Here is a 57,473-nt window from a genome sequence, read left to right as displayed (position 1 = left end):
CGGTCGGAACATCCTCACGGTTTGCAGAAGCAGGCGGAACGGACCTGTCCGGTTCGGATTCGTGCGCCAGATAATTCCGGCAAAAACGGACAATATTAACGGAAAGCCAGCATACCGCCGCTTTGACCGCATGAAAAATCATCAGACCAAGCTCGAGAAAATTAGGCATCCTGTCTTGGATTTCAGGTAATTCCGCCTGTTGTCCCCCTTTATTTTCCTGCCATTCAGAAACTTCACGCACCCATTCCCGTTCGGATTGTGCTCGGATAAAAAACAAACCCGCAATAGCAAGCAACAAAATAATGATCAGAACTATCCAAAACATATGCAGTTTCCCGCAAAGCAAACGATTAAATAGGTATATTTTAACGTGTTTCCATTATAAACAAAACAACCTGACCGACAATTCGGTCAAAATCATTACAGCTTTCTGTTTGCCGCAGGCAGCACTATAATAGATGCTCTCTTATTCATCTTTACGGTATTGGCATGATTTTCCAAACAGTCTGGTTTTCAGATATGCTGCTGGGGGCTTCATGGATTGCACTCATCCTCCTATTGGCAGCTTCCGGACCGTCGGCATTCCGCTCGCTTGCCCGCTACCGTTCAGCCCTTCCCCTGTGTACCGTCATTTTTTCCGCAGCATGGTGTCTAAACGCCTCTGCCGGCGGCGGACAGCTTGCACAGATGAACTACCACCTGCTCGCCGTCAATCTGGTTGCACTGATGGTGGATACTTCCGCCGCCCTTTGGCTTGCCGCGCTGCTGATGCTGCCCTACTGCCTGCTGTTTGCCGGTTCTGCCGGCGCATATCCGCCGAACGCTTTGGTACTGATACTGCCCGCGCTGGCCGTCAACCGCCTGTCGCGTATGCTGGTCGACCGCCTGCCGCCCAATATTTTCATCTTTATTTTCGTCAACGGCTTTCTCGCTTCCGCCGCTGGCATTCTGCTGACCGGGCTGGTGCTGACCGGTATTTTGGATGCCGCAAACGCTTTTCCGTCCGAAATATTATGGACGACCGCCCTGCCCGTCTTTATTCTGCTGGCGTGGGCGGAGGCTTTCCTCAGCGGCATTTCAACTGCCATATTTGTTGCACTGAAGCCCCATTGGATCAACACTTTCGACGACAACCGCTATCTGAAGTCCGACCGCGGCATATGGCGGTAGCCTTCAGACGGCATAGACAGGCAAAACCATGCTTTCCAACATCATCCCTCTTTCCATCGGTGCAATATTCGGCACAACGGCGCGCTGGCTGCTCAACCTCGCCGTTCCCGCATCAATACCTCCGGTCACAGGCAACCTGTTTGCCAACTGGATAGGTGCTTTTCTTATCGGAATCTTTGCCGAAACCGTCAACCACCCACAATGGAAGCTGCTGCTGATTACCGGTTTTCTCGGCAGCCTGACCACGCTTTCCGGATTTTCACTGGAAACCGTAACCCTACTCCAATCGAATCGTCCCGCTTCAGCACTTGCCAATATTTTCCTGCACACGGCAGGTTCGCTGCTGCTGACCTGGCTCGGGCTGAAGATAGGGGCGGCAGTCAAATAATTGCAAAAAATTGCCTCCCTTTGTTTTGACATAATTTATGTATAATCAAGAAAGCATAAAGAGGACAAATTACTATAGTGTAAACGGAATCACATAGAGCAATTCCAATGGTACAAAAAAATGATAAATGGAAGAATATAGCTTTGTTTTTAATAGAGTTACCTATTGTTAGCTTTTTAGCATTCTTTACACTGGATGGTCATCATAGTTTGATAACATATAAAGAGCATCCATGGTCAATTTTCATGCAGAGGTTTGTATTTACTTCTGCCCCTATATTAATTGTTGAAATTCTTGTTTTTTCTTCTATAAACTTGATTTTTATGTTATTATCTAAGGAGGAAGCATATAAAGGTGTCGTCACTAAAAGGTTTTTTATAAAACATGTTTTATATTTATTATTAATGGTTCTCACGGTACTCTTCATCAAGTTCTTAATATTTGATTATTGTTAACAGTGAAAAATCTTCTTTAAAGTTATAATTCTCAAGAATTTACATATATTAGAAATCAAATAATAATCAGCGTTCAAAATGAAAATAAAGAATATTTTAATTGTCTTTATAATCGTAGGAGGTATATCTTATGTTCTTTACTGTTCATTAATTACAGATTTTTTATTAAAGTATGGTGGAACAATACATACAAAAGCAGTTGTTGAAGAGAGATTAACAGGTAAGAGTTCATATCCGGTTCTTCGTTATAGATTTTTTTATCAGGGTCAAGCCTATATAGGTTTTGTATCAGAAATTTCATGTTTACGAGTGTCTGATACTATTAATGTTGTATTCTTAAAAAGTAATCCATCAATGAATAGACCATTATATAAAAAAAAGGAAGAACAATAAATCGGCTTCGGTTGTTTAAATACCGCCCGTGCCAATTACCGTTCTCAAATTCAAATTGGGCTTTTAGGTCTGTAACAAAGAAAAAGCCTTGAGAGGATAAACCTACCAAGGCTTTTTCTTAAAAAAAACGCTCTATTGCTGCGTCTAAAAATGCAAAAAAAGTAACCATCATAACCCTTTTGCCAAAATCAATATCATCATCCGATGAATGAATTGACGGTATATAAGACAGAACCAATAAACTAATAAACCTGTAAGAAAAATCAGTAACAAAGATATTCATTATTAACCATTCTTAAAAATTATCATGTTCGTTTGGGTAATTATCATCCCCTTTTCTCTCTTATTACTAAAGCACGAATGACTTTAAAGGACGCGCCCAGAGACAAGCCGAAAAGGCATATCTCATCCGCCAAACAAAATGCCCGCCGACTTACTCCGGCAGGCAGTTCAACACCCTGTCAATCCTTCATCAGCCAGTATTGCAAACCGATTAATGTCTTGCCGTCTTTAATTTCATCGTTTGCTAATGCCTGACGGACTTCATCTTTCGACATCAATACGGTTTCCGTAATCTCGTCTTCGTCATTGGCAAGCGTACTGCCCAAACGCACGTCTTCCGCTTCGAACAGATACATTTTTTCGTTGCAAAAACCGACCGCCGTATAAAAGCTGTACAGCAGGCGCACGCTGTCGGCAACATAAGGTGTTTCCTCCGCCAATTCTCTCAGCGCACACGCTGCCATATCCTCGCCCGCCACATCCAGCTTGCCCGCAGGAAGTTCCAATGTCGCCTGATTTGCCGCATAACGCCACTGCCGCACCAAAACGACCTTTTCATCATCCGTTACCGCCAACACGCATGCCGCGCCCGGATGCCGGATGACGATGCGCTGCCCTTCATTGCCGTTGGGCAGCCTGACCTTATCCCTGCTGATGCTGACGAAACCGCCCTCGTAAATGGTTTCGCCGCCTAATTTTACTTCCCTCAAATCCACTTCATATCTCCTTTCCGTTTCCTATTATGCCGTTCAATCTTCACGCTTGCCGCGCTCGATTTCCACGCCAACCTCGCGCACGCCTTCCAAAATACCCGGCTTGACGATTTTCACGCGCACCCACACCGCGCCGAAATATCCCAAAACCAAATCGGCAATATATTCCGCCAACGCTTCCAAAAGCAGGAAATCCTGTTCTTTCAGATGTCGGCGCAACGTTTCGCATACCTCGGCATAATGCACCGTATTAGCAATATCATCGTCCGAACCCGCTTTCTCGGGAACGCCGATGTCCAAATCGACAATCAGGGTCTGCAACCGTTCGCGCTCCCAGCCGTACACGCCGATAAGCGTATCCGCCTTCATGCCGTGCAAAAAGATTTTATCCATAATCCGCCCCGTTTTTTGCTAAAATAACCGCACCATTCTAAGTAAAGTACCGCAAATGTTCAACATACCGGCTGTTGCCGTTTCCTATTTAATCGGTTCACTGTCTTTCGCCGTCATTGTTTCCAAATATTACGGGATGGACGACCCGCGCACCTACGGATCGGGCAATCCCGGCGCGACCAATGTTTTACGCAGCGGCAAAAAAAAGGCGGCCGCGCTGACGCTTTTGGGCGATGCCGCCAAAGGTTTGGTTGCCGTTTTGCTTGCACGCGTGCTTCAAGAACCGCTCGGTTTATCCGACAGCGCAATTGCTGCCGTCGCACTCGCCGCGCTGGTCGGGCATATGTGGCCGGTGTTTTTCGGATTTAAGGGCGGCAAAGGCGTGGCAACGGCATTGGGCGTGCTTCTGGCACTCTCTCCCGCAACTGCCTTGGTCTGCGCGTTGATTTGGCTTGTGATGGCATTCGGCTTCAAGGTGTCCTCCCTTGCCGCATTAACCGCCACAATCGCCGCCCCCCTTGCCGCACTGTTTTTTATGCCCCACCCTTCTTGGATTTGGGCGACCGTCGCCATTGCCCTGCTGGTGTTGTTCCGCCACAAAAGCAATATCAGCAACCTGCTTAAAGGCAAAGAAGGCAAAATCGGCGAAAAACGCTGATTCGGCATTTGTTTTCCATTACGTCATGCCGTCTGAAACCATATTCCCGCGTTCAGACGGCATTTCCGCACAAACGGCTTTCATACCATGCTCAGTTACAGACACGCATTCCACGCCGGCAACCACGCCGATATGCTCAAACACTTTACCTTGTTTTTAGTACTGCAATATTTCAACCGCAAAGACAAGCCCTACTGGTACATCGACACGCACGGCGGCGCGGGTGTGTACAATCTCGAAGGCAGCGAGGCGCAAAAAGTCGGCGAATACCGGCAAGGCATCGCCCTGCTCCGACAGGCGCAAAACCTGCCTGCCGAACTGTCTGACTTTGCCGCGCACATACAAAAAATCCTGCCCTCGCCCGAACTTTACTGCGGCTCTCCGTGGCTGGCACAGTCCATGACCCGTGCGACCGACAAACTCCGACTGTTCGAATTGCATCCTGCCGATTTCATCCGCCTGCAAAACAATATGGACGAAGCAGGATTGGGCAAACGCGGACAAGTATTGCGCGAAGACGGTTACAAAGGGCTGATTTCCCTGCTGCCGCCCCCGCCGCGCCGCGCCGCCGTCCTCATCGACCCGCCTTACGAGGAAAAACAAGACTACCGGCGTGTAACGGAAACGCTGAAAGCCGCTTTAAAACGTTTTGAGTCCGGCTGTTATCTCATCTGGTATCCCAGCCTCAGCCGCGAAGAAAGCCGCAAGCTGCCCGAAGAACTGAAAAAACTCGTTCCCGACAACTTCCTCCATGCCGAACTTCACGTCCACGCGCCGAAAGCCGACGGCTTCGGTATGCACGGCAGCGGAATGTTCGTCATCAATCCGCCCTATCTGTTAGCGGAACAATTGGCGGCAAACCTCCCCGCCCTGACGCGGCTGCTGGCGCAAGACGAAGGCGCGCGCTACCTGTTGGACAGCAAAATCCGCTGACCCCGATGCCGTCTGAAACCCTTCAGACGGCATCTCCCGTCAAACAAACAAAACCGGACGATATACCGGCAGTCGGCACTTTTATAGTGGATTGAATTTAAATCAGGACAAGGCGACGAAGCCGCAGACAGTACAAATAGTACGGCAAGGCGAGGCAACGCCGTACTGGTTTAAATTTAATCCACTATAAGAATAAATATCCCCTCATCCGCCTGCCGCGTTCCGACTTGCCCCGCGCCGTTTTTTTCCACTACAATCCCACACAATATTTGGCTGAACGCGCCAAAGGAACGCCCCGCAGCAATCTGCCGCCTTTCAGACGGCATAAACCTTTCCGAAACGAGCAAACTATGGACACACTGACCCGATTCCTCCCCGAACACCTGCAACAAAACCGGCTGCCCGAAGCGCTCGGCGGCGTTTTACTGTCCGTCGTTTCCGCCTGCACCGAAATCAACGCCAAAGTCCGCCTCGGCGCACTGGCCGGCGTATTGGGCATGGCGGGCACGGGCAATATTCAGGGCGAAGACCAGAAAAAACTGGATGTTATCGCCAACAACATTATGATTGACACCCTCAAAGCCAACCCTGCCGTTGCCGGTTTGGCAAGCGAGGAAGAAGACACTTTCGTAAGTGCCGGTGAAAACGGACGCTATCTCGTCCTATTCGACCCTTTAGACGGATCGTCCAATATTGATGTCAACATTTCCGTCGGTACGATTTTCTCCATCCTTGAAAAACCCGAAGGCGCATTGGCAACCGAATCATTCCTTCAAACGGGCAGACAGCAGCTTGCCGCTGGTTACGTTCTTTACGGGCCTCAAACCCAGCTCGTATTCACACTTGGGCACGGCGTGTATATGTTCACGCTCAATGCCGAAAACGAATTTGTGCTGACCAAAGAAAACCCGAAAGTACCGGAAAGCACCAAAGAATTTGCCATCAATATGTCCAACCGCCGCCACTGGCTGCCCCCCGTCCAACAATACATCGACGAACTCTTGGCGGGCGAAACCGGTACACGCGGCAAAAACTACAATATGCGCTGGGTAGCCAGTATGGTTGCCGAAATCCACCGCATCCTGATGCGCGGCGGCGTGTTCATGTATCCGCAAGACAAACGCGACCCCGCCAAACCCGGCAAACTGCGCCTGATGTACGAAGCCAACCCTATGGCCCTGATACTCGAACAGGCGGGCGCATCGGCAAGCAACGCATATCAGACCATGCTCGACATACAGCCCGAAAGCCTGCACCAGCGCGTCGCCGTCATTATGGGCAGCCGCGAAGAAGTGGATTACCTCGACCGCCTGCATTCAAAATAAACAGGCTGCCTGACCGATAAAGAAGGGCGGCAGCGCGCATCCGACGCTGCCGCCGATATTTCGTACACAGCCTTAAAAAGATAGAAAACCGCCTTTCCGAACGGAAAAAATGCCGTCTGAAAACTTTTCAGACGGCATTTCAAAAACTCAAACCCGAATTATTTGCCCGCTGCTTTTTGCAGAATAGCGTACAACTCGTCTTTCAGTTTCAATTTGGCTTTTTTCAGCTCATCGATGGTTTCCGCACCGCTGGTAACCGGATTGTTGACCAGACCGGTAATTTTATCGTCCAGCTCGTTGTGTTCGTCGAACAGACGGGCGAAGTGGGAATCTTCCTGTTTCAATTTGGAAATCAAATCACGGTATTCTGGGAACATATCGCTTTCCTCTCTTGGTTTACGGTTAAAAAGTCAAACTGAATCTTTACATTAATTATAACAAAGATAATATTTTTATCCAGTGTTTTGTTACACACGGCAACACCGCCCGCAGAAAACCGCCCCACCGTCCGACAAAATCGTTGACAATCCTCCGCTTTACGCATAAATTTTCAATAATTAACCCTGACCACACAAAGGAATCAAGAGATGTTTTCAAAAAGCGTAACCATCACCCAATATGATCCCGAACTGGCAGCCGCCATTGCCCAAGAAGACCAACGCCAGCAAGACCACGTCGAGCTGATTGCCTCTGAAAACTACGTCAGCTGCGCCGTTATGGAAGCGCAAGGTTCCCAGCTGACCAACAAATACGCCGAAGGCTACCCCGGCAAACGCTACTACGGTGGCTGTGAATACGTCGATATTGTCGAACAATTGGCAATCGACCGCGTAAAAGAACTGTTTGGTGCCGCCTATGCCAACGTCCAACCGCACTCCGGTTCCCAAGCCAACCAAGCTGTGTACGCTTCTGTTTTGAAACCGGGCGACACCATTTTGGGTATGTCTCTGGCGCACGGCGGACACCTGACCCACGGCGCGAGCGTCAATATTTCCGGCAAACTCTACAATGCCGTTACTTACGGCTTGGATGAAAACGAAGTGCTCGATTATGCTGAAGTAGAACGCTTGGCTCTTGAACACAAACCTAAAATGATTGTGGCCGGTGCATCTGCCTACGCGTTGCAAATCGACTGGGCAAAATTCCGCGAAATCGCCGACAAAGTCGGCGCATACCTCTTTGTCGATATGGCGCACTACGCCGGACTGGTTGCCGGTGGCGAATATCCCAACCCTGTGCCGTTCTGCGACTTCGTAACTACCACCACCCACAAAACCCTGCGCGGTCCGCGCGGCGGCGTGATTCTGTGCCGCGACAACACGCACGAAAAAGCGTTAAACTCCGCCATCTTCCCGAGCCTGCAAGGCGGCCCGCTGATGCACGTCATCGCCGCCAAAGCCGTGGCGTTTAAAGAAGCGTTGCAACCCGAGTTCAAACAATACGCGAAACAAGTGAAAACCAACGCAGCCGCGATGGCAGAAGAACTGGTCAAACGCGGTTTGCGCATCGTTTCCGGCCGTACCGAAAGCCACGTTTTCCTCGTTGACCTGCAACCGATGAAAATCACCGGTAAAGCCGCCGAAGCCGCTTTGGGCAAAGCGCACATCACTGTCAACAAAAACGCCATCCCGAACGATCCGGAAAAACCGTTCGTTACCTCCGGCATCCGCATCGGCTCCGCCGCGATGACCACGCGCGGATTCAACGAAGCCGACGCGCGCGTATTGGCGAACTTGGTTGCCGATGTATTGGCTAATCCCGAAGACGAAGCCAACCTCGCCAAAGTCCGCGAACAAATTACCGAGCTTTGCAGCAAGTATCCCGTTTACGGTGCGTAAGCCTTTTTTAAAAACCAATGCCGTCTGAAACCTTTTCAGACGGCATTTACTTAAAATCCAAGCTATTAAAAGGAAGTGTCCGACAGTTTGGACGATTTCGTTTTTGTTTTCACCGTGTCCAAATGTCTTGCCTATGGCTTCGGGGGCATAGGGCGCAGCAGCATTGACTGCACTTTGTAACCCGCTGGCTCGGTAACGTTAAATAAAGGCCGTCTGAAAACGTATTTTTGTTGTTTCAGACGGCCTTTTGGCTTAAACCTTGAGAACCGCATGCGTGCATTCCATGCACATCCTACGTATTGAGTTTAGGTTTCATATGGGCCACGGCTTGCTTTCCAAATATGCTTTTATTTCATACATTAGATTATTTATATTAGGGGAAACTACATTTCCTGTTTTTCCTATTACAAGTAGACAATTATATTTTATTGCCCAATCAATGGTTTTCTGAATAAATTCAGTATAATCAAATCTTAAATCAAGTTCACACTCTATATCATCTGGCCAAACGGTAAGACTATTACCAAAATTATCACAAAACATGATTGCGTCTTTATCCCAAGACTCTTTCAATTTAAGCTGTTTTTTTGCTTCATTTATTATTGATGATAATATAACATCATTATCGATAAAGTAATTTTCAAAACTTTTATTCTCATTAAAATTCTGAAAACCATTAGATCGATACTCATCAAGTATAATATCTCTATTTGCATTAAATTTATTTCTGATAGCAGCTGATGGGATAAGGTAGTACCGATAATTCCAAATTGCCATTTTTATTTACTCCTATAACGAGGTCTATTAACATTACCTGATTCATTCAAGACATCAATAGGATTTTTCCAATTAGTATTAGGAACGGGAAAGTCAACTTTTTTAAATTTTAATTCATGTATCCTTCCAAGCAAGCCGTAGCCCGCATTAAACCTGTGCAGGTAAGGTGTGTGCGGTATGCACGCACGCGAGCTTGAATCTAATAAAAAAGGTCACCTGAAACATTTTTCCGGCTTTCAGACGACCTTTTGTCAAATATTATCGGCAGCGGCCCAATGCCAACTTTAAACCTGCTCCGATTTCTTCAGGGCTGTTATCCAATGATAAAATCACATCGTCTGCATCAATGGCATCCCACGCTTCCAGCTTGACATGGCGGCTCGGGCTGATTTTCAGGCAGCCGTTGTGCAGCCAAATATCCCCGCTCATCATGTTTTTAAATAGGGCGCGTCTGGTTTTATAGCCCAAGTTCCCGCATAGCTTGGCAACCCAATCCTCATAGCGTTGCCGAAATTTTTCGGTATCAAAAAAATCTTGGTCTTCTGGACTGTCATAAACGAAAGTCCTGCTGTTCGCCAACGCTTGCAAGACCGTCGTGCCTAAAGTTTCATTGTCGGTATCCAATGGCAGGATATGGGGGGATATAGGTGGTCTGGAGCATATCGCCCAAATCCTGACCATGTTTGAATAATCAAGGCTCTTTCATTTGCCTGATAGCCAGCCCAATAATCTTGTTCTTGATTGAAAGTCATTTATTCGATCTCCGTAATTTTGACTGTAATGTTTCAATTTTTGGCATACTCTACCACACGTTGCAACTGCAATCTTTGCTCCTTTACAGCCCCAAAAGTTTTTATATAAATAAATTGCCCTCTCCATTCTTTTAACCCTGAAACACAAATGCCGTCTGAAGCCTTTCAGACGGCATTTGTTGCTTTATATTCATTCTGTCCGCTTAGGCAAATTGCCGCGTAAACCCGACAAATTCCTCTTTTTTCGCCTTCGCCCTACCTGAATCAATCGCTTCCCGTGCGGCAGATATGCCGTCTGAAAACGAAGCAGCGATATTTCCGGCATACAGGGCGGCGGCGGTGTTGAGCAATACGATATCGCGCGCAGCCCCTTCTTTCCCATCCAGCACCTCGTTCATTTTCAACAAAGATTCCTGAGTATTGGCAACTTTGATTTCATCCAAATTGCGGCGGGTTTCGATACCGAAATCTTCTGGGCGGATGTCGTATTCGCTGATTTTTCCGTCTTTGAGTTCGGCAACGCGCGTTTTGCCCGTCAGTGTAATTTCATCCAAGCCGCCCTCCCCACAAACAACCAAAACGTGTTTGGAACCAAGTTGTTGCAATACTCTGGAAAGAATGCCGCACAAATCGGTATGGAACACGCCCAAAAGTTGGTTCGGCGCACCCGCAGGATTGGTCAATGGGCCCAAAATGTTGAAAATACTTCGGAAACCGAGCGAACGTCGTACCGGGGCGACATAGCGCATAGCGCTGTGGTGATTGGGGGCGAACATAAACCCGATACCGGTCTGCCTGATACTTTGGGCAACCTGTTCGGGAGTCAGGTTGAGGTTTGCGCCCATCTGCTCCACCACATCCGCCGCGCCGCTGGAAGATGAAACGGAACGCCCGCCGTGTTTGGCAACCTTCGCGCCTGCTGCTGCGGCAACAAACATCGAAGTCGTCGAAATATTGAAGGTTTTCGCGCCATCCCCGCCCGTACCGACGATATCGACCAGCCCCTCCGCATCCTCCAGCGGCACTTTTGTCGCAAACTCGCGCATCACGGCGGCGGCGGCGGTGATCTCGGAAACGGTTTCAACCTTGATACGCAATCCTGTCAAAATGGCCGCTATCTGCTCCGGCGGAACCTGTCCACTCATAATCTGACGCATCAAGTCGGTCATTTCATCGTAAAACAACTCGTTATTGCTGATTAATCGTTCGATGGCCTGTTGCGGTGTAATCATTTTTTGTCCTCCGTTCAATATTCGGACGAAAATGCCGTCTGAAGGGCTTCAGACGGCATCACGTCAGATTTTTTGCGGTTTGAAGTTTTGAAATTCGATTAAAAAATTGTTCAACATATCATGTCCGTGTTCGGTCAAGAGGGCTTCGGGGTGGAACTGCACGCCCTCGACGGCATATTCCTTATGGCGCACGCCCATAATCTCGCCGTCTTCCGTCCATGCCGTGATTTCCAAACATTCGGGCAGTGTGTCGCGTTCGATAACGAGGCTGTGATAACGCGTACAGGTAACCGGATTGGGCAAACCCTTAAACATACCCTTGCCCGAATGGTACACGGGCGACACCTTACCGTGCATCAGCGTTTTGGCACGGACTATCCTGCCGCCGAACGCCTCGCCTATCGTCTGATGCCCGAGGCACACGCCCATAATCGGCAGCCGTCCGGCAAAATGGCGCATCGCCGCCACGGAAATCCCCGCTTCTTTGGGCGAACACGGGCCGGGACCGATAACGAGATATTGCGGATTCAATGCCTCGATTTCCTCCAACGTAATATCATCGTTGCGGTGCACGGCGACTTCCTGCCCCAATTCTGCGAAATACTGGACGATGTTGTAAGTAAAACTGTCGTAATTGTCGATAAACAAAAGCATTTTGTGATTAACCTATTGATTTATAATTTGTTTATTATTAACTGCATTTCCGATACCCACATCCATACCCCTTATATCTTAGCGTGCCCGATGCGCCCTCGTGAATCTGGCGCAGAGCCTCGCGTTCTGACGAGTACGCCATTTTGCCACCTTTTCGATCGTTCGGGAACGTACCGTTTTTATGCACTCATAAATTTTGGTTATCCGATAGCCAAATATAGCGGCGTTCGTGTTCACATCATTAACTTCCCTAAAATTAGGGTTAATACAAATTAACGCCATTAAATATCACAACCGTATCATTTGAAAAACTTTTGCCTATGCCCTCTGAGTGTTCTCAAAATCTTATGATATAAAGAATGTAATGTTATATAATAACAAACTTTTGAAATGCGAAGAGAAGCCAAAATGGCACAAACCACACTCAAACCCATTGTTTTATCAATTCTTTTAATCAGCACTCCTATCCTCTCGCAAGCACATGGGACCGAACAGTCTATGGACTTAAAAACGGTTACCGTCGTCGGCAAAAGCCGTCCGCGTGCCACTTCGGGGCTGCTGCACACTTCAACCGCCTCCGATAAAATCATCTCCGGCGACACCTTGCGCCAAAAAGCCGTCAACTTGGGCGACGCTTTGGACGGCGTGCCGGGCGTCCACGCTTCGCAATACGGCGGCGGCGCGTCTGCTCCCGTTATTCGCGGTCAAACAGGCAGACGGATTAAAGTGTTGAACCATCACGGCGAAACAGGCGATATGGCGGATTTTTCTCCCGATCACGCCATTATGGTAGATACCGCCTTGTCGCAACAAGTCGAAATTTTGCGCGGGCCGGTTACGCTTTTATATAGTTCGGGTAATGTGGCCGGTTTGGTCGATGTTGCCGATGGCAAAATCCCCGAAAAAATGCCTGAAAACGGCGTATCGGGCGAACTCGGATTGCGTTTGAGCAGCGGCAATCTGGAAAAACTCACGTCCGGCGGCATCAATATCGGTTTGGGCAAAAACTTTGTATTGCATACCGAAGGCTTGTACCGCAAATCGGGCGATTACGCCGTACCGCGTTACCGCAATCTGAAACGACTGCCCGACAGCCATGCCGATTCCAAAACAGGCAGCATCGGGCTGTCTTGGGTAGGCGAAAAAGGCTTTATCGGCGTGGCGTACAGCGACCGCCGAGACCAGTACGGCCTGCCTGCCCACAGCCACGAATACGATGATTGCCACGCCGACATCATCTGGCAGAAGAGTCTGATCAACAAACGCTATTTGCAGCTTTATCCGCACCTGTTGACCGAAGAAGACATCGATTACGACAATCCGGGCTTAAGTTGTGGCTTCCACGACGACGACAATGCACACGCGCATACCCACAGCGGCAGACCGTGGATAGACCTGCGCAACAAACGCTACGAACTCCGCGCCGAATGGAAGCAGCCTCTCCCCGGTTTTGAAGCCCTGCGCGTGCATCTGAACCGCAACGACTACCACCACGACGAAAAAGCAGGCGATGCAGTAGAAAACTTCTTCAACAACAAAACACACAACGCCCGTATAGAGTTACGCCACCAACCCATAGGCCGTCTGAAAGGCAGCTGGGGCGTTCAATATTTACAACAAAAATCCAGTGCTTTATCTGCCACATCCGAAGCGGTCAAACAACCGATGCTGCTTGACAACAAAGTGCAACATTACAGCTTTTTCGGTGTAGAACAGGCAAACTGGGACAACTTCACGCTTGAAGGCGGCGTACGCGTGGAAAAACAAAAAGCCTCCATCCGGTACGACAAAGCATTGATTGATCGGGAAAACTACTACAACCAACCCCTACCCGACCTCGGCGCGCACCGCCAAACCGCCCGCTCGTTCGCACTTTCGGGCAACTGGTATTTCACGCCACAACACAAACTCAGCCTGACCGCCTCCCATCAGGAACGCCTGCTGTCAACGCAAGAGCTGTACGCGCACGGCAAACACGTCGCCACCAATACCTTTGAAGTCGGCAACAAACACCTCAACAAAGAGCGTTCCAACAACATCGAACTCGCGCTGGGCTACGAAGGCGACCGCTGGCAATACAATCTGGCACTCTACCGCAACCGCTTCGGCAACTACATTTACGCCCAAACCTTAAACGACGGACGCGGCCCCAAATCCATCGAAGACGACAGCGAAATGAAGCTCGTGCGCTACAACCAATCCGGCGCCGACTTCTACGGCGCAGAAGGCGAAATCTACTTCAAACCGACACCGCGCTACCGCATCGGCGTTTCCGGCGACTATGTACGAGGCCGTCTGAAAAACCTGCCGTCCCTACCCGGCAGGGAAGATGCTTACGGCAAGCGTCCCTTCATCGCACAAGCCGACCAAAACGCGCCGCGCGTTCCGGCTGCGCGCCTCGGCGTTCACCTGAAAGCCTCGCTGACCGACCGCATCGATGCCAATTTGGACTACTACCGCGTGTTCGCCCAAAACAAACTCGCCCGCTACGAAACGCGCACGCCCGGACACCATATGCTCAACCTCGGCGCAAACTACCGCCGCAATACGCGCTATGGCGAGTGGAATTGGTACGTCAAAGCCGACAACCTGCTCAACCAATCCGTTTACGCCCACAGCAGCTTCCTCTCTGATACGCCGCAAATGGGCCGAAGCTTTACCGGCGGCGTGAACGTGAAGTTTTAAAATCGGAAACGCAGGCAGCCTGAAAAACACCCGTAGGTCGGATACTTGTATCCGACACCAAAAGTTCCCTTGAAATCAAAATGTCGGATTCGAGAATCCGACCTACTGCTGCTAATCTACGTCGGCCCCAAACAAAAAGCCATGTTTTAAGCCGTCCGATATGAATTAATCTTGACGTATTTTTTTTTTTTTTTACTATAATTAATAAATAAGCTGCTTTGTTATTTTTTCGTTTATAAATTCAGAAGGAATAAAATTGAAACCTTATTTGTTGATTATAGTATGTTTTTTAACTGGATGCGGTGTGCGTTCCGTGCGACTGCCCGAATGGCAGGCAATTGATGGCAGCCGCACTGATGGTACGGTTACTTTGGCTTATGAGCAAAATTTCCGCTCCCGCTTAATACCCCGCATAGGACAAGATAACGAGGTGGCGAAAACTCGTTGCCGAGTTTGGGGTTACAACAGTGCCGAGGCGTTTGGCGGTTCGACACGAAGCTGCGTGGCAACTCCCGCACGCGCCAATGCCAAAGTGCCGTGTCTGATTTGGCGATTTGAAAAACGCTATCAATGTACCAACCATGTCAGCGATAAAGTGCAACACACACCAGTGCAATACACGCCAATGCAACAGCAGCCCATTCAAAACAACATCACGATTGAATTAAGTCCCACCAACGTACCGCAAGTTAAAACGAAACAAACCAAATAGGCAACCTGAAAACCCATTTCAGGCTGCCTGAGACCTTTGTAAAATTCCCCAAAATCCCCTAAAGTCCCACCAAGACATTTAGGGGATTTTCCATGAGCACCTTCTTCCGGCAAACCGCACAAGCCATGATTGTCAAACACATCGACCGCTTCCCACTATTGAAGTTGGATCAGGTGATTGATTGGCAGCCGATCGAACAGTACCTGAATCGTCAAAGAACCCGTTACCTCCGAGACCACCGCGGTCGTCCCGCCTATCCCCTGTTGTCCATGTTCAAAGCCGTCCTGCTCGGACAATGGCACAGCCTCTCCGATCCCAAACTCGAACACAGCCTCATCACCCGCATCGACTTCAACCTGTTTTGCCGTTTTTAGGCAAACAAAAAAGGTTTTCAGACGGCAGCCTGAAAACCTTTTTCTTACTTTAAACCAATTTTAAAACCAGCAATTAATCTTTCAACACATCTTGCACAGCCGCTTGAATTTTAGCTGCCGCCGCTTCGATTTAATGCTGTTCGGCAGATTGGTTTGCCGCTGTTTCAACCGGAGCAGCTTGTGAAGCAGGCTCGGATTCGGTTTGCGGCGCAGTCAGCGGCAGACGCGCCAATACCGTGCTGACGCCGGTTACTTTATCGCCAATCGCCACTTGCGCCTGCGCATCGACAGGCAGATACATATCCACGCGCGAACCGAAGCGGATAAAGCCATAGCGTTCGCCGCGAGACAGTTTCGCACCTGCTTGGGTGTAGCACAAAATACGACGCGCCACCAAACCGGCCACTTGAACAAAAGTAATTTCACGACCTGAAGCCGTAATTGCCAAAACCGCGTTGCGTTCGTTTTCCGTGCTGGCTTTGTCCAAATCCGCATTCACGAATTTGCCTTTGTTATAGACCACTTTTGTTACCGTACAATCGGCAGGCGATTTTTGCGAATGCACATTGAACACGTTCATAAAAATACTGATTTTCAAAGCATCAACATCACGATACGGATCGCGTGCGCGCTCGACCACCACGATACGGCCGTCAACAGGGCTCAACACCGCTTCAGGATTTTGCGGAATCTCACGCGCAGGGTCGCGGAAAAACTGCAGGGCAAATACGGTAAACACCCAAAACGGCAAAGACCACCAGCCGCAACACATCGACACCAGCAGGCTCAAAGCCAAACCGCCGCCGATAATCGGCCAGCCCTCACGGGCGATAATCGGGTGGGGGTAAAGACGGTTCATTTGTCATCCTTCTATTCAAGCGGGTTAAAATTGCCGACATTATAGCGGAATCTGACGTACTCCGCTGGCAAATGCCGTCTGAATCCTGCTTAAGACGTTATTTGATAAAGTGCTACAATAGCCGTTTCCTTCTTTTTCAGACGGCATTCACCATGTGCAACCATCATCCCAAACATTCACACGACAACGACACCATCCGCATCCGCGGCGCGCGCACGCATAATTTGAAAAACGTCGATTTGGACATTCCGCGCCACAAGCTGGTGGTGGTCACGGGGCTGTCGGGCAGCGGCAAGTCGTCGCTGGCGTTTGATACTTTATATGCCGAAGGCCAACGCCGTTATGTTGAAAGCCTTTCTGCCTATGCCCGTCAGTTTTTGCAGATGATGGACAAACCCGACGTCGATTTGATCGAAGGCCTGTCGCCTGCGATTTCTATCGAGCAAAAATCCACCAGCCACAATCCGCGTTCCACCGTCGGCACAGTAACGGAAATCCACGACTACCTGCGCCTTTTGTACGCCCGCGTCGGTACGCCGTATTGCCCCGAACACAATCTGCCGCTATCCAGCCAGACCGTGTCGCAGATGGTCAATGCCGTGTTGAAGCTGCCGGAAGACACGCGCGTGATGATTTTGGCGCCGGCAGTGCGCGAGCGTAAGGGCGAGTTTGTCGATTTCTTTGCCGACTTGCAGGCGCAGGGTTTTGCGCGGGTGCGCGTGGACGGCGAGGTCTATCAGTTGGACGAAGTGCCGAAGCTGGAAAAAAACATCAAGCACAACATCGACGTGGTCATCGACCGCGTGAAAGTAAAAGCCGACATCAAACAACGTCTAGCGGAAAGTTTTGAAACCGCGCTGCGCCACGGCAACGAGCGCGCGCTGGCGATGGAAATGGATAGCGGCGAAGAACATTGGTTTTCCGCGCGTTTTGCCTGCCCCGTGTGTTCGTACAGCCTGCCCGAATTAGAGCCGCGCCTGTTTTCGTTCAACAACCCGATGGGCTCCTGCCCGACTTGCGACGGCTTGGGCAACACCAATTTCTTCGACCCCGAAAAAGTGGTCGCCCATCCCGAATTGTCGCTGGCAACAGGCGCGATTGACGGCTGGGACAAGCGCAACCAGTTCTATTTCCAAATGATTCAGTCGCTGGCGCGGCATTACGGTTTCGACGTGCAGGCTGCTTGGGAAACGCTACCTGAAAAAGTAAAAAAAGTCGTGTTGCACGGTTCAGGCAAAGAAGTCATTGATTTCACTTACCTGTCCGAACGCGGCACCACCTTCAACCGCAGCCACGCCTTCGAAGGCATCATCCCCAATCTCGAACGCCGCTACCGTGAAACCGACAGCGAAACCGTGCGCGAAAAACTGCGCGAATACCAAAACCACCGCGCCTGCCTGAGCTGCGGCGGTGCACGTTTGCGCAAAGAAGCACGCTACGTTTACGTCAGTGGCGAACCCTTGCACGAAGTTTCCGCCTGGCCGCTGACCAAAACCCACCAATTCTTTGAAACGCTGGATTTGGACGGCAACAAAAAACAAATCGCCGAAAAAATCCTCAAAGAAATCACCGAGCGGCTCGGCTTCCTGATTAACGTCGGGCTGGATTACCTGAATCTCTCCCGTTCCGCTGAAACCCTCTCCGGCGGCGAAGCCCAGCGCATCCGCCTCGCCAGCCAAATCGGCAGCGGCCTGACCGGCGTGATGTACGTTTTGGACGAACCCTCCATCGGCCTGCACCAGCGCGACAACGACCGCCTGCTCGCCACCCTCAAACGCCTGCGCGATTTGGGCAACAGCGTGATTGTGGTCGAACACGACGAAGACGCCATCCGCGAAGCCGATTTCGTCGTCGATATGGGTCCGGGCGCAGGCGAACACGGCGGCAACGTACTGATTGCCGACACACCCGAAAACGTCGCCAAATGCGAAAACTCCGTTACCGGACAATACCTCAGCGGCAAAAAATCCATTGCCGTGCCGTCTGAACGCACGCCCGTCAATCCCGACCGAATGCTCGTCCTTAAAGGTGCGCGCGGCAACAACCTCAAAAACATTACCCTCGAATTGCCGCTCGGTTTGATTACCTGCATCACCGGCGTATCCGGCAGCGGCAAATCCACCCTGATTAACGACACCCTCGCCAAAATCACCGCCCGCGAGCTCAACCGCGCCCAAGAAGAACCTGCCCCATACGACGACATCACAGGGCTGGAACACCTCGACAAAGTCATCAACGTCGACCAATCCCCCATCGGCCGCACCCCCCGCTCCAACCCTGCTACCTACACCGGCCTGTTCACCCCCATCCGCGAACTCTTCGCCGGCGTGCCCCTTTCGCGCGAACGCGGCTACAACGTCGGCCGATTCTCCTTCAACGTCAAAGGCGGCCGCTGCGAAGCCTGCCAAGGCGACGGCGTGATTAAAGTCGAAATGCACTTTTTGCCCGACGTGTACGTCCCCTGCGAAGTCTGCCACGGCAAACGCTACAACCGCGAAACGCTCGAAATCCAATACAAAGGCAAAAACATCAGCCAAGTCCTCGACATGACCGTCGAAGAAGCCCGCGAATTTTTCGACGCCGTCCCCACCGTATCGCGCAAACTGCAAACCCTGATGGACGTAGGCCTCGGCTACATCCGCCTCGGCCAGTCCGCCACCACCCTCTCCGGCGGCGAAGCCCAGCGCGTCAAACTCGCCTTAGAACTGTCCAAACGCGACACCGGCAGAACACTCTACATCCTCGACGAACCCACCACCGGCCTGCACTTCGCCGATATCGCCCTGCTACTGGAAGTCATAGGCCGTCTGAAAGGCAAAGGCAACTCGATTGTGATTATTGAGCATAATCTGGACGTGATTAAAACTGCGGATTGGATTGTGGATTTGGGGCCGGAAGGCGGCGACGGAGGGGGAAGAATTATTGCTTCAGGTAGCCCCGAAGAAGTGGCGAAGGTTAAGGGGAGTTATACTGGGAAGTATTTGAAACCAATATTATGAGAGCTATTTTATATAAATATGAGGTATATCATGAATAATAATTTTTCTATTTCATATAAATTTAATAATTCATCAAGTGCTATTATCTGTTGCGATGATACATTGGATATTTTAAAACCTATACCAAATGAATCATTTGATTTAATTATTTCTTCGCCACCTTATAACATAGGGAAATCATATGAAAAAAAGGAAAATCTTAACAATTACTTGCTTTGGCAAGAAGAAGTTATATTGGAGTGTTTCAGAACCCTTAAAGACAAAGGAAGTATTGTTTGGCAGATTGGAAACTTTATAGAAAATGGCGAAATAATGCCTCTTGATTTTTATTTTTACCCAATCTTCAAAAAAATAGGTTTTAAATTAAGAAATCGTATCATCTGGCATTTTGAACATGGATTACATGCATCGAAGCGGTTATCAGGTAGGTATGAAACAGCACTTTGGTTTACAAAATCAGACAATTATACTTTTAATTTAGATGCAATTCGTGTGCCATCAAAATATCCTGGAAAAAGGCATTATAAAGGCGAAAAAAAAGGGCAACCAAGTGGAAACCCTTTAGGAAAAAATCCATCAGATTATTGGAAAATCATTACCAATGATGAATTTTATTTGGGAATAATGGACATTCCAAATGTAAAAGCAAATCATGTGGAAAAAACTATACACCCATGCCAATTTCCAGTAGAGTTAGTAGAACGATTTGTGCTCGCATTAACAGAAGAGAATAATATTGTTCTTGATCCATTTTCAGGAGTAGGTTCCACTGCTATTGCAGCATTAAAAAATAATCGAAGGGCGATGATAATTGATAAGGAAGAAGTGTATTGCAATATAGCTAGAGAAAGGATTAACAAATTAGAAAATGGTTCTCTTAAACTGAGACCCCTAGGAAAGCCTGTTCATAGGCCAACAGGTAAAGAAAAAGTAGCTAGTATTCCACAAGAGTGGATTCAGAATCAGGAGAGTTTATTATGAAAATAGTTGCAGAGTTTGATTTTAATAACGGGAAAGATGTTATTGAACAAAATTTTATTAATGAATTTAATGAAATAAAAAGAGCTATAAGTAATATAAATGCGGAATTATATAAAACAAAAGAAAGTAAAGAAAAAACAATGCTTGGGCAAATGTTATATTCCCCAAGTGAATTAAATGATGCTTTTGAAAACCAGTTAAATCCTTTAGGATGGAAAAATCATAAAGAATATTGCGACTATAAGAAGTATGGTACATATTTTGATGGTTATGTGCCTTCTGATTATGGCAAAACTCCACCGTATCGTGATATGGATTTTGTAAAAAATAAGTTAGGTATTGAAGTCCAATTTGGGAAATATGCTTTTATGGTTTATAACGTCTGTGCCAAAATGACTATATTTCGAAATTTAGGCATAATTGATGCAGGAATAGAAATTGTGCCTGTAAAAAATTTAGCAAATCAAATGAGTACAGGCGTATCCTATTTTGAACAGTTCGCGTGGGATTTATCAAATCGTGGAGTATCTGAAATAGATACTCCTGTGTTAATTCTTGGAATAGATGTATAAATTTAGCAAGCTGTAGCCTGCATATCCAAATAACCGCGTGTGTGCGGTACGCACGCACGCGGTTATTTGATTGACGGTTTGCCATTTTCAAATTTGCTTTCGAAGCTGCTATTTTTCAAACGGCCTCAAATACCCATACGGCCTACCCATCAACCCCTAAACCATCCACCTAAAACAAAAAACAAACCAATGTGCAGGCTGCTTTTCAAATTCGTTGAAGCTTCGTTTTGAGCAAGCTACCATTCAAATATCCCATCAATAAAGGCTACCTGAAAACGAACGAAGCAAGTCGTAGCCTGCATACCCGACCGACCGCGTGCGTGGCTGTGCCACACGCCCTACCTGTGAATTACACGGAACTTCAAAGCCAACGTGTAGGGTGTGTGCGGTACGCACGCACGCGCTTGCTTGATTGACGGCTTGCCGTTTCAACTTTTAACTTCGTTGAAGCTAGTGCTTTCAGACGGCCTCCAATGCCGTCTGAAAACATCAGCTTCAACAAAGTCAAAACCTTAAACAATAAACTATTCCTTCTCCAACTCTCAAACCACAAACAAAAATCCTATGGCGCGTTATCGCAGAAACTTCATTGCCGGCGGCACATTCTGTTTCACTGTCAAACCCGCCGCCCCAAAATCGCACCTGCTTGTCGAACATATCGGCTTCGCGTACAGCCTATATGGATGTGCCAAAACAATATCCCTTTGAAACCGTCGCCGTATGCGTGCTGCCGAACCATATCCACGCCATTTGGACGCTGCCGCCCGACGATGCGGATTATTCCCTACTCCGGCGGCTGATTAAAACCAAATTCTCCGCATATTCCCCTCATACTAAAAACTTATCCGCCGGCAAACAGCGGCGGCACGAACGCGGTATTTGGCAACGGTGTTTTTACGGACACACCGTGCGCGATGAAACGGATTTGCAGCATCGTGCGGACTACATCCATTCCAATCCTATCAAACAAGGAATGTCGCGTGCTAAAACAGAATCCCGCAAAAAATAATATCAGTCTTTTCAAATGCGATACTTATCATTCCCTGACTTTAAGAAAGATGCGTGCAACCTGACTTATGGGTTTGCTCCTGTTTGACCGATAAATATTCTGACTGCCTCAAAAGAGAAAAAATAATGTGGGTATGTTGAGGCTGCCTCTTTTTGAAATGACAAACAAAATGCCGTCTGAAACCCGATTTCCGGTTTCAGACGGCATTTGATGTCCAATCAGTTGTCAAACCTGATTATGCCAAACCTTTTGCTTTCAACACTTCCAGCATCGTCGTGCCCAACTCGGCAGGGCTGCGGGTGTAAGCGATGCCGGCTTTTTCGAAAGCGGCGAATTTTTCTTCGGCAGTACCTTTACCGCCGGAAATAATCGCACCGGCGTGGCCCATACGTTTGCCTTTAGGAGCGGTAACACCGGCAATGTAACCTACAACAGGTTTGGTTACGTTGGATTGGATGTATTCGGCTGCTTCTTCTTCCGCAGTACCGCCGATTTCACCGATCATAATAATCGCGTCGGTATCCGGGTCTTCTTGGAAGAGTTTCAGTGCGTCGATTTGGTTCATACCAGGAATCGGGTCGCCGCCGATACCGATACAGGTTGATTGACCCAAGCCTAGTTTGGTGGTTTGTGCCACGGCTTCGTAAGTTAATGTACCGGAACGGGAAATAATACCGATGCGGCCCGGAGTGTGGATGTGCCCCGGCATAATACCGATTTTGCACTCGCCCGGAGTAATCACGCCCGGGCAGTTAGGGCCGACCAAACGGGTACCGTTGCCGTTGGTTTCCAAGTAACGTTTGGCTTTGAGCATGTCCAGAGTAGGCACGCCTTCGGTAATCACAACGACCAAGCCTACGCCTGAATCAACGGCTTCAACGATAGAATCCAACACAAACGGAGCGGGAACGTAAATTACGGATGCGTCAGCGCCGGTTTCTTTAACGGCTTCTTTCATGGTATTGAACACGGGCAGGTTCAGGTGGGTTTGACCGCCTTTGCCCGGAGTAACGCCGCCGACAACTTTAGTGCCGTAAGCCAGAGCTTGTTCGGAGTGAAAAGTACCGTTTTTACCGGTGAAACCTTGAACCAATACTTTGGTGTCTTTATTAATCAATACGCTCATTCTTTTCTCCTTAGGCGTTTACGGCTGCAACAATTTTTTCGGCTGCGTCATTCAGGCCGTCTGCAGAAGTCAGTTTCAGACCTGATTCGTTCAGGATTCTTGCGCCGAGTTCGGCGTTGTTACCTTCCAAACGAACAACGACAGGAACGTTGACGTTGATTTCTTTAACGGCTGCCACGATGGCTTCCGCAATCATATCGCAACGTACGATACCGCCGAAGATGTTGATCAATACGCCTTTAACGGATTTGTCTTCCAGAATCAGTTTGAACGCTTCAACCACGCGGTCTTTGGTTGCGCCGCCGCCAACGTCCAAGAAGTTGGCAGGTTGGCCGCCTTTCAGTTTGATGATGTCCATAGTGGCCATCGCCAAACCTGCGCCATTAACCATACAGCCGATGTTGCCTTCCAGGGCAACATAGTTCAGGTCGAATTCGGAAGCTTTCAGCTCACGTTCGTTTTCTTGAGATTTGTCGCGCAATTCAGCGATTTTTGGCAGGCGGTAGAGCGCGTTGCTGTCGATGCCGATTTTACCGTCCACGCAAGCCAGCGCGCCGTTTTCACGGACTGCCAATGGGTTTACTTCAAACAGGGCGAAGTCATTTTCGACAAACGCTTTGTACGCACCGGTCATCAGTTTGACGAACTCGTTGATTTGTTTGTCTTTCAAGCCCAGTTGGAAGGCAACTTCGCGAGCTTGGCAAGGTTGCAGGCCGACCAGCGGATCAACGGTTACTTTGAAGATTTTTTCTGGAGTTTCGGCAGCAACTTTTTCGATTTCCACGCCGCCTTCGGTAGAAGCCATGAATGTAACGCGGCGGGTAGAACGGTCAACCACTGCGCCCAAGTACAGCTCGGTTTGAACCGGATACATGTCTTCGCAAACCAAAACGCTGTTGACAGGTTGGCCGTTGGCATCGGTTTGGTAAGTTACCAAGTTGGTACCAATCAGGCTTTCAGCTACTTCTTTAGCTTCTTCGCGGCTTTTAACGACTTTTACGCCGCCCGCTTTACCGCGGCCGCCGGCGTGTACTTGTGCTTTGACAACAGCGAATTTGCCGCCCAATTTGTCGTAAGCTGCAGCGGCTTCTTCGCCGTTGTGTGCCAAAATACCGCCTTGTACGGGCAAACCGTAGCTAGCCAGCAGTTCTTTAGCCTGATACTCGTGTAAATTCATGGATTTCTCCTTAAGGTGAGTGGGTTTTAGGAATCGCCCTGCGGCCAATCCCATATTTTCAGACGGCCCTACTATTTACTGAAGGGCAACCACATCCGCGCCAGCAGATACATAGTTGCACCGCCTCCTCCGAGAATAAAAAAGACAATGCCTTTTTTACGCGAATTCGGGCAGAGCAGATAAACGGCAAGGCTGAAACTGATAAACAACAATGCCACGCGCCAAACCAATTCTTTATCTTTGAAACGGTTGAGCGTATAAGTTTCGGTTATCATCACATACATCTGCCACAATGCGGCCATACACATGCTGATGATGCCCGCCGGTATAAAGAAAATACCGACTATTTCTTTGTTCATAATGAATGTAAATGCTGTGTGTTTGTCTGACGGAATTATAAATCAGAAAACGAAGCGCTCGAAACATTCAATTTGTCGAAGGCCTTAAGGCCGCCTGAAAAGTTTCAGACGGCCTTAAGGTCTATCAACCGTGCAAAGCGCGTTTGTCGGCCGCCAATGCAGCTTCGTGAACCACTTCGGACAAGGTTGGGTGGGCATGGATAATGCGGGCGATGTCTTCGCTGCTGGCGAAGAATTCGAGCGCAGTCACGCCTTCGGTAACCAATTCGCTGACAACTGGGCCGATCATGTGTACGCCCAAGATACGGTCGGTTTTGGCATCTGCCAACACTTTAACCGTGCCTTTGGCTTTGCCCATGGCCAATGCGCGACCGTTTGCGCCGAAACCTGAAGTACCTTTTTTGTACTCCACGCCTTCGGCTTTGAGTTGCTCTTCGGTTTTACCCACCCAAGCAATTTCAGGGTCGGTGTAAATAACAAACGGTACGTTGTTGAAGTCGATATGCGGTTTTTGACCGGCAATGCGCTCGGCAACGGCTACGCCTTCGTCGCTGGCTTTGTGTGCCAACATCGGGCCGCGGACCACGTCGCCGATTGCCCATACGTTAGGCAGGTTGGTACGGCATTCGCCATCTACTTTGATAAAGCCGCGTTCGTCTTTTTCCAAGCCTACGGCTTCGGCGTTCAGGCCTTTGGTGTTTGGAATACGGCCGATGGCAACGATCAGTTTGTCGAATACTTCGGTTTTGGCTTCGCCGGCAGCAGTTTCGTAAGCAACGGAAACGCCTTTGCCTTCAGATTTGATGTCGCCGATTTTCACGCCCAATTCGATGTTCAAACCTTGCTCTTTGGTGAAGTATTTGAAGGCTTCTTTGGCGATTTGTTGGTCTGCGGCAGCCAGGAAGGTCGGCGCGGCTTCAAGAATAGTAACTTCCGCACCCACGCGGTTCCATACGGAACCCATTTCCAAACCAATCACGCCGGAACCGATCACGCCGAGTTTGGCAGGTACTTCGGTCAGGTTCAATGCGCCTTCGTTGTCCAATACGTTCACATTGTCGATGGCGACTTGTGGCAGCGGACGCGGTACGGAACCGGTCGCTACGATGACGTGTTTGGCTTCGATAACGGTTTTCTCGCCTTTGTTATCGACTTCGATTTGGTAAGCATCGCCGTTTTTGCCGGCAAAGGAAGCTGTACCGAACAGGCTGGTTACTTTGTTTTTTTGGAACAGGAATTTCACGCCGCCGGTCAGTTTGGTCACGATGGCATCTTTGCGCTCAATCATTTTGGCCGCGTCGAATTTTACGTCGCCGACAGTGATGCCGTGTTCGGCAAACTCGTGTTGCGCTGCGTGGAAATGTTCGCTGGATTGCAACAGGGCTTTGGAAGGGATACAGCCTACGTTCAAGCAAGTACCGCCCAAGGCAGGGGCATCGCCAGCTTTGTTGACGCCTGCATCGACGCAAGCGGTTTTGAAACCCAGTTGCGCGGCACGGATCGCGGCAACGTATCCGCCCGGGCCTGCACCAATCACTACTACATCATATTGAGACATCGTGTCATCCTTTGCTTTTGGCAGTATCTCAAAATAAAAACGATACTTTTTGTTTCTTTTTTATTTTGAATGACTGCGTTTTGATGGTTTTAAGAAAAGGCCGTCTGAAAGTCCATATCTGTCGATTCATTCGAATCAAATGTTTCAGACGGCCTCAATCGTTCGTTGAGCCTATTGTAGCACGATACTACATTACGCTACATCTAAATAAAAATTCAGACGGCCTTTTCATTAATAAATAAAAGGCCGTCTGAAACGATTACAGATCCAACAACAGGCGTGCTGGGTCTTCCAACGCGTCTTTAATGGCTACCAAGGTCAATACAGCTTCGCGGCCGTCAATGATACGGTGGTCGTAAGACAGAGCCAGATACATCATTGGACGGACAACAACTTGACCGTTTTCAACCACAGCGCGCTCTTTAGTAGCGTGCATACCCAAAATCGCAGATTGAGGCGGGTTGATGATCGGGGTGGACATCATAGAACCGAAAGTACCGCCGTTGGTAATACTGAATGTACCGCCGGTCAAATCTTCGATAGCGATTTTGCCGTCTTTGGCTTTTTTCGCGTAATCAACAATTGCTTGTTCGATATCGGCAATGCTCATTTGGTCGGCATCGCGCAGGATGGGCACAACCAAACCGCGCGGGCTGCCAATCGCGATACCGATGTCGAAGTAGCCGTGGTACACGATGTCTTTGCCGTCAACAGAAGCATTCACAACCGGGTATTTTTTCAGGGCGGCGACAGCGGCTTTAACGAAGAAGGACATAAAGCCCAATTTCACGCCGTGTTCTTTCTCGAATTTTTCTTTGTACTTCGCACGCAAGTCCATGATTGGTTTCATGTTGACTTCGTTGAATGTAGTCAGAATAGCGTTTTCTTGTTGAGAAGCTAAGAGGCGTTCTGCAACACGGGCACGCAGGCGGCTCATCGGTACGCGTTCTTCAGGACGTGCGCCGACAGGAAGTGCAACAGCAGGAGCAGCGGCTGCGGCAGGTTTGGCAGCGGCATTTTGTACGTCTTCTTTCAAGACTCGACCGTCACGGCCGGAACCTTGCAATGTGTTCACGTCAACACCGGTCTCGGCAGCCAGTTTGGCAGCGGCAGGCATAGCGGCGTTGTTTTGTGCGGCAGCTGGAGCGGCAGCTGGGGCTGCTTCGGCAGGAGCGGCAGCTGGGGCTTCAGCAGCGGCAGTGGCAGCAGTATCGATGCGTGCCAAAACTTGGTCGGCAACAACGGTTTCGCCGTCTTGCGCTACGATTTCAACCAATACGCCGGCTTGTGGGGAAGGTACTTCCAAAACCACTTTGTCAGTTTCGATATCGATCAAGATTTCGTCACGGGCAACTGCTTCGCCAACTTTTTTCTTCCATTCCAAGAGCGTGCCTTCAGATACGCTTTCAGACAGCATAGGTACTTTTACATCAATAATCATTTTGTGTCTCCAATGGCCCTTTCAGACGGCCTGTTGTGTGTTTTTAATTCTGCATATGGGCATTCCACCTGAACAATTTCAAACGGAATGCCGCTAGGCTTACAACGCCAAAGCGTCTTCAACCAATTGTTTCAATTGAGCAATGTGTTTGCTTGAGTAGCCCACTGCAGGCGATGCGCTGCTTGGACGACCGGCATAAGACAGTTTTTGCCCTTCGCTGATAACGCCTTCGATGCGGTGGCGGATTTGGTAGAACGCGCCTTGGTTTTTCGGCTCTTCTTGCGCCCAAACCACAGATTTTGCGTTCGGATATTTCGCCAGTTCAGCTTTAACCTCTTCGTATGGGAACGGATACAGCTGCTCAACGCGGACAATCGCAACATCATTTTCCAGTTTACGCTCGGTACGGCCTGCTTCCAAGTCATAGTAAACCTGACCAGCACACAAGACTACGCGTTTCACGCTGTCCTTGCTTGCGCGTTCGGCGGTATCGCCGATAACCGGACGGAAAGTCGAACCTTCGGTGAAGTTTTCCAGCGGGCTCATTGCACCTTTGAAGCGCAACAGGCGTTTGGACATGAAAATCACCAGCGGTTTGCGGTATGAACCCAAGACTTGGCGTTGCAAGAGGTGGAACATTTGCGACGCTTCAGACGGCATGATGACTTGCATATTGTTTTCAGAACACAGTTGCAACCAACGTTCTACACGTGCAGAAGAGTGTTCAGGACCTTGACCGTCGTAGCCGTGCGGCAGGATAGTGGTCAGACCGCACAAGCGACCCCATTTGGTTTCGCCTGAAGAGAGGAATTGGTCGATAGTTACTTGTGCGCCGTTGGCGAAATCACCGAATTGAGCTTCCCAAATGGTCAGCTTGTCAGGAGCGGAGCAGGCAAAGCCGTACTCGAACGCCATCACGGCTTCTTCGTTCAAAATGGAGTCGATAACCAGGAACTCGCCCAAGCCTTCGCCCATGTTGCGCAAAGGAACATAAGTACCGTCGTCCCATTTTTCGCGTTTTTGATCGTGCAGAACGGCATGACGGTGTGAGAATGTACCGCGGCCGGAGTCCTCACCGGAGATACGCACGCCATGACCTTTAGTCAGCAGGCTTGCGTATGCGAGGGTTTCGGCCATACCCCAGTCGATGGCTTGTTTGCCGGATGCCATGGCTTTACGCGCTTCGATCACACGTTTTGCAGTCGGATGCAGGGCAAAGCCTTCCGGTACGGCGGTGAATTTCTCAGTAAGACGCTCAATGTCGGCGGCAGGCAAACCGGTTTCGATTTTTTCGCGCCAATCTTTGCCTTGGTATTTGCTCCAGTCGATTTGTGTGCGTTGGAAATTGCTCAACGTTGTTTGCTCAACATGTTCGCCTTTGTCCAAAGCATCACGGTAGGCTTGGATGTAAGCATCAGCTTCTGCTTGAGTTACCACGCCTTCGGCAATCAGTTGCTCGGTGTACAAAGCACGCGCACCCGGGTGTTGCGATACTTTTTTGTACATCATCGGTTGGGTCAAGGTCGGATCATCGCCCTCGTTGTGGCCCCATTTACGGTAGCAGACAACGTCGATCACGATGTCTTTATGGAATTTTTTGCGGTAATCCAAAGCGGCTTGGATAGCAAAGCAAACGCGTTCGGGATCATCGCCGTTCACGTGGATAACCGGGGCGGAAACCATTTTCGCGATATCGGTACAGTGTACGGTCGAACGAGTATCTCGGATATCGGAAGTGGTAAAGCCGATTTGGTTGTTAATTACGATGTGAACCGTACCGCCGGTGGTATAACCGCGCGTTTTAGACAGGTTGAATGTCGCTTGGTTGACACCCAAACCGATAAATGCGGAGTCGCCGTGAATCAATACGGGCAAGACTTTATCGCGGCCGTTTTCGCCCAAACGTTTCTGCTTGGCGCGTGCAGAACCTTCCACCACCGGATTGACGATTTCCAAGTGTGACGGGTTGAACGCCAAAGAAACGTGCATCGGACCGTGAGGGGTGGCAATATCGGAGCTGAAGCCCATATGGTATTTCACGTCGCCGCTGGGCAGTTTGATTTCGGCACGACCTTCAAATTCGGCAAACAAATCGCCGGGTTTTTTGCCCAAAATGTTCACTAAAACATTCAGACGGCCACGGTGCGCCATACCGATGATGACTTCTTCCACGCCGTCCTTACCGGCGTTTTGAATCAGGTAGTTCAAACCGGCAATCGCGCTTTCGCCGCCTTCGACACCAAAGCGTTTTTGACCGACATATTTGGTATGCAGATAACGTTCCAAAGTTTCGGCAGCGGTCATCTCTTTCAAGATACGGCGTTTTTGATCGGCATTGTAATGCGGTGTGGACAATACGCTTTCAAAATAGTTGCGTACCCAACGACGCTCTTCGGTATTGGGAATATAGATATATTCCAATGCGATGTGGCCGCAGTAGGTTTGTTTGAGGTTGCTGATGATTTGGGACAAGGGCAGCTTGCCGCGATTGGCAAAATCTCCCTCTCCCATATTGAATTGAAGCGCCATATCGGCATCAGACAGACCGTGGAATTTCGGATCAAGGGCTTCAATGTCGCGCGGGGGGATACGTTTGAGCGGATCGAGCCGTGCCGCACCCACGCCTTGGATACGATAGGCGGAAATCAGCCGTAAAACGCTGACTTGCTTTTTCAGCATTGCCTCATCCGCACCGCCCGCAACGGCTGCGGCAATTTTCTTTTTCGCCAAAGTAACAAATGATTCGCGAATCGGTGTGTGTGCGACATCGACAGCAACCGTTCCCGGCTGTTTGCTCAAATCGGTGAAATACTGCTTCCATTTTTCATCAACCGCATCGGGGTTTTCCAAAAAAGCCTCGTACAATTCCTCAATGTAGGGTGCGTTCGAACCGAACAGGTAAGAGAAATTGAGTTTTTCGTCCATCATGGCGTGCGCTCTTTTCTTTAAAATATAAACAAAGGGTAGAAATCCGCGTCCTGACGGCTGAACTGATGCCGTCTGAAAAGACATTTTATTCTACCCTATTTTAAACCGGATTGCTTGCATTGATTTCATCCGACTACAATCAGACGGATTCGGGAAACAATCCGGTTCTCTGATATTGCCTGTTTGACAATATATTAATGTATGTTACCTCTCGCCTGCCGGCACATAATCGCGACGTTCCGAACCGGTATAAAGCTGGCGGGGACGGCCGATTTTCAGCGAAGGATCGCTAATCATCTCGTGCCAGTGTGAAATCCAGCCCACGCTGCGCGACAGGGCGAAGATGACGGTAAACATTTCGGTCGGGATGCCCAGCGCAGACAGGACGATGCCGGAATAGAAATCGACATTGGGATACAGTTTGCGTTCGATAAAGAACGGGTCTTTCAGCGCAATCTGTTCCAATTCCATCGCCAGTTTGAATTTCGGACTGTCTTCCAGACCCAATTCTTTCAAAACTTCATAGCAGGTTTCGCGCATAATGCTGGCACGCGGATCCATATTGCGGTATACGCGGTGTCCGAAGCCCATCAGGCGGTATTTTCGCTGTTTCACGCCTTCCATATATTCGGCAACATTGGACACATCGCCGATTTCGTCCAGCATTTTCAACACGGCTTCGTTCGCACCGCCGTGCGAAGCACCCCACAGGCAGGCGATACCGGCAGCAATACAGGCAAACGGGTTCGCACCCGAAGACCCTGCCAGACGGACGGTTGAAGTTGAGGCGTTTTGCTCATGGTCGGCATGCAAAATAAAGATGCGGTCGAGCGCGCGTGCCAAAACGGGATTGGGTTTGTAGTCTTCACACGGCGTGGCGAACATCATATGAAGGAAGTTTTCAGAATAAGAAAGATTATTCTTCGGATAATTGAACGGCAGACCGTTTGAATAGCGGTAGCACATTGCCGCAATGGTCGGGATTTTGGAAATCAGGCGGTAAATCGCGATTTTGCGGTGTTCGGGATTGGTAATGTCCAAGCTGTCTTGGTAGAACGCAGACAGCGCGCCGACCACGCCGACCATCATCGCCATCGGATGCGCATCGCGGCGGAAACCCCGGAAGAACCAAGTCAGCTGTTCATGCACCATCGTGTGGCGGCTGACGGTATTGTCAAATTCTGCCTTTTGCTCGGGAGTCGGCAGTTCGCCGTAAATCAACAGGTAGCAGACTTCCAAATAATCGGACTTTTCGGCCAGCTGCTCGATGGGGTATCCGCGATAATAAAGCAAGCCTTGATCGCCGTCGATGTAAGTAATTTTAGACTCACAGCTTGCGGTTGAAACAAATCCGGGATCAAATGAAAACAAACCTGTATTTTTTGTCAGCCCCCGAATGTCAACCACATCATGCCCGATGCTGGCTTCCAATACCGGCAGATCCAAGCCTGCCTGACCCGGTACGTTGAGTTTGATTGATTTGGACATATTATCGCTCCTTTGCAAGTTGTAACCCACGTTGCTGCATCCGCAGCACGTTCTTTGCCTTCAGACGGCCTTTGCATTTTGAAATCTGCCCGCAGGCAGATTTCGGATGCCTCATGCCCGTCTGATTTTTTCAAGCATCGGGATAAGGTGCCCTTTGTCCGTTTCCGAATGCCCGTTAATCAAGGCAAGCAATTCTTGATCCTGAAATTCAAGGATTTCGGAAAACTCGGACAGCTCTTTATCGCTCAAATGCTCGAATTCTTTTTCCATAAACCTGCCGAAGATTAAATCTAATTCCAACAATCCCCGGCGGGTTTGAAAACGGATTTTCCGTTTGGCAATATCGTCAAAAACCATCATTTCTTAAACGGCTCGTTTCAACATAATCTCTTTAATCTTACCGATGGCTCGGGTCGGATTCAAGTGTTTAGGACATACGTCTACGCAGTTCATAATGGTGTGGCAACGGAACAAACGGTATGGGTCGTTCAAATTATCCAAACGCTCATTAGTGATGGTATCGCGGCTATCCGCAATGAAACGGTAAGCATTCAGCAAACCGGACGGGCCGACGAATTTATCAGGGTTCCACCAAAATGACGGGCAGGCAGTAGAACAGCAGGCGCACAAAATACACTCGTACAAACCGTCTAACTCTTTACGCTCTTCCTGAGTTTGCAGACGCTCTTTGTCCGCATCAATCGGGTTATCGTTGACAACATAAGGTTTGATGGAGTGATACTGTTTGAAGAATTGGGTCATATCCACAATCAGGTCGCGGATAACAGGCAGACCTGGCAGGGGACGGATTTTAACCGGCTGTTTCAAGCCACGCAGATCGGTCAGACACGCCAAGCCGTTTTTGCCGTTAATGTTCATACCGTCAGAACCGCAAATCCCTTCGCGGCAGGAGCGGCGGAAAGACAAGGTATCGTCTTGTGCTTTCAGGCGTACCAAAGCGTCCAAAAGTTTCACGTCGGTCGGCTCCAATTCCAACTCGTAACGCTGCATATAAGGCTTGGCATCAACATCTGGGTTGTAACGGTAAATTTCAAAACTCATTTTTTCCATGAGAAGTGTTCCTTTTCTCATCAACTGCCCAATGATTTTGTATTATAAATTCAAGCAGTTCAATGTGGGTATGGTTAGATTTCAGACGGCCTCTAAGACAGATGCCGTCTGAAAATGCATCAATAAACGCGCTTGGCCGGTTTGATGTATTCCACGCTCAAAGGCTTGGTATGTACCGGTTTGTAAGACAAAGTATTAGTATCTGAATGATACAGGGTATGTTTCATCCAGTTTTCGTCATCGCGCTCAGGATGGTCGTCTGAAGCGTGTGCGCCACGCGATTCTTTACGCGCTTCGGCGGACACCAAAGTCGCTTTCGCTACTTCAATCAGATTATCCAATTCCAAAGCTTCGATACGCGCAGTATTCCACACTTTGCTCTTGTCTTTGATTTCAGTACGTTTCACGCGCTCGGCAATCGCCATGATTTCTTGAACGCCTTTACTCAGAATCTCATCAGTACGGAACACGCCGGCGTGCAGTTGGACGGAGCGTTGCAGCTCGCGACGCAGCGCATCAACGTTTTCGCCATCGGTTTGATTGTCCAAACGTTCGATACGTTGGCGGGTCAGCTCACCCGCATCGGCAGGTAGAGGTTTCCAACCGCTTTGCTCTTTGATGAATTTAATCATGCTGTCGCCGGCAGCTTTACCGAATACCACCAAGTCAAGCAGGGAGTTGGTACCCAAACGGTTCGCACCGTGTACGGAAGCACAAGCGCACTCGCCAGCAGCATACAAACCTTTCACTGGCACTTCATATTCGTCGCCTTGCGGCACAACGACTTCGCCGTGGTAGTTGGTCGGAATACCGCCCATCATGTAGTGGGTAGTCGGCACGACGGGAATCGGGTCTTTAATCGGGTCGATACCGGCAAACTGAATGGAAATCTCGCGGATGCCCGGCAGTTTTTCCATAATTTTTTCGGCACCGATATGGTCGATTTTCAGCAATACATGGTCTTTGTTTTTGCCGCAACCGCGACCTTCGTAGATCTCCATCGCCATCGCACGGGAAACCACGTCGCGTGAAGCCAAGTCTTTCACCGTCGGTGCATAGCGTTCCATAAAACGCTCGCCGTCGGCATTCAACAGAATACCGCCCTCACCGCGCACACCTTCAGTAATCAACACGCCTGCACCGGCTACACCGGTCGGGTGGAATTGCCAGAATTCCATATCTTCCAACGGAATACCCGCACGCGCACAAATACCCAAACCGTCGCCGGTGTTCATATAGGCATTGGTAGAGGACGCATAAATACGGCCGCCGCCGCCGGTAGCAAACATCACAGCTTTAGCGTGGAAAATATAAACCTCGCCGGTTTCCATTTCCATGGCGGTAACACCGACGACATCACCATTCTCATCACGAATCAAATCTTGCGCTGTCCATTCCACAAAGAATTGCGTATTGGCACGGACGTTTTGTTGGTACAACGTATGCAACATCGCATGACCGGTACGGTCGGCAACCGCGCAAGCACGTTCTACCGCGCGTTTACCGTGTTCGGCAGTATGACCGCCGAAAGGACGCTGATAAATTTTGCCGCTTTCCACACGGTCAAAAGGCATGCCCATGTGTTCCAACTCAATCACCGCTTCAGGCGCAGCGCGACACATAAACTCAATCGCATCTTGGTCGCCCAGCCAGTCGGAACCTTTCACGGTATCGTACATGTGCCAGTCCCAACGGTCCTCCTGCACATTACCCAGAGAGGCGGAAATACCGCCCTGCGCCGCTACGGTATGCGAACGGGTCGGGAACACTTTAGACAAAACGGCACAATTCAGACCGGATTTGGATAATTGGAGGGCTGCGCGTAAACCTGCACCACCACCGCCGACAATCACGGCATCAAACTTGCGAACAGGAAAACCCATACTTACCCCCAAATTACTTTAATTGAATACACCAAGCAGCCGACCAGCCAGACGATGGTGGCAACCTGCAAAAACAAACGCACGCCGAAGGGTTTGATATAGTCCATCCACAAATCGCGGATACCCACCCAAGCGTGCAAGAATACGGCGATGAAGCTCACTTGGGTAAATACTTTTACCCAAGTTTGACTAAAAAATGCCTGCCATGCCGAATATTCTTTAGGCAGGGAAAATAGAACCACTAAAAGTGCAACGGTATAAATCAACATAATAACCGCGGTCGCACGTTGCATCGCCCAATCGCGCAAACCGTAATGGGCACCGGTCAATTTACGTTCTACCATAACAACGCTCCCAAAACGACAGTCAAAACCAATGCAGAAGCAAATACGGCTTTAGCGGTATTGCGCGCAGTATTCAGCTCAAGGCCTTTGTGTGCATCCAAAAATAAAAAGCGGATACCGGCGAGAGAATGGTGCAGATAAGCCCACAATACACCGATTAAAACCAGCTTGACCAAAGGATGGGAAACAATGGCACGGTAAGTTTCAAATGCAGACTCTTGACTCAGGGTACCGGACAGGAAATACAGCAGGAAAGGCAGCATAATAAACAGCCCGACCCCGCTGATGCGGTGAAGGATGGAAACTATCCCGGGTATCGGCAGACGGATGTTCGGCAAATCCAGATAAACAGGACGCGGTTTGACAGACATAGTCAATTCCTCTGTAGTTATATATCGACTCAAAAACCGTAAACCCATTGCTACACTGGGTTACATAAACGTTAATTTACCTGTTTTATCCCATTTTGAACAGTGTATTTTAAAAACAAACTGATAGATTTTGACAAACACGCGTGGAAACAGCAGATTAAAAGAAAGATTTTTAGTTTTACCCCCTTCCCGACACGGTATCAGCATCCGACCCCCAACCTCATCCCCAAAAATAAAATGCCGTCTGAAAAAATTTCAGACGGCATTGTTTTGCCATATCGGTCAGGCTTTCAATTTCGCATCGGCATCGCGCAACGCGGTACGCAGACCTTCCTCGATAACGGGATGGTAGAACGGCATATCCAGCATTTGCGGAACGGTCATCTTCATTTGATGTGCCCAAGCCAACAGGTGCGCCAAATGTTCGGCGGCAGGGCCTACGATTTCCGCACCGATGAAGCGGCCGGTTGCTTTTTCGGCATACAGGCGCATATGGCCTTTGTTTACCAGCATCACGCGGCTGCGGCCTTGGTTTTTAAACGATACTTCGCCAATGACAAATTCGTCGGGTTGGTATTGCGCGGCAACCTGCGCGTATTTCAAACCGACAAAGCCGATTTGCGGACTGGTGAACACCACGCCGATGGTGCTGCGGCGCAAACCGCCGCCGATATTCGGGTAGCGGCCTGCGTTATCGCCGGCAATCTTGCCTTGGTCGGCGGCTTCATGCAGCAGGGGCAGTTGGTTGGACGCGTCGCCCGCAATAAAGATATGCGGAATACTGGTCTGCATAGTCAGCGGATCGGCAACGGGTACGCCGCGCGCATCTTTTTCAATATTGATATTTTCCAAACCGATATTGTCAACGTTCGGACGGCGGCCTACGGCTGCCAGCATATATTCGGCAACAAATACGCCTTTTTCGCCATCCTGCTCCCAATAGACTTCTACATTGCCGTCTACATCGAGTTTGACCTCGGTTTTGGCATCCAGATGCAGTTTCAATTCTTCGCCGAACACGGCTTTCGCCTCGTCTGAAACGACGGGGTCGGAAATGCCGCCGATGATGCCGCCCAAGCCGAAAATCTCGACTTTCACGCCCAAACGGTGCAATGCCTGACCCAGTTCCAAACCGATAACGCCCGGTCCGAACACGGCAACGCGCTTAGGCAGCGTATCCCATGAGAAAACGTCATCGTTGATAATCAAACGGTCGCCCAAAGACTGCCACTGCGGCAGGATGATGGGACGCGAACCGGTAGCAATCACGAAACTTTTTGCCGTGATTTGGGTATGGTCGTCGATTTGGACGGTATGCTCGTCGATAAATTTAGCCGAACCCATGATGCGTTTGTCAGCAGGCCATTCTTCCACATCGGCAACGACAAAGCCGACAAAACGATCGCGCTCGGATTTAACGCGCTGCATCACTTCTTCGCCATTGACGACGATACTGTCTTTATCCAAATGCACGCCGAACGGGTCGGTATGCAATGCGTGATGGCGCGCCTCGGCGGCGGCAATCAAGAGTTTGGAAGGCATACAGCCCACGCGCGCGCAGGTCGTGCCGAACACATTGTTTTCAATCAGGTAAACATTGTCCGAATGTAAACGGGCATTGCGAAACGCGCCCATACCGGCAGTACCGCCGCCGATTACGACGACATCTGCTTGAATTTTTTTCATAATCTTTGTCCTTCCGTTTTCGTCTGAAACACTGCCGACACGGAATATATCGGCTTCAGACGGCATTTAAATATTTTCCCAATCAAAAACATTATTCAGATAAATAAAAACAAAATTTCGATTGAGTGCAACAATATCCAAATCCTCTTATAAATATAGAGTTATTCGGAGCGGTAGTGTAGAACCGCCCGAATAACTCTATCCGGTATATCAGACAGTTTAATCAAACTGCCTTAAGCAAACAGCTATCAGTTTTTAGCCAAGTAAGCTTCCAAATCTTCGCTGCCGCCGATGTATTTACCGCCAATGAAGACTTGAGGAGCAGTCATCTTGCCGGTAATGGCGCGAACGGAAGTAACGGTTGCATCTTTGCCCAATACGATTTCTTCGTAAGACAAACCTTTGTCTTGCAGGGCTTGTTTGGCTTTAGCACAGAATTGGCAGCCGGGTTTGGTAAAGATGGCAACAGACTCTTGAGCCTTCCAATTGGGAGCAACGAATTTCAGCATAGTATCTGCATCGGATACTTTGAACGGATCTCCTGGTTCTTCCGGCTCGATGAACATTTTTTCAACCACGCCGTCGTTAACCAGCATGGAGTAACGCCAAGAACGTTTGCCGAAGCCCAAGTCTTCTTTGCCGACCAACATGCCCATGCCTTCGGTGAATTCGCCGTTGCCGTCAGGAATCATGTAGATGTTGTCGGATTCTTCTTCGGCAGCCCAAGCGTTCATCACGAAAGTATCGTTTACAGATACGCAGTAGATTGCATCAACGCCGTTTTCTTTGAACGCGCCGAACAATTCATTGTAACGCGGCAGATGTGAAGAAGAACAAGTCGGAGTAAATGCGCCGGGCAGGGAGAATACGACTACTTTTTTGCCTTTGAACAAATCATCGGTAGACACATCTTTCCAAGTGTCGCCGACGCGAGTGCGGAATACTACGGAAGGTACTTTTTGACCGGTACGATCTTGCAAAGCCATTTTGAGCTCCTTAATAGATAGGTTTAAGAAATGATTGTGAATCGCTGGGCATTCTACCCCGAATAAGTCGATTTGTATAATTTATAGTTCAAATAATATTAATTATTCAAAACTATTAATCACCAACCTCGACCAACTTTTACAGTATATAAAGCTATGCCTAAAAAAAACAAGTCTTATTTGAGAAAAATTCTTAGAAACTCCCCTACGCTCATTTGAAAACAGAAATGCCGTCTGAAAAGTATTCAGACGGCATCCGATCAGGTTATCCCTGCTTATTTAGCCAGTTCGGCACGCAGTTTGTGGGTTACGTTCATCATCACTTGGAGTTGTTCCAGAGTTTCTTTCCAGCCACGTGTTTTCAGGCCGCAGTCAGGATTCACCCACAGACGCTCAACCGGAACAACCTCGATGGCTTTACGCAGCAGGTGTTCCACTTCAGCTTCTGTCGGTACGCGCGGGCTGTGGATGTCGTAAACGCCCGGACCGATGTCGTTCGGGTATTTGAACTCGCCGAACGCGGTCAGGAGTTCCATATCGGAACGAGAAGTTTCGATGGTAATCACGTCCGCATCCATTGCAGCAATCGCAGGCAGGATGTCGTTAAACTCGGAGTAGCACATATGGGTGTGGATTTGAGTGCTGTCTTCGCAACCGGTAGAGGACAGACGGAAAGATTCGCCCGCCCAGTTCAGGTAAGCATCCCAATCGGCACGTTTCAAAGGCAGACCTTCACGGATGGCAGGTTCGTCGATTTGGATGACTTTGATGCCTGCTTTTTCCAGATCCAATACTTCGTCGTTCAGAGCCAGTGCGATTTGTTTGCACACGGTAGAGCGTGGAATGTCGTTGCGGACAAAAGACCATTGCAGAATGGTTACAGGGCCGGTCAACATGCCTTTCATCGGGCGTTTGGTCAGGCTTTGAGCGTAAGTAGACCAAGCCACGGTCATGGCTTCAGGACGGCTTACGTCACCGAAGATGATCGGTGGTTTAACACAACGTGAGCCGTAGCTTTGTACCCAGCCGTATTGGGTGAATGCAAAACCGCTCAACAATTCGCCGAAGTATTCAACCATGTCGTTACGCTCGGCTTCGCCGTGTACCAGTACGTCCAAGTCCAGTTTTTCTTGCTCTTCAACCACCAGGGCGATTTCTTTTTTCATCGCGGCTTCGTAATCGGCGGCAGACAGTTCGCCTTTTTTGAAGGCTGCGCGCGCTTGGCGGATTTCGGTAGTTTGCGGGAAAGAACCGATATTGGTCGTCGGCAGCAGGGGCAGGTTCAACCATGCTTGTTGCGCTTTGATGCGGTCGGCAAACGGTGATTTGCGTTGGTCTGCGTTGGCAGGCAGGTCGGCAAGGCGTTTGGCAACGTCTGCACGGTGAATTTCGCTGCTGTTGGCGCGTGAATCGGCAGCGGCTTGGCTGGCGGCGAGTTCTTCGGCAACGGAATCGCGACCTTCGTTCAATGCGGCTTTCAGAACGCGCAATTCTTGGGTTTTTTGCAGGGTGAATGCCAACCAAGAGTACAGGTCGGGTTTGTTGGCTTTCAGTTTTTCTTCAACTGACAAGTCAAATGGAGTGTGCAGCAGGGAGCAAGAGCTGGAAATCCACAAACGGTCGCCCAGTTTGGCTTGCAGAGGCTCGACAGTTTCCAAAACTTTGTTCAGGTTGGCGCGCCAAATATTGCGGCCGTCGATCACGCCGACAGACAGAACTTTGTCGTAGTCGGCAAATGCGTCCAGTTGCTCAGGAGCGCGTACCAAGTCGATGTGCAGGCCGTCAACAGGCAGTGCTTTCAACAACGCGGCGTGTTCGGCAACAGAACCGAAGTAAGTGCTCAACAGGATTTTGGCACTTACTTTGCTCAAAGTAGCGTAAACGTCTTTGTATGCTTCTACCCATTCTTTAGGCAGGTCAACAGTCAAAGCAGGCTCGTCGATTTGAATCCACTCGGCACCGGCTTCAACCAAAGCAGTTAGGATTTCAACGTAAACAGGCAACAGTTTAGGCAACAGGCTCAGACGGTCGAATTCGACTGCGCCTTTTTCTTTACCGACCCACAGGAAAGTCAACGGACCCACAACGGTCGGTTTGGCTTTCAGGCCCAAAGCTTGGGCTTCTTGCAGCTGTTGAACGTAGTGTTTGGCGTTGGCTTTGAATTCGGTATCGGCGTGGAATTCAGGCACCAAGTAGTGGTAGTTGGTGTCGAACCATTTGGTCATTTCGATAGCGAATTGGTCTTTGTTACCACGCGCCAGTTGGAAGAATTGTTCCAAAGACAGGTTTTGGCTGTCGAAGCCGAAACGGGCAGGGATGGCACCGGTAGCAACTTGCAGGTCGAGGATGTGGTCGTAGAAAGTGAAATCGCCTGCGGCAACGTAATCGGCGTTGGCGGCAGCTTGGTGTTTCCAGTTTTTCTCGCGCAAGTCTTTAGCAACAGCCAGCAATTCTTGCTCGCTGATTTCTTTGCGCCAGTATTTTTCTTGTGCGAATTTCAATTCGCGGAAGGCGCCGACACGCGGGAAGCCTGAGAAATGTAATGTTGTCATGTTGAACTCTCCAGTTGGATTTTGTAAGGACCGGTTCAATCCGAATCGGCCGGTATTGTAAATCAGAATGACTCGGATGGGGCGGCGTTTTGCTTTTCAGACGGCCTCGGATGCCGTCTGAAGCCGTTTTCAGCTTTAAGGGCGCACGCCTAAAATATGGCAGATGGCGTAAGTCAGCTCGCTGCGGTTGAGCGTATAGAAGTGGAAATCTTTCACGCCTTCGCGGGACAGGACTTTGACCATATCGATGGCGATACTGGCGGCGACGAGGTTGCGCGTGCCTTGGTCGTCGTCCAAACCTTCATACATTTGCGACAGCCAGCTTGGGATTTTGACGTTGGTTACCTGCGCCATTTTGCCGAGCTGCTTGAAGTTGGTAACAGGCAAAATACCGGGGACGATTTCCACATCGATACCCAGCATCACGCAGCGGTCGCGGAAGCGCAGGTAGCGTTCCACATCAAAGAAAAATTGGGTGATGACGTGGTTCGCGCCCGCATCGATTTTGCGCTTCAAATTGATCAGGTCGGCTTGTGCGGATTTCGCTTCGGGATGCACTTCGGGGTATGCCGCCACAGAGATGTCGAAGTCGGCGACGGAGCGCAGGAGTTTGACCAAGTCTTCGGCATAAAACGGTTTTTTCTCGTAACCGGGCGGCTCGTCGCCACGCAGGGCGACAATGCGGCGGATGCCGCTGTCCCAATAGTCTTTGGCGATTTGGCGCAATTCGTCGGGGGATGCATCGATGCCGGTCAGGTGCGGCGCGGCTTCCAAGCCGGTTTCCTGTTTGATGCGTTTGACGATGCCGTGCGTGCGGTCGCGTTCGCCGGAGTTTGCGCCGTAGGTTACGGATACGAACTTGGGATGCAGGGTTTGCAGACGGTGGATGGAATCCCACAGCATCGTTTCCATTTGCTCGTTTTTCGGTGGAAAAAATTCAAACGAAACGTTGATGTCGCCTTTCAAATCGGAAAGGCTGTTATTTAACGCATTGATTTCTTTTGCGTAATTCATGGCTGCGTACCTTTTATTATCTTTTATATGATGTTTTAGGCGGTATGATAAGGTTGCACCGAATATGAGTCAATTTCAAAATTTTCAGGTTTATGATGAAAATTTTTAATATTTAGCAAAAACCATACGCTTTCCTTGTACAACCCTTCTAAATTATGCTAGAGTTTGTTATGTTATAACACTCCAAGCAAGGCAATATATGAAACCGAATATTCATCCTGACAATTACCGGACCGTTCTTTTTTTCGACAGCAGTGCCAATGAAGGCTGGCTGATTCGTTCTTGCGCCGAAACACACGGAAAAACGATGGTTTGGACAGACGGCAAAGAATATCCACTGTTTTCGCTGGATACTTCTTCCGCATCCCATCCCGTCTATACCGGCAAACAGCGTAACGTCAATACCGAAGGCCGTGCCAGCAAATTCAACCAACGTTTCCAATCCGTCATGTCTTCGTTTAGAAAGGACAAATAATGCAGGTTCTGTCTTCACTCAAAACCGCCAAACAACGCCACCGCGACTGTCAGATTGTCAGACGTAAAGGCAAAGTTTACGTCATCTGCAAAAGCAATCCGCGTTTTAAAGCCCGCCAACGCTGACCCCCCCCTGCCCTTCCTGCTTCGGTTGTATAGTGGATTAACAAAAATCAGGACAAGGCGACGAAGCCGCAGACAGTACAAATAGTACGGAACCGATTCACTTGGTGCTTCAGCACCTTAGAGAATCGTTCTCTTTGAGCTAAGGCGAGGCAACGCCGTACTGGTTTAAATTTAATCCACTATAAAGCACCTCCTACCGCAAGCCCTTTTCATCAAATATGCCGTCTGAAACAGAAAAATGCGTTTCAGACGGCATTTTTTCCGTCAATACGAATCCGGAATGTGTTTGAAATACAGCATGACCAAATACCAAAACAGCGTCGCGGCAGCTGCGCCAAGCAGTACCCATGCGCTAATTTTGGCGACTTCGCGCAGGGCGCGTTTCTGCCTGCGGCTGAAAAGGCGGTTGATAATCAGCGCGGCAAGTGCGAAAAAGAAAAAAATACGGAAAAGTCTGCCTATCATATAGGGAAGCGGTGGAGGTCGTCTGAAAAAGTATGGATCGGTTGCGGCGGCATGGGGAAGAATGTTTCAGCGCGTCAGGCTGCTTGTCCGACCGTGTCAAAAAGTCATGCCGTTTGCTATATAATAACGCTTTTCGCCGCATTTGTTGGAACAGGATATGAGTCAAAATGCCTCGGTGGGCATTGTAACGCCCCAAAAAATTCCGTTTGAGATGCCACTGGTTTTGGAAAACGGTAAAACTTTGCCGCGTTTCGATCTGATGATTGAAACCTACGGCGAGCTGAATGCCGAAAAAAACAATGCGGTTTTAATCTGCCATGCGCTGTCGGGCAACCATCACGTTGCAGGCAGGTATTCGGCGGAGGATAAATATGCCGGCTGGTGGGACAATATGGTCGGACCCGGCAAACCGATTGATACGGAACGTTTTTTCGTGGTCGGTTTGAACAATCTGGGCGGCTGCGACGGCAGCAGCGGACCTTTGTCGATCAATCCTGAAACGGGCAGGGAATACGGCGCGGATTTTCCGGTGGTTACAGTGAAGGACTGGGTAAAATCCCAAGCCGCGCTTGCCGATTATCTTGGCATCGGGCAATGGGCGGCGGTTGTCGGCGGCAGCTTGGGCGGTATGCAGGCTTTGCAGTGGACGATTTCCTATCCCGAGCGCGTGCGCCATGCCTTAGTGATTGCGTCTGCGCCGAAACTGTCCACGCAAAATATCGCGTTCAACGATGTGGCGCGTCAGGCGATTTTGACCGATCCCGATTTTAACGAAGGACATTACCGCAGCCACAATACCGTTCCCGCACGGGGCTTGCGGATTGCCCGTATGATGGGACACATCACTTATCTTGCCGAAGACGGTTTGGGCAAAAAATTCGGACGCGATTTGCGTTCAAACGGCTATCAATACGGCTTTGGCGTTGAATTTGAAGTGGAATCCTATCTGCGCTATCAGGGCGACAAATTCGTCGGGCGGTTTGATGCCAACACCTATTTGCTGATGACCAAGGCTTTGGACTATTTCGATCCGGCGGCGGATTTCGGCAACAGCCTGACCCGCGCCGTGCAGGATGTGCAGGCAAAATTCTTTGTCGCCAGCTTCAGCACCGACTGGCGTTTCGCGCCCGAACGTTCGCACGAACTGGTCAAGGCCCTGATTGCCGCACAAAAGCCGGTGCAGTATATCGAAGTAAAATCCGCACACGGGCACGATGCCTTTTTAATGGAAGACGAAGCCTATATGCGCGCGGTCGCCGCCTATATGGACAACGTTTATAAGGAATGTCAGCAATGAACCTGCGCGATGATTTGCAACTGATTTACAACCGGATACCCGAAGGCAGCCGCGTCTTGGACTTGGGCTGCGGCGACGGCGAACTGCTTGCCGCCTTGGTCGAACACAAAAAATGCAGCGGCTACGGCATCGAAATCGACACCGACAGCGTGATTGCCGCGATGTCGCGCGGCGTAAATGTTATCCAAGCCGATTTGGAAGAAGGTTTAACCGCATTCAACGATCAAAGTTTTGATGTGATTGTGTTGAGCCAGACCATCCAAGCGATGCAGAATACCGAAAAAATCCTGCGCTGCCTGATGCGCGTTGCCAAACAGGCGATTGTCAGCTTCCCGAATTTCGGCTACTGGCGCAACCGCGTCCAAATCGCACTCGGCGGACATATGCCGGTTTCCGAACGTATGCCCTACCATTGGTACGACACGCCCAATATCCATTGGTGTACGCTCAAAGATTTTGATTTGTTGTGCGCCAAAAACAACATCCGCGTGCTTGAGCGCGCCGTGATGACGGGCAACAGACAGGTTAAACATTTCCCCAACCTTTTGGGCAGCCTTGCGTTTTACCGCGTCGGGTAAGATAAGTTGAGAACCTTGTCGGCAATAACAGGTTCTTCGGTTCTATTAACAACAGGCCGTCTGAAAAATGAAACAGCAGGTTTCAGACGGCCTTTTTAATATTGGAAACAATAGAATGAGAAACAAAACCTCATCACTTCTCTTATGGTTTGCCGCAATGATGCTGACCGCGTGTTCCCCGAGCAAAAAAGATAAAACAAAAGAAATCGGCACATCCGCCGCTTCGTCCCCGGCATCTGCCGCTTCGCCCCAATCCGATTTGAAACCGGCCGCATCCGCCCCTGATAACGTCAAACAGGCAGAAAGCTCGCCTCCTTCAAATTGCACCGACCTACACCCCGCCGCCGGCATTGACGATCTCATGCAGCAAATCGCCGAACACATCGACTCGGACTGTCTGTTTGCCCTTTCCCATCACGAACTGGAAACCCGTTTCGGCTTACCCGGCGGCGGCTATGACAACATACAGCGGCTGCTGTTTCCCGACATCAGCCCTGAAGATCCCGACTACCATCAGAAAATCATACAGGCAATTGAAGACTTGCATTACGGAACGCGCACCATCAGCCGGCAGGCACAAGATGCCATAATGGAACAGGAACGCCGCCTCCGAGAAGCGACGCTGCTGCTGACACAGGGCAGTCAAGAAACCCGCGGACAAGGCGAGGAACCGAAACGCGCACGTTATTTTGAAGTTTCGGCAACATCTGCCTATTTGAGCCGGCACAACAACGGACTTGGCGGCAATTTCCAATACATCGGCCAATTGCCCGGCTATCTGAAAATACACGGAGAAATGCTTGAAAACCAATCACTCTTCCGGCTGTCCAACCGTGAACGCAATCCCGACAAACCGTTTTTAGACATCCATTTTGACGAAAATGGCAAAATCACGCGTATTGTCGTTTACGAAAAAAATATCTACTTCAATCCAAACTTGGGACGAAGATAAAAAAATGCCGTCTGAAACGTTTTCAGACGGCATTTTTCAATGCGGCAAATCAGGCGCGTTTGCGGAATTCGCCGGTGCGGGTATCGATTTCGACTTTATCGCCGTTTTCGATGTAAGACATCACTTGGATTTCGGTGCCGCCGACCAGACGCGCGGTTTTCATCACTTTGCCGGAAGTGTCGCCTTTAACGGCAGGCTCGGTGTATTCGACTTCGCGTACGATGATGGTGGGCAGTTCGACAGAAATGGGGTTGCCTTCATAGAAGGTAACTTCGCATTGGTCTTCCATACCGTCAACGATGAATTTCAACGCGTCGCCGATGTTGTCGGCTTCGATTTCGTATTGGTTGAATTCTTCGTCCATGAAGACGTACATCGGGTCGGCAAAATAGCTGTACGTACAGTTTTTGCGGGACAGGATGACCACGTCGAATTTGTCGTCGGCTTTGTAAATGGTTTCGGAAGCCGCGCCGGTCAGCAGGTTTTTCAGTTTCATGCTGACTTTGGCGGAAGAGCGGCCGCCTTTGATGTATTCGGTTTTTTGAACGACCATAGGATCGTTGCCGACCATAAATACATTGCCGGCGCGCAGTTCTTGTGCTGTTTTCATTGTGATTTTCCAATCAAATCGGTTGTCGTAAAACGCGCTATTCTAGCGTATTTTTTGATGCTTTGAAACAAAGGCGGCGAGTTTTTCGGATGCGGAAGGCTGCCCGAAAAGATAACGGCTCCAATCCTCCGCGCCTTGCCGCCAGCCGTTTTGATGTTGTTGCAGGGTTTGCCAACATTCGAGGCGTTGCGTGGCGGATAAAGCCTCTCCGCCGTTGAGGTCGTCTGAAAGGCGGCGGTGTGCCGATGCGGTTTCGGGAGAGTAGAAACCGTGTGCCTTATCCCAAAAGGCGTGGAGTTTGTCGAGATGGACGTTTTCATCTTGCGGGTAGATGTGCCAAAAGAAGGGTTTGCCCGCAAGCTGGGCGCGGACGAAACTGTCTTCGCCGCGGATGACGGCGCAGTCGGCGAGGTGCAGCAGTTGGTCGAAATCCTGTTGTGGCACGAAAGGGATTTTGACGAGGCGGACGGATGCCGTCTGAAAAACATCGCCGTCGTTTTGTAGGGCATTTTGCGGAATAACGCCGCTTTGTTTGAGGCTGTCGATAATTTGCGCCCCCGCCAGCAGCAGGGTTAGCGGGCTGTCTGCCTGTTGCCACATGTCCAGCCACTTTGCCCAAATATCGCTCCGATAGCCGAAAAGCAGCCATTCGGGCGCGTTTTTTTCGGGAAGCATCAGCCGCTGACGCAGGGCTTCGGTATTGAAACGGACGGCATCTTGGTAATCACGTTCACGTATCAACCCGCCGCTTTTTTCGCTGAAACCCATAAACCAAAAATATTTTTGAACGCCCTCCTGCGGCGAAGGCATCAGGTGCAGCCTTTCATTGCTTTCTTCCGCGCTCAAATATTCCCAATTCAGCCAAAGCGGTTTGTGTCGGCGGATGATGTGCAGCACATTTTCGGGCAGGTCGCAGGCAAAAGTTTCGATGACGACATCGGGAACAGGCGCGGTATCAATATCTGCCGCATCGGAATGCCAAGTGCGGACATGAATATCCTGATGAACGCAGGGAACATCGGGCAAATCAGGGCAAAGCGTACGCAAGGCGGACACGTTGTCCGTCCACAAATGCACCTGCCAACCGAGTTCACGGTGCAAAACACGGGCGAGCCGCCACGAAACGCCGATGTCGCCGAAATTGTCGATGACCTTGCAAAAAATCCAACAGACAAAAGGAGGAGTATTCATAGAAATAACGGAAACGGGCTAAAACGCGCCAAAATAGTGGAACAAATACACAACCAGCAAAACAATCGGAACAAACAGAAACATAGTTTGACGTTTCAAATCAAACTCTTGTTTCAAATGATGTTTGATGGTGTCGAAAAGGATGAATTTGAACAAAAACGTCGCTTCGCAGGCAAGGATGATGCCGTTAATCAGATGCTGGGGTTTGTCTTCGGGCGGATTGGCAGCGAAAACGGCAAGCGTCGCCAAGGGTATCAGGCAGACGGCAAGCCAGCGGACAAGCAGGTTTCGGGACATTGCAAGGCTTTCAAAAAAGCAAAACGCCATTATCGCCTCAAGAACGTACCTTGTCTAACGGCAGCATCGGGCATAGACTGTCGGCAATGCCGTCTGAAACGCGCATCAAAAGGAGAAATACATGAACAAAACCAAACAGGACATTTTTGAATACAACCGCCGCTGGGCAGAAGAACAGTTGCAGCACAACCCTCATTTTTTCGAGACGCTCTCCGCAAATCAAACGCCTGACTACCTCTACATCGGCTGTTCCGACAGCCGCGTTACTGCCGAAGAAATGATGGGTATGAAGCCGGGCGAGGTATTCGTCCACCGCAACATCGCCAATATGGTCAACCCTCTAGACATCAATGCTGCCAGCGTGGTCGGCTATGCGGTCGATCATTTGAAAGTCAAACACATCGTCGTCTGCGGACACTACAACTGCGGCGGCATCAAAGCCGCCATGCAACCCTGCGACTACGGCGCGTTGAACCCGTGGCTGCGCAACATCCGCGACGTGTACCGGCTGCACCGCGAAGAGCTGGACGCGATTGACGACGAAAACATACGCTACGACCGTTTGGTCGAACTGAACGTTCAGGAACAATGCATCAACATCATCAAAATGGCGGAAGTCCAAAAACACTATCTGAACGAGCATTATCCTACCGTCCACGGCTGGGTGTTCGATATCCGCTCCGGCAGGCTGAAAGACCTGGGTATAGATTTCGAACGCATTTTGAAAGACATACAAAAAATCTACGACTTCACCGACAGACAATGGGCGGTTCCGCAAACCAAAATATAACGTCGGCACGCTTTCCGCTATAATCCGTATTTTTCCAAACCCGAAACATTATGCCGACCCCGAAAGCCTTTGCCCTGCTCGGGCCGACCGCCTGCGGCAAAACCGCGCTCGCCCTCAAAATCGCCGAAACCCTGCCGGTCGAAATCATCAGCCTCGATTCCGCGCTGGTTTACCGCGATATGGACATCGGCACGGCGAAACCGTCTCACGCCGAACGCGCCTTTGTCCCACACCACCTTATCGACATCATTACGCCTGTTCAGACATACAGTGCCGCCCGTTTTGTCGAAGACTGCACGCGTCTGGTCGGCGAAATCACTGCACGTGGGAAATATCCGCTGATTGTCGGCGGCACAATGATGTATTTCCGCGCCCTGACCCAAGGTTTGAACGATTTGCCCGAGGCCGATGCCTGCCTGCGTGCCGACTTGAACGAACAAAAACAGATGTACGGCTTGGATTTTCTCTACCGCACCCTGCAAAAAGTCGACCCTGAAACAGCATGCCGTCTGAAACCGAACGACAGCCAGCGCATCGAACGCGCTTTGGAAGTTTATTATTTAACCGGCAAACCAATGAGTACGCACCTTGGCAGCCCAACCTCCCATACACTCCCCTTCGATTTGCATACCGCCGCCCTGATTCCCGAAAACCGCGCCCGCCTGCATGAAAACATCGCCCTGCGTTTCCACCTGATGCTTGAACAGGGCTTTATCGGCGAAGTAGAAAACCTGCGCCGCCTCTATCCCGAGCTGTCTCCGGACTCCCCCGCCATCCGCTGCGTCGGCTACCGTCAGGCGTGGGAATATCTGGACGGAAAAACCGATTTCCCGGCATTTGTCGAGAAAGGCATTGCCGCCACGCGCCAACTTGCCAAACGCCAACTGACTTGGTTGCGCAAAACACCTTTAGACTGCGTTGCCGACCCGTTTTCAGACGGCACTTCAGGCACGCGCCTGATTGAGGCGGCAAAACGGTTTTTCGGTGCATAAACTATGCTGACCACGCCGCCGCTCGCCCCAAAAACCCTTGCAGCCCTCCACCGTCTGGGCATACGCACGCTTGCCGACCTGCGTCAGACCGGTGCGGTTCAAACCTTCTTGTTATTGAAGGCATCAGGTTTGACCCTCACGAAAAGCACGCTGTGGCAACTCAAATCGCTGCTGGACGGCACGCCGCCGCAAGAAATGTCCCAAGCGCATAAAGCCTGCCTTCTTGCCGAATTGAAAAACCATCCGCCCGTCGCCGCCTTTCCGCCGCAGGAAGAAATGGAACACTTCATGCGCGAAGCACTGCGCCAAGCAGAACAATCCGCCGCCGACGGCGAAATACCCGTCGGGGCAGTCATCGTTTCAGACGGCAAAATCATCGCATCGGCACATAACACCTGCATTGCCGACTGCAATGTCAGCCGACACGCCGAAATCAACGCCTTGGCACAGGCAGGCAGCGAAATGCAAAACTACCGCCTTGACGGATGCGACATATATATCACCCTCGAACCCTGCCCCATGTGCGCGTCCGCACTGATACAGGCACGAATCAGGCGCGTAATCTACGGTGCGGCAGAACCCAAAACCGGCGCGGCAGGCAGCATCGTCAACCTGTTTGCCGACAAACGTCTCAATACGCACACCGCCATACGGGGCGGAATCCTGCAAGAAGAATGCCGCGCCGTATTAAGCCGTTTTTTCCAAAACAAAAGAAAAGGTTGAACCTATGACCGTACTGACCGTCATCCTTGCCCTCGCCCTGATAGCCGTCGGCACGGCAGGCATCGTTTACCCCGCCCTGCCCGGATTGGCATTGATGTTTGCCGGAACATGGCTGCTCGCCTACTCCGGCGGCTACCAAATCTACGGCGCAGGTGTTTTGTGGACGGTCGGACTCATCAGCCTTGCCGGCATACTGGCGGACTATGTGGCAGGCATATTGGGGACAAAATATACCGGAGCGGGCAGGCTCGCCGTTCGAGGCGCATTGGCCGGCAGCATCATCGGCATATTTTTCTCCCTTCCCGGACTAATACTCGGCCCCTTTATCGGCGCGGCGGCAGGCGAACTCATCGACAGACGCAATATGCTTCAGGCAGGTAAAGCGGGCTTGGGTACACTGTTGGGACTTGTCATCGGTACGGCGTTCAAAATCGGCTGCGCCGTATCCATCTTGTTTATCCTGTTGGTGAAATACATCGCCTACCTGTTTTAAACCCTTCAGACGGCATACCGGCAAATTGCTATAATGCCGTCTGAAACCTTTTCACAAAGCACCATTATGGCAAATCAAAGACTTATTTACGGCTTCCACGCCGTCAACGCCCGATTGTGGCAAAACCCGAAATCGATTACCGAACTCTACATCCAAGAAGGCAAAAACGATGCCCGTACGCGCGAAGTGTTGGAAAAGGCGGCAAACGAAAACATCCGCGTATATTTTGTTGACACCACCCGTCTTGATGCCATCAGCAAAGGCGCGCGCCATCAGGGCGTGGTCGGGTTTATCGACGCTTCCAAAAACCACGTCCACCTCGAAGACGTATTGGAAAACCTCAGCGAACCGCCGCTGTTGCTGATACTCGACGGCATCACCGATCCGCACAACCTCGGCGCGTGCCTGCGTACCGCCGACGCAATGGGCGTACACGCCGTCATCGCACCGAAAGACAAAAGCGCGGGGCTGAACGCCACCGTCAGCAAAGTCGCCTGCGGCGCGGCGGAAACTGTCCCCTACATCACCGTAACCAACCTCGCCCGCACCCTGCGCGAGCTGAAAGAATACGGCATCTGGATTATCGGCACCGACATGGGCGGCGACGCCGACCTTTACCATTGCAATCTGCCCGACAGCGCGGCGTGGGTAATGGGCAACGAAGGCGACGGTATGCGCCGCCTCACGCGCGAACACTGCGACATGCTGGTGTCCATACCCATGTTCGGCACGGTCGAAAGCATGAACGTCTCCGTGTCTGCCGGAATGGTATTAAGCGAAACCCGCCGGCAACGCGTATTGAAAAACGAAAAAGCGTAAGCCTCAAAAACAATGCCGTCTGAAACAGGGATTCTGTTTCAGACGGCATTCATTTTCAAAATCAGTGTTCCAAGTGGTCGGTATCAAACTTGACCGCCGCCTCGGTTTTATCTTCGGGCAAGACCAAATTCAGCAAGACTGCCGTGATGCCGCCGGCGGAAATAGAATTTTGGAACAAGACGGGCAGGTTTTTAAACACTTCCGGCTCAAACGCGACACCCAAGCCCAAACCGACCGACGTTGCCGCAATTACCGCCTCGCGCCTGCGGATGCCGTGGCTGACCAAAATCCGCACGCCCGCAATCGCAATCAAGCCGAACATCAAAACCATCGCGCCGCCCAACACCGGACTCGGAATCGTCGTAAACGCGCGACCGACAACGGGGAACAGACCCAACAGCACCAAAATCACGGCAATATATTTGCCCACATGACGCGAAGCCACGCCGGTCATCTGAATCACGCCGTTGTTTTGCGCAAACGTCGTCAGCGGCAGCGAACCCAAAGCCGTCGCAATCACCGACACCAAGCCGTCAGCCAATACGCCGCCACGCAGGCGTTTGGTGTATTCCTCGCCTTCAATCGGCTGATCGGACACCATTGCCGTCGCCGTCAAATCGCCGACCGCCTCAAACACGCTCAACAGGAAAATCGCGCCCGCCACAACAAACGCGTGCCAGTCGAAAGCAAAACCATATTTAAACGGTACGGGCAGCGTAACCAACGGCAGGTTTTGCAGCGCGGAAAAATCCACCTTGCCCAAAAACAGCGCGACAATGTAGCCGACAATCAGACCGACCGCGATGCCGCTCATCCGCAACAGCGGGTTTTTCATGCAGTTGAATATCAACACAATCAGCAACACCAGCGACGCCAGCCCCAAGTTTTCCATCGAGCCGAACGTGCCGTCCGCCTTCGCGCCAAAGCCACCGCCGAAATCGGTAATACCGACGTGTACCAAACTCAAGCCGATCAGCATCACCACCACACCGCTGACCGTCGGCGTAATCACTTTTTTCAAATACGGCAGAAGCCACGCCGAGAAACACACCAAAAACGCGCCGACAAACGATACGCCCAAGAGCGTCGAAATCATCGCATCCTTAGTCAAACCGCCCTCTTTCATCCCTGCGCCGAGCGCAATCATGACTGTAACGAACGAGAAATTCACCGACTGGATGGACAACATCCCCGAACCGATCGGCCCAAAGCGGTTGACCTGCAAATAAGTGCCGACACCCGACGCAACCATCGCCATCGACACGAGATACGCCGTCATCTCCACCGGCAGTTCCAGCGCACCGCCCACAATCAGCGCGGGCGTAATCATCGGCACAAAAATCGCCAAAAGATGGGTAACCGCGCTCAACAGCGCATTGCCGAACGGCGGCCTATCCTCCAAACCGTACACCAAATCAGGCGCATCCGCACCTTTTCCCAACTGACCGCTCATTGTATTTCCTTATTTTAAAGGTTGAAAAATCCAAGCGCGGATTGTAGCGAATCTGCCGCACGGCTTCAATTTGCATTTCAGACGGCATCCGCCTGCCCCACACGCTTACCACATTTTATAGTGGATTAAATTTAAATCAGGACAAGGCGACGAAGCCGCAGACAGTACAAATAGTACGGCAAGGCGAGGCAACGCCGTACTGGTTTAAATTTAATCCACTATAAATCCGACGGCACCGGCATAAACCGTCGGACATAATAAAATGATTTCAAACAGGAAAAATCAATTTCCCCCATACCTTTCGGCGCAAACGCCCCACATCCGCAACCCGCCGGATTTCACACCTGCGGTAAAGTAGGCTACAATCGGAAGCATTACCGCCCCCTACACCACAACTGATAAAAGGTTCTGTATGTTACAAGGTAGCCTGGTTGCCCTGATTACCCCGATGAATCAAGACGGCAGCATCCATTACGAACAACTCCGCGACTTAATCGACTGGCACATTGAAAACGGCACGGACGGCATCGTCGCCGTCGGCACGACAGGCGAATCCGCCACCCTCTCCGTCGAAGAACACACCGCCGTCATCGAAGCTGTCGTCAAACACGTTGCCAAACGCATCCCCGTCATCGCCGGCACAGGGGCGAACAACACCGTCGAAGCCATCGCCCTTTCCCAAGCCGCCGAAAAAGCCGGGGCGGATTACACCCTCTCCGTCGTCCCCTACTACAACAAACCTTCGCAAGAAGGCATGTACCGCCATTTCAAAGCCGTTGCCGAAGCCGCCGCGATTCCGATGATACTCTACAACGTGCCCGGCAGAACCGTCGTCAGCATGAACAACGAAACCATCCTGCGCCTTGCCGAAATCCCCAACATCGTCGGCGTGAAAGAAGCCAGCGGCAACATCGGCAGCAACATCGAACTTATCAACCGCGCGCCCGAAGGCTTCGCCGTCCTTTCCGGCGACGACCACACCGCCCTGCCGTTCATGCTCTGCGGCGGGCACGGCGTTATTACCGTAGCCGCCAACGCCGCACCCAAGCTCTTTGCCGATATGTGCCGCGCCGCGCTGCAAGGCGACATTGCCCTCGCACGCGAACTCAACGACCGGTTGATTCCGATTTACGACACCATGTTCTGCGAACCCAGCCCCGCCGCACCGAAATGGGCGGTATCCGCCTTGGGCAGATGCGAACCGCACGTCCGCCTGCCGCTCGTTCCTCTGACGGAAGGCGGACAGGCAAAAGTCCGCGCCGCCCTGAAAGCCTCAGGACAACTTTAAATATAGCCATGCCGTCTGAAGCGTTCAGACGGCATAACGCAACAAACACTTTAATATCCATCACACAGGATGACACGATGACCCATATCAAACCTGTAATCTCCGCACTACTCCTCATCGGACTGACTGCCTGCACCGGCAGCACGACCGAGCAGCCCAAGCTTGACTATCAAAGCCAGTCGAACCGTTCGGTGAAACTCGAAGTCCCGCCCGACTTAAACAACCCAGACCAAGGCAACCTCTACCGCCTGCCTGCCGGTTCGGGAGCCGTCCGCGCCAGCGATTTGGAAAAACGCCGCACACCCGCCGTCCAACAGCCTGCCGATGCCGAGGTATTGAAAAGCGTCAAAGGCGTCCGCCTTGAGCGCGACGGCAGCCAACGCTGGCTTGTCGTTGACGGCAAATCCCCCGCCGAAATCTGGCCGCTTCTGAAAGCCTTTTGGCAGGAAAACGGCTTCGACATCAAATCCGAAGAACCCGCCATCGGACAAATGGAAACCGAATGGGCGGAAAACCGTGCCAAAATCCCCCAAGACAGCTTGCGCCGCCTCTTCGACACAGTCGGTTTGGGCGGCATCTACTCCACCGGCGAGCGCGACAAATTCATCGTCCGTATCGAACAGGGCAAAAACGGCGTTTCCGACATCTTCTTCGCCCACAAAGCGATGAAAGAAGTGTATGGCGACAAAAACAAAGACACGACCATGTGGCAGCCTTCCGCTTCCGACCCCAACCTTGAGGCCGCTTTCCTGACGCGCTTTATGCAATATTTGGGCGTTGACGGACAGCAGGCGGAAAACGCATTGGCAAAAAAACCGATCCTTCCCGCCGCAAACGAAATGGCGCGTATCGAAGGCAAAAGCCTGATTGTCTTTGGCGACTACGGCAGAAACTGGCGGCGCACCGCGCTCGCCCTCGACCGCATCGGGCTGACCGTCGTCGGTCAAAACACCGAACACCACGCCTTCCTGGTTCAAAAAGCCCCGAACGAAAGCAATGCAGTTACCGAACAAAAACCCGGCCTGTTCAAACGCCTGCTGGGCAAAGGCAAAGCGGAGAAACCTGCCGAACAGCCGGAACTGATTGTCTATGCCGAGCCTGTCGCCAACGGCTCGCGCATCGTCCTGCTCAACAAAGACGGCAGCGCATATGCCGACAAAGACGCATCCACACTGTTGGGCAAACTCCATTCCGAACTGCGTTAAACCGTTCAAAACAAAAGCAGCTTCCCGTAAAGAAGCTGCTTTTTTTGCATCAGACGGCAGGTTTCGTCAATCCGGACGCTTGGCCTGACTGTATTTTCCAATCGCTGCCGAAGCAAACCTGCCCGTACGGAAGTAAGCGCAAAAACGCGCTACACAAGTCGCGTCAAAATATCCTCAACCGCCTGAACCAACGCATCCGCCAAAGGCGGATCGAACGCACAATGCCCCGTCTGAACTACCCTCAACTCCGCTTCGGGAAAGGCTTTCGACAGCTCCCACGCACTCTGCATCGGCGTACACAAATCATACCGCCCCTGCACGATAATGGTCGGGATATGCCGTATTTTGCCGATATTGTTCAAAATCGCCCTATTGCCCTGCAACCAACCGCCGTTGACAAAATAATGGTTTTCCAAACGCGCGATTGCCAGTGAGGCATAAGCATCTTCATCCACTTCCTCCGGCTCGAAACGGATCAGATAGCTTTCCCAATTCGCCCAAGCCTTCGCGGCAGACAGGCACACTTCTTCATCTTGATGAAACAGCAATCCGTGATACGCCTCAATCAGCCGGTTCCGCCGATTTTCAGCAATCGGCGCGACAAATTTTTGCCATTGTTCCGGATAAATCTGGCTCACACCGCCCGCCTCGTTCAGCCACGCCGTTTCAGACGGCCTGCACAAAAATATCCCGCGCAATACCAATCCCTTTACCCGTTCCGGATGGGTTTGGGCATAAGCCAGCGACAAAGTGCTGCCCCACGAACCGCCGAACACCAGCCATTTTTCAATACCCAGCATTTCACGGACTTTTTCAATATCCGCCACCAAATCCCAAGTCGTATTGTCTTCCGCACAAGCATACGGGCGTGAACGTCCGCAACCGCGCTGGTCAATAATGACGATGCGGAACACATCGGGATTGAAAAAACCCCGACATTCAGGCGAAGCCCCCGCCCCCGGTCCGCCGTGTAAAAAAATGACCGGCACACCGTCGGGATTGCCCGACTCTTCCCAATAAATTTGATGAATTTCAGACACCTGCAAGTATCCGCTATGAAAAGGCTGTTTTATCTCATACATCATCTTCTCCTATATTGCTTCTGACAATCCGAACATTCCGACACACGACATCCCGCACAAAACACAAGCCGCCCCGAAAGGCAGATGCCGAAAAATCGCGATATAGTGGATTAACAAAAATCAGGACAAGGCGACTAAGCCGCAGACAGTACAGATAGTACGGAACCAATTCACTTGGTGCTTGGGCACCTTAGAGAATCGTTCTCTTTGAGCCAAGGCAAGGCAACGCCGTACTGGTTTTTGTTAATTCCACTATATTCCGCCATCTCTAAGATTTACAGCGATACACGGGTGATTTAAGGAATGCCCTAACCATCATTCCCGCAACTTTTCGTTATTCCCGCAACTTTTCGTCATTCCCACCACTTTTCGTCATTCCCGCGAAAGCGGGAATCTAAAATCTCGGACTTTCAGATAATCTTTGAATATTGCTGTTGTTCTAAGGTCTAGATTCCCGCCTGCGCGGGAATGACGAATCCATCCGCACGGAAACCTGCACC

The 57,473-nt window shown here is 50.4% G+C and carries 56 protein-coding genes and 3 pseudogenes (1 of these 59 only partly in view); 27 read left to right on the top strand and 32 right to left on the bottom strand.

Annotated features, from left to right (window positions below; translation table 11 throughout):
• Positions 1–325, bottom strand: partial view of a DNA translocase FtsK gene (locus Q9J80_RS01840; protein ID WP_301673692.1) — the 5' portion only. The gene continues 2,720 nt to the left of window position 1, outside the view; the window shows 325 of its 3,045 coding nt (coding positions 1–325); its start codon is at positions 323–325; the stop codon falls past the left edge of the window.
• A 164-nt stretch (positions 326–489) separates the two neighbouring features.
• Between Q9J80_RS01840 and Q9J80_RS01835 the strand changes: the two genes are divergently transcribed.
• The 3 genes from Q9J80_RS01835 (at position 490) to Q9J80_RS01825 (ending at position 2,406) form a co-directional block, all read left to right on the top strand.
• Entirely contained in the window at positions 490–1,170 is a 681-nt protein-coding gene (locus Q9J80_RS01835) for an energy-coupling factor ABC transporter permease (RefSeq protein ID WP_301673691.1), read from the top strand.
• 28 nt (positions 1,171–1,198) lie between these two features.
• On the top strand, positions 1,199–1,558 hold the full coding sequence (locus tag Q9J80_RS01830; protein ID WP_301673690.1) for a fluoride efflux transporter CrcB: 360 nt from the start codon (positions 1,199–1,201) through the stop codon (positions 1,556–1,558).
• Positions 1,559–2,091: 533 nt separating this feature from the next.
• Complete coding sequence (locus tag Q9J80_RS01825) at positions 2,092–2,406, top strand: hypothetical protein (protein ID WP_301673689.1); 315 nt, start codon at positions 2,092–2,094, stop codon at positions 2,404–2,406.
• Positions 2,407–2,867: 461 nt separating this feature from the next.
• Here the strand turns inward: Q9J80_RS01825 and Q9J80_RS01820 are convergent, their stop codons facing one another.
• Positions 2,868–3,404: an NUDIX hydrolase gene (locus Q9J80_RS01820; protein ID WP_301673688.1), complete on the bottom strand. Its 537-nt coding sequence runs from the start codon at positions 3,402–3,404 to the stop codon at positions 2,868–2,870.
• A gap of 33 nt (positions 3,405–3,437) precedes the next feature.
• The gene (gene folB / locus Q9J80_RS01815) at positions 3,438–3,794 is read right to left on the bottom strand and encodes a dihydroneopterin aldolase (RefSeq protein WP_002221051.1); all 357 of its coding nucleotides are present in this window, start codon (positions 3,792–3,794) and stop codon (positions 3,438–3,440) included.
• A 55-nt stretch (positions 3,795–3,849) separates the two neighbouring features.
• Here folB and plsY point away from each other — a divergent pair, with 55 nt between their 5' ends.
• Both plsY and Q9J80_RS01805 read left to right on the top strand, forming a co-directional pair.
• Entirely contained in the window at positions 3,850–4,452 is a 603-nt protein-coding gene (gene plsY, locus Q9J80_RS01810; protein WP_301673687.1) for a glycerol-3-phosphate 1-O-acyltransferase PlsY, read from the top strand.
• Between the two features lie 87 nt (positions 4,453–4,539).
• Positions 4,540–5,385 (top strand): 23S rRNA (adenine(2030)-N(6))-methyltransferase RlmJ, encoded by an 846-nt coding sequence (locus Q9J80_RS01805; protein WP_301673686.1) that lies wholly within the window; start codon positions 4,540–4,542, stop codon positions 5,383–5,385.
• 176 nt (positions 5,386–5,561) lie between these two features.
• On the opposite strand, the gene Q9J80_RS01795 is transcribed toward Q9J80_RS01805, so the two are convergent.
• Complete coding sequence (locus tag Q9J80_RS01795) at positions 5,562–5,711, bottom strand: hypothetical protein (RefSeq protein ID WP_301673685.1); 150 nt, start codon at positions 5,709–5,711, stop codon at positions 5,562–5,564.
• 24 nt (positions 5,712–5,735) lie between these two features.
• On the opposite strand from Q9J80_RS01795, the gene Q9J80_RS01790 reads away from it, so the two are divergent.
• A complete protein-coding gene (locus tag Q9J80_RS01790) occupies positions 5,736–6,710 on the top strand; it encodes a class 1 fructose-bisphosphatase (protein ID WP_301673684.1) in 975 nt (324 codons plus the stop codon).
• Positions 6,711–6,868: 158 nt separating this feature from the next.
• On the opposite strand, the gene Q9J80_RS01785 is transcribed toward Q9J80_RS01790, so the two are convergent.
• Entirely contained in the window at positions 6,869–7,087 is a 219-nt protein-coding gene (locus tag Q9J80_RS01785; RefSeq protein WP_019273511.1) for an HP1242/YdcH family protein, read from the bottom strand.
• Positions 7,088–7,297: 210 nt separating this feature from the next.
• Between Q9J80_RS01785 and glyA the strand changes: the two genes are divergently transcribed.
• A complete protein-coding gene (gene glyA / locus Q9J80_RS01780) occupies positions 7,298–8,548 on the top strand; it encodes a serine hydroxymethyltransferase (protein ID WP_301673683.1) in 1,251 nt (416 codons plus the stop codon).
• Between the two features lie 312 nt (positions 8,549–8,860).
• Here glyA and Q9J80_RS01775 read toward each other — a convergent pair whose 3' ends face one another.
• From Q9J80_RS01775 to Q9J80_RS01760, 4 genes and pseudogenes are all read right to left on the bottom strand, one after another.
• Complete coding sequence (locus Q9J80_RS01775) at positions 8,861–9,325, bottom strand: hypothetical protein (RefSeq protein WP_301673682.1); 465 nt, start codon at positions 9,323–9,325, stop codon at positions 8,861–8,863.
• A 258-nt stretch (positions 9,326–9,583) separates the two neighbouring features.
• Positions 9,584–10,077: pseudogene (locus tag Q9J80_RS01770) on the bottom strand (contact-dependent growth inhibition system immunity protein).
• Between the two features lie 203 nt (positions 10,078–10,280).
• Positions 10,281–11,309, bottom strand: a complete 1,029-nt coding sequence (trpD, locus tag Q9J80_RS01765; RefSeq protein ID WP_301673681.1) for an anthranilate phosphoribosyltransferase — start codon at positions 11,307–11,309, stop codon at positions 10,281–10,283.
• A gap of 63 nt (positions 11,310–11,372) precedes the next feature.
• On the bottom strand, positions 11,373–11,963 hold the full coding sequence (locus tag Q9J80_RS01760; RefSeq protein ID WP_301673680.1) for an aminodeoxychorismate/anthranilate synthase component II: 591 nt from the start codon (positions 11,961–11,963) through the stop codon (positions 11,373–11,375).
• 408 nt (positions 11,964–12,371) lie between these two features.
• Here Q9J80_RS01760 and znuD point away from each other — a divergent pair, with 408 nt between their 5' ends.
• The 3 genes and pseudogenes from znuD to Q9J80_RS01745 all read left to right on the top strand — a co-directional run.
• Complete coding sequence (znuD, locus tag Q9J80_RS01755) at positions 12,372–14,648, top strand: TonB-dependent zinc receptor ZnuD (RefSeq protein ID WP_304671720.1); 2,277 nt, start codon at positions 12,372–12,374, stop codon at positions 14,646–14,648.
• 304 nt (positions 14,649–14,952) lie between these two features.
• Entirely contained in the window at positions 14,953–15,360 is a 408-nt protein-coding gene (yecR, locus tag Q9J80_RS01750) for a YecR family lipoprotein (protein ID WP_240002714.1), read from the top strand.
• A gap of 92 nt (positions 15,361–15,452) precedes the next feature.
• A pseudogene (locus Q9J80_RS01745) lies at positions 15,453–15,731 on the top strand (transposase); the annotation flags it as partial.
• 133 nt (positions 15,732–15,864) lie between these two features.
• Here Q9J80_RS01745 and Q9J80_RS01740 read toward each other — a convergent pair.
• The gene (locus tag Q9J80_RS01740; RefSeq protein ID WP_304671690.1) at positions 15,865–16,593 is read right to left on the bottom strand and encodes a phosphatidylserine decarboxylase; all 729 of its coding nucleotides are present in this window, start codon (positions 16,591–16,593) and stop codon (positions 15,865–15,867) included.
• 152 nt (positions 16,594–16,745) lie between these two features.
• Between Q9J80_RS01740 and uvrA the strand changes: the two genes are divergently transcribed.
• The 4 genes from uvrA (at position 16,746) to Q9J80_RS01720 (ending at position 22,154) form a co-directional block, all read left to right on the top strand.
• Positions 16,746–19,592, top strand: a complete 2,847-nt coding sequence (gene uvrA / locus Q9J80_RS01735; protein ID WP_304671689.1) for an excinuclease ABC subunit UvrA — start codon at positions 16,746–16,748, stop codon at positions 19,590–19,592.
• A gap of 30 nt (positions 19,593–19,622) precedes the next feature.
• Positions 19,623–20,573 (top strand): DNA-methyltransferase, encoded by a 951-nt coding sequence (locus tag Q9J80_RS01730; RefSeq protein ID WP_301673676.1) that lies wholly within the window; start codon positions 19,623–19,625, stop codon positions 20,571–20,573.
• A complete protein-coding gene (locus Q9J80_RS01725) occupies positions 20,570–21,145 on the top strand; it encodes a BglII/BstYI family type II restriction endonuclease (RefSeq protein WP_301673675.1) in 576 nt (191 codons plus the stop codon). The genes Q9J80_RS01730 and Q9J80_RS01725 overlap by 4 nt, the downstream gene beginning before the upstream one ends.
• Before the next feature lie 679 nt (positions 21,146–21,824).
• On the top strand, positions 21,825–22,154 hold the full coding sequence (locus tag Q9J80_RS01720) for an REP-associated tyrosine transposase (protein WP_301673674.1): 330 nt from the start codon (positions 21,825–21,827) through the stop codon (positions 22,152–22,154).
• Positions 22,155–22,389: 235 nt separating this feature from the next.
• Here Q9J80_RS01720 and sucD read toward each other — a convergent pair whose 3' ends face one another.
• From sucD to metF, 16 genes are all read right to left on the bottom strand, one after another.
• Positions 22,390–23,280 carry a succinate--CoA ligase subunit alpha gene (gene sucD, locus Q9J80_RS01715; RefSeq protein WP_002221113.1) on the bottom strand — a complete coding sequence of 297 codons (891 nt, stop codon included), beginning with the start codon at positions 23,278–23,280 and terminating at the stop codon, positions 22,390–22,392.
• Between the two features lie 10 nt (positions 23,281–23,290).
• On the bottom strand, positions 23,291–24,457 hold the full coding sequence (gene sucC / locus Q9J80_RS01710; protein WP_439652344.1) for an ADP-forming succinate--CoA ligase subunit beta: 1,167 nt from the start codon (positions 24,455–24,457) through the stop codon (positions 23,291–23,293).
• Positions 24,458–24,528: 71 nt separating this feature from the next.
• On the bottom strand, positions 24,529–24,816 hold the full coding sequence (locus Q9J80_RS01705; protein WP_301673672.1) for a hypothetical protein: 288 nt from the start codon (positions 24,814–24,816) through the stop codon (positions 24,529–24,531).
• A gap of 124 nt (positions 24,817–24,940) precedes the next feature.
• On the bottom strand, positions 24,941–26,374 hold the full coding sequence (gene lpdA, locus Q9J80_RS01700; RefSeq protein ID WP_003745605.1) for a dihydrolipoyl dehydrogenase: 1,434 nt from the start codon (positions 26,372–26,374) through the stop codon (positions 24,941–24,943).
• Between the two features lie 259 nt (positions 26,375–26,633).
• Positions 26,634–27,815, bottom strand: a complete 1,182-nt coding sequence (gene odhB, locus Q9J80_RS01695; RefSeq protein ID WP_301673671.1) for a 2-oxoglutarate dehydrogenase complex dihydrolipoyllysine-residue succinyltransferase — start codon at positions 27,813–27,815, stop codon at positions 26,634–26,636.
• A gap of 99 nt (positions 27,816–27,914) precedes the next feature.
• Entirely contained in the window at positions 27,915–30,743 is a 2,829-nt protein-coding gene (locus tag Q9J80_RS01690) for a 2-oxoglutarate dehydrogenase E1 component (protein ID WP_301673670.1), read from the bottom strand.
• Between the two features lie 204 nt (positions 30,744–30,947).
• Complete coding sequence (gene gltA / locus Q9J80_RS01685; RefSeq protein WP_301667776.1) at positions 30,948–32,231, bottom strand: citrate synthase; 1,284 nt, start codon at positions 32,229–32,231, stop codon at positions 30,948–30,950.
• Positions 32,232–32,342: 111 nt separating this feature from the next.
• Entirely contained in the window at positions 32,343–32,591 is a 249-nt protein-coding gene (locus Q9J80_RS01680) for an FAD assembly factor SdhE (RefSeq protein ID WP_002213764.1), read from the bottom strand.
• A gap of 3 nt (positions 32,592–32,594) precedes the next feature.
• Positions 32,595–33,302: a succinate dehydrogenase iron-sulfur subunit gene (locus tag Q9J80_RS01675; RefSeq protein WP_002241462.1), complete on the bottom strand. Its 708-nt coding sequence runs from the start codon at positions 33,300–33,302 to the stop codon at positions 32,595–32,597.
• Positions 33,303–33,421: 119 nt separating this feature from the next.
• On the bottom strand, positions 33,422–35,185 hold the full coding sequence (sdhA, locus tag Q9J80_RS01670; RefSeq protein WP_025457932.1) for a succinate dehydrogenase flavoprotein subunit: 1,764 nt from the start codon (positions 35,183–35,185) through the stop codon (positions 33,422–33,424).
• 2 nt (positions 35,186–35,187) lie between these two features.
• Entirely contained in the window at positions 35,188–35,529 is a 342-nt protein-coding gene (sdhD, locus tag Q9J80_RS01665; RefSeq protein WP_002217389.1) for a succinate dehydrogenase, hydrophobic membrane anchor protein, read from the bottom strand.
• Positions 35,523–35,900, bottom strand: a complete 378-nt coding sequence (gene sdhC, locus Q9J80_RS01660) for a succinate dehydrogenase, cytochrome b556 subunit (RefSeq protein WP_014581112.1) — start codon at positions 35,898–35,900, stop codon at positions 35,523–35,525. The genes sdhD and sdhC overlap by 7 nt, the downstream gene beginning before the upstream one ends.
• 282 nt (positions 35,901–36,182) lie before the next feature.
• Entirely contained in the window at positions 36,183–37,586 is a 1,404-nt protein-coding gene (locus tag Q9J80_RS01655) for a dihydrolipoyl dehydrogenase (RefSeq protein ID WP_301673756.1), read from the bottom strand.
• A 248-nt stretch (positions 37,587–37,834) separates the two neighbouring features.
• On the bottom strand, positions 37,835–38,572 hold the full coding sequence (locus tag Q9J80_RS01650; RefSeq protein ID WP_014582415.1) for a redoxin family protein: 738 nt from the start codon (positions 38,570–38,572) through the stop codon (positions 37,835–37,837).
• Positions 38,573–38,847: 275 nt separating this feature from the next.
• Positions 38,848–41,124, bottom strand: a complete 2,277-nt coding sequence (gene metE, locus Q9J80_RS01645; RefSeq protein WP_304672796.1) for a 5-methyltetrahydropteroyltriglutamate--homocysteine S-methyltransferase — start codon at positions 41,122–41,124, stop codon at positions 38,848–38,850.
• Between the two features lie 135 nt (positions 41,125–41,259).
• The gene (gene metF / locus Q9J80_RS01640; protein ID WP_002217399.1) at positions 41,260–42,138 is read right to left on the bottom strand and encodes a methylenetetrahydrofolate reductase; all 879 of its coding nucleotides are present in this window, start codon (positions 42,136–42,138) and stop codon (positions 41,260–41,262) included.
• A 199-nt stretch (positions 42,139–42,337) separates the two neighbouring features.
• On the opposite strand from metF, the gene Q9J80_RS01635 reads away from it, so the two are divergent.
• Together Q9J80_RS01635 and ykgO are read left to right on the top strand one after the other, a co-directional pair.
• Positions 42,338–42,613, top strand: coding sequence for a type B 50S ribosomal protein L31 (locus tag Q9J80_RS01635; RefSeq protein ID WP_002217400.1), 276 nt, complete (start codon positions 42,338–42,340; stop codon positions 42,611–42,613).
• Positions 42,613–42,738, top strand: coding sequence for a type B 50S ribosomal protein L36 (gene ykgO, locus Q9J80_RS01630; RefSeq protein ID WP_002222621.1), 126 nt, complete (start codon positions 42,613–42,615; stop codon positions 42,736–42,738). The genes Q9J80_RS01635 and ykgO overlap by 1 nt, the downstream gene beginning before the upstream one ends.
• Positions 42,739–43,002: 264 nt before the next feature.
• Here the strand turns inward: ykgO and Q9J80_RS01625 are convergent, their stop codons facing one another.
• A complete protein-coding gene (locus Q9J80_RS01625; protein ID WP_199904170.1) occupies positions 43,003–43,203 on the bottom strand; it encodes a protein MIGRI in 201 nt (66 codons plus the stop codon).
• Between the two features lie 157 nt (positions 43,204–43,360).
• Between Q9J80_RS01625 and metX the strand changes: the two genes are divergently transcribed.
• From metX to Q9J80_RS01610, 3 genes are all read left to right on the top strand, one after another.
• Complete coding sequence (gene metX / locus Q9J80_RS01620; RefSeq protein WP_304672795.1) at positions 43,361–44,500, top strand: homoserine O-succinyltransferase MetX; 1,140 nt, start codon at positions 43,361–43,363, stop codon at positions 44,498–44,500.
• Positions 44,497–45,078 carry a methionine biosynthesis protein MetW gene (metW, locus tag Q9J80_RS01615; RefSeq protein WP_118778209.1) on the top strand — a complete coding sequence of 194 codons (582 nt, stop codon included), beginning with the start codon at positions 44,497–44,499 and terminating at the stop codon, positions 45,076–45,078. The genes metX and metW overlap by 4 nt, the downstream gene beginning before the upstream one ends.
• A gap of 115 nt (positions 45,079–45,193) precedes the next feature.
• Positions 45,194–46,030, top strand: a complete 837-nt coding sequence (locus Q9J80_RS01610) for an NMB0938 family lipoprotein (protein ID WP_301673665.1) — start codon at positions 45,194–45,196, stop codon at positions 46,028–46,030.
• A gap of 49 nt (positions 46,031–46,079) precedes the next feature.
• Here the strand turns inward: Q9J80_RS01610 and efp are convergent, their stop codons facing one another.
• The 3 genes from efp to Q9J80_RS01595 are packed head-to-tail and all read right to left on the bottom strand — an operon-like array spanning position 46,080 to position 48,128.
• Complete coding sequence (gene efp, locus Q9J80_RS01605; RefSeq protein WP_002219406.1) at positions 46,080–46,640, bottom strand: elongation factor P; 561 nt, start codon at positions 46,638–46,640, stop codon at positions 46,080–46,082.
• Positions 46,641–46,682: 42 nt separating this feature from the next.
• The gene (gene earP / locus Q9J80_RS01600) at positions 46,683–47,831 is read right to left on the bottom strand and encodes an elongation factor P maturation arginine rhamnosyltransferase EarP (RefSeq protein WP_301673664.1); all 1,149 of its coding nucleotides are present in this window, start codon (positions 47,829–47,831) and stop codon (positions 46,683–46,685) included.
• Between the two features lie 18 nt (positions 47,832–47,849).
• On the bottom strand, positions 47,850–48,128 hold the full coding sequence (locus Q9J80_RS01595; protein WP_301673663.1) for a hypothetical protein: 279 nt from the start codon (positions 48,126–48,128) through the stop codon (positions 47,850–47,852).
• Between the two features lie 121 nt (positions 48,129–48,249).
• Between Q9J80_RS01595 and Q9J80_RS01590 the strand changes: the two genes are divergently transcribed.
• The 5 genes from Q9J80_RS01590 (at position 48,250) to rlmB (ending at position 51,945) form a co-directional block, all read left to right on the top strand.
• Positions 48,250–48,918, top strand: a complete 669-nt coding sequence (locus Q9J80_RS01590) for a carbonic anhydrase (RefSeq protein ID WP_301673662.1) — start codon at positions 48,250–48,252, stop codon at positions 48,916–48,918.
• 50 nt (positions 48,919–48,968) lie between these two features.
• Positions 48,969–49,910 carry a tRNA (adenosine(37)-N6)-dimethylallyltransferase MiaA gene (miaA, locus tag Q9J80_RS01585; RefSeq protein ID WP_301673661.1) on the top strand — a complete coding sequence of 314 codons (942 nt, stop codon included), beginning with the start codon at positions 48,969–48,971 and terminating at the stop codon, positions 49,908–49,910.
• 3 nt (positions 49,911–49,913) lie between these two features.
• Positions 49,914–50,633, top strand: coding sequence for a tRNA adenosine(34) deaminase TadA (gene tadA, locus Q9J80_RS01580; RefSeq protein WP_301673660.1), 720 nt, complete (start codon positions 49,914–49,916; stop codon positions 50,631–50,633).
• 4 nt (positions 50,634–50,637) lie between these two features.
• Positions 50,638–51,126: a DUF456 domain-containing protein gene (locus Q9J80_RS01575; protein WP_197741834.1), complete on the top strand. Its 489-nt coding sequence runs from the start codon at positions 50,638–50,640 to the stop codon at positions 51,124–51,126.
• A gap of 66 nt (positions 51,127–51,192) precedes the next feature.
• Positions 51,193–51,945 (top strand): 23S rRNA (guanosine(2251)-2'-O)-methyltransferase RlmB, encoded by a 753-nt coding sequence (gene rlmB, locus Q9J80_RS01570; protein WP_197741838.1) that lies wholly within the window; start codon positions 51,193–51,195, stop codon positions 51,943–51,945.
• 61 nt (positions 51,946–52,006) lie between these two features.
• On the opposite strand, the gene Q9J80_RS01565 is transcribed toward rlmB, so the two are convergent.
• The gene (locus Q9J80_RS01565) at positions 52,007–53,398 is read right to left on the bottom strand and encodes a nucleobase:cation symporter-2 family protein (protein ID WP_301673659.1); all 1,392 of its coding nucleotides are present in this window, start codon (positions 53,396–53,398) and stop codon (positions 52,007–52,009) included.
• A gap of 110 nt (positions 53,399–53,508) precedes the next feature.
• On the opposite strand from Q9J80_RS01565, the pseudogene Q9J80_RS10950 reads away from it, so the two are divergent.
• The 3 genes and pseudogenes from Q9J80_RS10950 to Q9J80_RS01555 form a co-directional block, all read left to right on the top strand.
• Positions 53,509–53,619, top strand: a pseudogene (locus Q9J80_RS10950) (IS5/IS1182 family transposase); the annotation flags it as partial.
• 191 nt (positions 53,620–53,810) lie between these two features.
• The gene (gene dapA / locus Q9J80_RS01560; protein ID WP_301673658.1) at positions 53,811–54,686 is read left to right on the top strand and encodes a 4-hydroxy-tetrahydrodipicolinate synthase; all 876 of its coding nucleotides are present in this window, start codon (positions 53,811–53,813) and stop codon (positions 54,684–54,686) included.
• An 8-nt stretch (positions 54,687–54,694) separates the two neighbouring features.
• Entirely contained in the window at positions 54,695–55,891 is a 1,197-nt protein-coding gene (locus tag Q9J80_RS01555; protein WP_301673657.1) for an NlpB/DapX family lipoprotein, read from the top strand.
• Between the two features lie 149 nt (positions 55,892–56,040).
• Here the strand turns inward: Q9J80_RS01555 and pip are convergent, their stop codons facing one another.
• A complete protein-coding gene (gene pip, locus Q9J80_RS01550; protein ID WP_304671688.1) occupies positions 56,041–56,973 on the bottom strand; it encodes a prolyl aminopeptidase in 933 nt (310 codons plus the stop codon).
• Positions 56,974–57,473: the final 500 nt, after the last annotated feature.

It is taken from the genome of Neisseria blantyrii (genome assembly GCF_962747855.1).
GTDB lineage: Bacteria > Pseudomonadota > Gammaproteobacteria > Burkholderiales > Neisseriaceae > Neisseria > Neisseria viridiae.
The sequence above is the reverse complement of the archived record's forward strand: the minus strand, read 5'-3'. Positions and strand labels throughout refer to the sequence as shown.

Bases quoted from the DNA above. Each gene is read 5' to 3' on its own strand.
- Q9J80_RS01835 (WP_301673691.1), top strand. From the start codon at position 490: ATGATTTTCCAAACAGTCTGGTTTTCAGATATGCTGCTGGGGGCTTCA.
- Q9J80_RS01830 (WP_301673690.1), top strand. From the start codon at position 1,199: ATGCTTTCCAACATCATCCCTCTTTCCATCGGTGCAATATTCGGCACA.
- Q9J80_RS01825 (WP_301673689.1), top strand. From the start codon at position 2,092: ATGAAAATAAAGAATATTTTAATTGTCTTTATAATCGTAGGAGGTATA.
- folB (WP_002221051.1), bottom strand. From the start codon at position 3,794: ATGGATAAAATCTTTTTGCACGGCATGAAGGCGGATACGCTTATCGGC.
- plsY (WP_301673687.1), top strand. From the start codon at position 3,850: ATGTTCAACATACCGGCTGTTGCCGTTTCCTATTTAATCGGTTCACTG.
- Q9J80_RS01805 (WP_301673686.1), top strand. From the start codon at position 4,540: ATGCTCAGTTACAGACACGCATTCCACGCCGGCAACCACGCCGATATG.
- Q9J80_RS01795 (WP_301673685.1), bottom strand. From the start codon at position 5,711: ATGCCGTCTGAAAGGCGGCAGATTGCTGCGGGGCGTTCCTTTGGCGCG.
- Q9J80_RS01790 (WP_301673684.1), top strand. From the start codon at position 5,736: ATGGACACACTGACCCGATTCCTCCCCGAACACCTGCAACAAAACCGG.
- Q9J80_RS01785 (WP_019273511.1), bottom strand. From the start codon at position 7,087: ATGTTCCCAGAATACCGTGATTTGATTTCCAAATTGAAACAGGAAGAT.
- glyA (WP_301673683.1), top strand. From the start codon at position 7,298: ATGTTTTCAAAAAGCGTAACCATCACCCAATATGATCCCGAACTGGCA.
- Q9J80_RS01775 (WP_301673682.1), bottom strand. From the start codon at position 9,325: ATGGCAATTTGGAATTATCGGTACTACCTTATCCCATCAGCTGCTATC.
- trpD (WP_301673681.1), bottom strand. From the start codon at position 11,309: ATGATTACACCGCAACAGGCCATCGAACGATTAATCAGCAATAACGAG.
- Q9J80_RS01760 (WP_301673680.1), bottom strand. From the start codon at position 11,963: ATGCTTTTGTTTATCGACAATTACGACAGTTTTACTTACAACATCGTC.
- znuD (WP_304671720.1), top strand. From the start codon at position 12,372: ATGGCACAAACCACACTCAAACCCATTGTTTTATCAATTCTTTTAATC.
- Q9J80_RS01740 (WP_304671690.1), bottom strand. From the start codon at position 16,593: ATGAACCGTCTTTACCCCCACCCGATTATCGCCCGTGAGGGCTGGCCG.
- uvrA (WP_304671689.1), top strand. From the start codon at position 16,746: ATGTGCAACCATCATCCCAAACATTCACACGACAACGACACCATCCGC.
- Q9J80_RS01730 (WP_301673676.1), top strand. From the start codon at position 19,623: ATGAATAATAATTTTTCTATTTCATATAAATTTAATAATTCATCAAGT.
- Q9J80_RS01725 (WP_301673675.1), top strand. From the start codon at position 20,570: ATGAAAATAGTTGCAGAGTTTGATTTTAATAACGGGAAAGATGTTATT.
- Q9J80_RS01720 (WP_301673674.1), top strand. From the start codon at position 21,825: ATGGATGTGCCAAAACAATATCCCTTTGAAACCGTCGCCGTATGCGTG.
- sucD (WP_002221113.1), bottom strand. From the start codon at position 23,280: ATGAGCGTATTGATTAATAAAGACACCAAAGTATTGGTTCAAGGTTTC.
- sucC (WP_439652344.1), bottom strand. From the start codon at position 24,457: ATGAATTTACACGAGTATCAGGCTAAAGAACTGCTGGCTAGCTACGGT.
- Q9J80_RS01705 (WP_301673672.1), bottom strand. From the start codon at position 24,816: ATGAACAAAGAAATAGTCGGTATTTTCTTTATACCGGCGGGCATCATC.
- lpdA (WP_003745605.1), bottom strand. From the start codon at position 26,374: ATGTCTCAATATGATGTAGTAGTGATTGGTGCAGGCCCGGGCGGATAC.
- odhB (WP_301673671.1), bottom strand. From the start codon at position 27,815: ATGATTATTGATGTAAAAGTACCTATGCTGTCTGAAAGCGTATCTGAA.
- Q9J80_RS01690 (WP_301673670.1), bottom strand. From the start codon at position 30,743: ATGATGGACGAAAAACTCAATTTCTCTTACCTGTTCGGTTCGAACGCA.
- gltA (WP_301667776.1), bottom strand. From the start codon at position 32,231: ATGTCCAAATCAATCAAACTCAACGTACCGGGTCAGGCAGGCTTGGAT.
- Q9J80_RS01680 (WP_002213764.1), bottom strand. From the start codon at position 32,591: ATGATGGTTTTTGACGATATTGCCAAACGGAAAATCCGTTTTCAAACC.
- Q9J80_RS01675 (WP_002241462.1), bottom strand. From the start codon at position 33,302: ATGGAAAAAATGAGTTTTGAAATTTACCGTTACAACCCAGATGTTGAT.
- sdhA (WP_025457932.1), bottom strand. From the start codon at position 35,185: ATGGGTTTTCCTGTTCGCAAGTTTGATGCCGTGATTGTCGGCGGTGGT.
- sdhD (WP_002217389.1), bottom strand. From the start codon at position 35,529: ATGGTAGAACGTAAATTGACCGGTGCCCATTACGGTTTGCGCGATTGG.
- sdhC (WP_014581112.1), bottom strand. From the start codon at position 35,900: ATGTCTGTCAAACCGCGTCCTGTTTATCTGGATTTGCCGAACATCCGT.
- Q9J80_RS01655 (WP_301673756.1), bottom strand. From the start codon at position 37,586: ATGAAAAAAATTCAAGCAGATGTCGTCGTAATCGGCGGCGGTACTGCC.
- Q9J80_RS01650 (WP_014582415.1), bottom strand. From the start codon at position 38,572: ATGGCTTTGCAAGATCGTACCGGTCAAAAAGTACCTTCCGTAGTATTC.
- metE (WP_304672796.1), bottom strand. From the start codon at position 41,124: ATGACAACATTACATTTCTCAGGCTTCCCGCGTGTCGGCGCCTTCCGC.
- metF (WP_002217399.1), bottom strand. From the start codon at position 42,138: ATGAATTACGCAAAAGAAATCAATGCGTTAAATAACAGCCTTTCCGAT.
- Q9J80_RS01635 (WP_002217400.1), top strand. From the start codon at position 42,338: ATGAAACCGAATATTCATCCTGACAATTACCGGACCGTTCTTTTTTTC.
- ykgO (WP_002222621.1), top strand. From the start codon at position 42,613: ATGCAGGTTCTGTCTTCACTCAAAACCGCCAAACAACGCCACCGCGAC.
- Q9J80_RS01625 (WP_199904170.1), bottom strand. From the start codon at position 43,203: ATGATAGGCAGACTTTTCCGTATTTTTTTCTTTTTCGCACTTGCCGCG.
- metX (WP_304672795.1), top strand. From the start codon at position 43,361: ATGAGTCAAAATGCCTCGGTGGGCATTGTAACGCCCCAAAAAATTCCG.
- metW (WP_118778209.1), top strand. From the start codon at position 44,497: ATGAACCTGCGCGATGATTTGCAACTGATTTACAACCGGATACCCGAA.
- Q9J80_RS01610 (WP_301673665.1), top strand. From the start codon at position 45,194: ATGAGAAACAAAACCTCATCACTTCTCTTATGGTTTGCCGCAATGATG.
- efp (WP_002219406.1), bottom strand. From the start codon at position 46,640: ATGAAAACAGCACAAGAACTGCGCGCCGGCAATGTATTTATGGTCGGC.
- earP (WP_301673664.1), bottom strand. From the start codon at position 47,831: ATGAATACTCCTCCTTTTGTCTGTTGGATTTTTTGCAAGGTCATCGAC.
- Q9J80_RS01595 (WP_301673663.1), bottom strand. From the start codon at position 48,128: ATGTCCCGAAACCTGCTTGTCCGCTGGCTTGCCGTCTGCCTGATACCC.
- Q9J80_RS01590 (WP_301673662.1), top strand. From the start codon at position 48,250: ATGAACAAAACCAAACAGGACATTTTTGAATACAACCGCCGCTGGGCA.
- miaA (WP_301673661.1), top strand. From the start codon at position 48,969: ATGCCGACCCCGAAAGCCTTTGCCCTGCTCGGGCCGACCGCCTGCGGC.
- tadA (WP_301673660.1), top strand. From the start codon at position 49,914: ATGCTGACCACGCCGCCGCTCGCCCCAAAAACCCTTGCAGCCCTCCAC.
- Q9J80_RS01575 (WP_197741834.1), top strand. From the start codon at position 50,638: ATGACCGTACTGACCGTCATCCTTGCCCTCGCCCTGATAGCCGTCGGC.
- rlmB (WP_197741838.1), top strand. From the start codon at position 51,193: ATGGCAAATCAAAGACTTATTTACGGCTTCCACGCCGTCAACGCCCGA.
- Q9J80_RS01565 (WP_301673659.1), bottom strand. From the start codon at position 53,398: ATGAGCGGTCAGTTGGGAAAAGGTGCGGATGCGCCTGATTTGGTGTAC.
- dapA (WP_301673658.1), top strand. From the start codon at position 53,811: ATGTTACAAGGTAGCCTGGTTGCCCTGATTACCCCGATGAATCAAGAC.
- Q9J80_RS01555 (WP_301673657.1), top strand. From the start codon at position 54,695: ATGCCGTCTGAAGCGTTCAGACGGCATAACGCAACAAACACTTTAATA.
- pip (WP_304671688.1), bottom strand. From the start codon at position 56,973: ATGTATGAGATAAAACAGCCTTTTCATAGCGGATACTTGCAGGTGTCT.